Source organism: Curtobacterium sp. PhB136, from assembly GCF_004346855.1.
GTDB lineage: Bacteria > Actinomycetota > Actinomycetes > Actinomycetales > Microbacteriaceae > Curtobacterium.
This window is the reverse complement of sequence record NZ_SMGH01000007.1, coordinates 1-57,671: the sequence shown is the minus strand read 5'-3', so window position 1 is coordinate 57,671 and position 57,671 is coordinate 1. Positions and strand designations below refer to the sequence as shown.

Below are 57,671 nucleotides of genomic sequence, written 5' to 3'. Positions count from 1 at the left end.
GGATCGGCCCGTTCGAGACGCGGGAGGAAGCGGCCAACGCCCTCCAGCGCATCCAGGCCAACAACGAGAAGTGGGACGAGGAGGCCTAGGCGGTACCCCGGCCGGACGGGCGGTACGTGATCGGCAGGCGCCGGTCGCGACCGAAGGCCATCCCGGAGATCTTCGGTCCGATCGCGCCCTGCCGCCGCTTCCACTCCGAGCGGTCCACCAGCCGCGTGACCTCGGCGACGGTGTCCGCGTCGAACCCCGCGGCCACGATGTCGGCCGCCCCCTGCGCCTGCGTGACGTAGCGGTCCAGGATCGCGTCGAGCACCTCGTACGGCGGCAGCGTGTCCTGGTCCTCCTGCCCCTCGCGGAGTTCGGCGGACGGCGGCTTCGCGATCGAGTTCTCCGGGATCGGCTCGGTCTCGCCGCGGGCGACCGCGAGCGCGTTCCGCCACCGGGCGAGCTCCCACACCGTCGTCTTCGGGACGTCCTTGATCGGTGCGAACCCGCCGACGGAGTCCCCGTAGATCGTGGAGTACCCGACGGCGAGCTCGGTCTTGTTGCCCGTGGTGAGCACGAGGTGCCCGTCGAGGTTCGAGAGCCCCATCAGGATCAGCGCCCGCACCCGCGCCTGGATGTTCTCGGCGGCGAGGCCGGTGAGTGCCAGTTGCGCGTCGAAGGGCGCGACGAGGTCGGCGATCGGCTCGGTGCGGTACTGCAGGCCGAGCCGTGCGGCGACGTCGTCGGCGTCGGACATCGAGTGCGACGACGACCACCGCGACGGCATCGACACGCCGACGACCTGTGACGGGCCGAGTGCGTCGACTGCGATCGCGGCGCACACGGCGGAGTCGATCCCGCCGGAGAGGCCCAGGACGACCGACCGGAAGCCGTTCTTCTGCACGTAGTCGCGGGTGCCGAGCACCAGCGCGTCCCAGATCGCGGCGAGGTCGGACGGCAGGACGGCCACGTCCCGTGGGAGCGCCGGACGCTCCGCGAGCGACCCAGGCGTCGAGTTCGGGGTGTCCAGCGCGACCCGCTGCACGTGTTCGGTGACGAGGGCCTCCGAGCGGGCCGGTGCCGGGTCGACGTCCACCAGCAGCAGGTGCGTGCGGAACTGCGGTGCCCGCGCCAGGATCGTGCCCTGCTCGTCGACGACGACCGAGTCGCCGTCGAACACCAGGTCGTCCTGTCCGCCGACGATGTTGACGTAGGCGACGATCGTGTCGGACTCGGTGGCCCTGCGGGTGACGAGCGGCAGCCGGACCTCGTCCTTGTCGGCCACCCATGGTGACGCGTTCACCACGAGGAGCAGGCCGGCGTCGGCGTCGAGCACCCGGGCGACCGGGCCGCCGTCCCGCCACAGGTCCTCGCAGATGATGATCGCCACGTCGACGTCCGCGATCCGGGCGACCAGCAGGTCGGAGCCCGGGATGAACACCCGGTACTCGTCGAACACGGAGTAGTTCGGCAGGTGGTACTTCGCCGTCGTCGCCACGACGCGCCCGTGCTGCAGGATGCTCGCGCAGTTCTTCGCGATCGCGGTCGGGGCCGTGCTGACGTCGACGGCCCGCGGCTCGAACGGCCCGTCCGGGTGGCCGACGACGACGGGGACGTCGCCGAGTCCCTCGTCCGCCAGCTGCACGGCGAGCGAGGACACGGCGGCCCGTGCGGCGCGCAGGAAGGACGGACGGGACGCGAGGTCCTCGATGGGGTACCCGGAGATCGCCATCTCGCCGACGGCGACCAGGTCGGCGCCGTGTGCGGCGGCGGAGCGGACGGCGTCGAGGATCCCGGCGGCGTTCCGGTCGAAGGCGCCCACGACGGGGTTCGTCTGGGCGAGTGCCAAGCGGAGACGGGGCATGACCACTAGCCTATTGAGCACGGTCCCCGGAGGGCCGTGGTGGAACGCGGAAAGGGCGTGCATGGACAAGCAGACGGACTTCGTGCTCCGCACCATCGAAGAGCGGGGCATCAAGTTCATCCGACTCTGGTTCACGGACGTCATCGGGACCCTGAAGTCGGTGGCGATCGCCCCGGCCGAGGTCGAAGGCGCCTTCGCCGAGGGCATCGGGTTCGACGGCTCCGCGATCGAGGGACTCAGCCGCTCCTACGAAGCGGACGTGCTGGCGCACCCGGACCCCTCGACGTTCCAGATCCTCCCGTGGCGCGGTGAGATCGACCCGACCGCGCGGATGTTCTGCGACATCGCGACGCCGGACGGGCAGCCCGCCGTGGCCGACCCCCGCAACGTCCTGAAGCGCACGCTGGCCAAGGCGAGCGACCGCGGGTTCACGTTCTACACGCACCCCGAGATCGAGTTCTACCTGCTGAAGGACCGCGACTGGAAGGACGGCGGCCCGAAGCCCGTCGACCAGGCCGGCTACTTCGACAACGTCCCCGGCGGCAGCGCGCACGACTTCCGTCGCCGCGCCGTCCGGATGCTCGAGGACCTCGGCATCTCGGTGGAGTTCAGCCACCACGAAGCCGGTCCCGGCCAGAACGAGATCGACCTCCGCTACGCCGACGCGCTGACGATGGCGGACAACATCATGACGTTCCGCACCGTGGTCAAGGAAGTCGCGATCGAGCAGGGTGTCTACGCGACGTTCATGCCGAAGCCGATCTCCGGGCAGCCCGGTTCCGGCATGCACACGCACGTGTCGCTGTTCGAGGGCGACCAGAACGCCTTCTACGAGCCCGGCGGCGAGTACCAGCTCTCCCCGACGGCGAAGCACTTCATCGCCGGCCTGCTCAAGCACGCGCCGGAGATCACCGCGGTCACGAACCAGTTCGTGAACTCGTACAAGCGGCTCTGGGGTGGCGACGAGGCACCGTCCTTCGTGACGTGGGGCCACAACAACCGCTCCGCGCTCGTCCGCGTCCCGCTCTACAAGCCGAACAAGGGCCAGTCCTCGCGCGTCGAGTACCGCGGCATCGACTCCGCGGCGAACCCGTACCTCGCGTACTCGCTCATCCTCGCCGCCGGCCTCAAGGGCATCGAAGAGGGCTACGAGCTCCCCGCTGAGGCCGAGGACAACGTCTGGGGCCTCACCGACTCGGAGCGCAAGGCCCTCGGGTACGCGCAGCTCCCGGCCAGCCTCGACCACGCGCTGTCCCTGATGGAGGACTCCGAGCTCGTCGCGGAGACCCTGGGGGAGCAGGTGTTCAACTTCGTGCTCCTCAACAAGCGGCAGGAGTGGCAGCGGTACCGCGACCAGGTCACGCCGTTCGAGCTCGACACCAACCTGGGCATGCTCTAGCGCCCATGAGCAGCTCCGCGCCGGCCATGGGCAGCTCCGCGCCGGTCCCGGCCGCAGCATGACCGGCCGGACGAAGACGTCGCGGTCCGAGTTGGCTCGGCTCGGCTTCGCGGACCTCTCGGAGAGCCTGGAGCGGCTTTCCGAGCTGGAGGCCCGGTTCGGCTCCGACCTGCGGGTCACGGTGCACGAGTGGCCGGGTCTCTGGGAGTCAACAGCCGATCCCGACGGCGCACTCCGCCTGCTGGAGCGACTCATGGAGTCGCACCAGGACGCACTGCGGCCCGTCCTCGCGGACGACGCGGCGACCGAGCGCCTGGTGCGTCTGGTCGGTGCGTCCGTGGGGCTCGGTGAGTTCTTCCAGCGTCGGCCGGCCGAGCTCGCGCTGCTGCTCGACCCGGTCACGTCACCGTGGACGCAGGCCGCCTACACGGCGTCCCTGACGGAGGCCGTCGACGGTGCGACGGGGGAGCCCGCGCGGATGCGGCTCCGGGTGCGGTACCGGCGGCACCTCGCGCAGATCGCCCTCTTCGACGTCCTGAACGTCTCGCCGACCGAGGCGTTCCCGGCCGTCGCCGCCGGGCTCGCCGACCTCGCCGGCGCCGCGCTCGACGTCGCGGTCGACGTCGCCCGGCGCGAGGTCCCGTTCCCCGCCGCCGACGTCGCGGCCACCCCGCTCGCGGTGATCGCGATGGGCAAGGCGGGTGCCCGCGAACTCAACTACGTCAGCGACGTCGACGTCATCTTCGTCACCGAACCGACCGCGGATCCGACCGACGGCGACGCTGGCGGTGGAGTGGACACCGACAAGGCCGTCCGCATCTCGACCCGGATCGCGATCGCGGCGACCCACGTCATCACCGACCTCGCGGCGGAACCCGCGCTGTGGGAGGTGGACGCGAACCTCCGGCCGGAGGGCAAGGACGGTGCGCTCGTCCGGACGCTCGACTCGCACCTGGCGTACTACGAGCGCTGGGCCCGCGAGTGGGAGTTCCAGGCGCTCCTCAAGGCGCGTCCGATCGCCGGGTCGGTCGACCTCGGTGAGCGCTACGCCCTCGCGGTCGCGCCGTTCGTGTGGCGGTCCTCGAAGCGTCCGGGGTTCGTCGAGTCCGTGCAGCGGATGCGCGAGCGGGTCACGGACAACATCCCGGACGCCGAGGTCGACCGGCAGCTGAAGCTCGGCCCCGGCGGCCTCCGCGACGTCGAGTTCACGGTCCAGCTCCTGCAGCTCGTCCACGGCCAGGACGACGAGCGGGTGCGCGTGCGGTCCACGCTCGAGGCGATGGACGCCCTGACCGAGGCCGGCTACGTCGGACGCCCCGAAGCGGCACGGTTCGGACCGGACTACGCGCTCCTCCGCGTGCTCGAGCACCGGATCCAGCTCCGGCGCCTGCAGCGCACGCACCTGATGCCCTCCGACGAGGACGAACTCCGCGTGCTCGCGCGGTCGAGCGGCCTGGCCAACTCCGCATCGGCGCTCGAGACCCGGTGGCGCTCGGTGAAGCTCGAGGTCCGCGGGCTGCACGAGCGTCTGTTCTACCGCCCACTGCTGTCCGCGGTCGCAGCGTCCGACGGCGACATCGTCCTCACGAGCGAGCAGGCCAGGGACCGCCTCGGCGCGATCGGCTTCGTCGACCCGGACGGCGCCCTCAGTCACATCCGCGCGCTGACGCAGGGCACCTCCCGGCGCGCGGCGATCCAGCGCAACCTGCTCCCGGTCCTCCTCCGCTGGATGGCGGAGGGGCCGGCACCCGATCGCGCCCTCCTCGCCTTCCGCCGCCTCAGCGACACGCTGGGGGAGTCCAGCTGGTTCCTCCGGATGCTCCGGGACTCCTCGGGCGCCGCCCACAGCCTCACGACCGTGCTGTCCGAGTCGGCGTTCCTGTCCGGGCTCCTGGAGCGCTTCCCCGAGGCCGTCGCCTGGCTCGACGAACCCGAGACGCTGCTGCAGCCGCGGCCGCTCGTCTCCCTGCTCTCCGAGGTCCGGGCGACCACCGGCCGCCACGGTGACGACGTCGACGCGGCAGCGAGCCTGATCCGCTCGATCCGCCGGCGGGAGACCCTCCGGCTCGGCATGGCCGGGACGCTCGGGCGGCTCGACGTCGACCAGCTCGGCCCGGCGCTCAGCGACATCACCGAGGCGACGCTGACCGGCGCGCTGGCCCTCGCGCGGCGGGACGCCCCGCCCGGTCTGGAGTTCGGCATCATCGCGATGGGGCGCTACGGCGGCCGTGAGCTCGGCTTCGGATCCGACGCCGACGTGCTCTACGTCTACCGCGCACCCGAGGACGTGGGGGAGCGCGCGCCCCGCGCCGCGCAGGGCATCGTGCGCGAACTGAACCGGATCACCGAGGACGCGATCCACCCGCTCGACCTCGACATCGACCTCCGGCCGGAGGGCAAGAACGGCCCGGTCGTCCGCACGCTCGAGTCCTACGGCGCCTACTACGCCCGCTGGTCCCTGACGTGGGAGGCCCAGGCGCTCCTCCGGGCCCGCGGCGCGGTCGGCGACGAGGCGCTGCTGCGGGACTTCGAGCACCTCGCCGACCGGACCCGCTACCCGGCGCAGATCGCCGAGCGCGAGGTCCGCGAGGTCCGCCGGATCAAGGCACGTGTGGAGTCCGAGCGGCTGCCACGCGGCGCCGATCCCGCTCGGCACCTCAAGCTCGGGCGCGGGTCCCTCAGCGACGTCGAGTGGTTCGTGCAGCTCCTGCAGTTGCAGTACGCCCTGACGGTGCCGGCACTCCGGACCACCTCGACGCTCGACGCCCTCGACGGGGCCGTCGCGGCGGGCCTGGTCGCGCCCGAGGACGGCGAGCGCCTGGCCGCCGCCTGGCGGTTCGCGTCCCGCACCAGGAGCGCCCTGGTGCTCTGGTCCGGCAAGACCACCGACGTGCTGCCGGTCGACCGGACCCAGCTCGAGGGCGTCGCCCGGCTGATGGAGTACCCGCCCGGCTCCGCGACACGCCTCGAGGAGGACTACCTCGGCGTCACCCGTCGTGCACGTCAGGTGTTCGAGCGCGAGTTCTACGGCGTCTGACCGCCCCCGCGACACGCCCGAGATGCCGATCTCGGGATGAAGGTGACATGTCGTCGAAGGTTAATTCCTCGTGTCGCGAACCGTCCCCCGGTTCGCACGGCGCTGTACCCCTCTGTCCTGTCCCGATCGCGCCGTTACCGCACCGTTACGAACCATGCGGAGAACCGCACCGACCGTGGCTCAGCGCGTCGGCGGCATGTGCCGCAACCACAGCCTGACCAGGCGTTTCCCAGGAACGCGCACCGGGCCTCCAGGCGGTCGATCTGAGCCGATCCGCGTCGTGACGGGCATGTTGCAGTCCGCACATGTGCTGACAGCATCGGAGGGGACAGGAGTAGTGGGGCCGGAGGGGGACCACGGTGTACCCCGTAACGCAATGGAAACGCCCCCGGAAGGGGGCCACGTTGCACCGGCCGCCTCCGAGATGCATCAATGGGACCACCCGAACCGACCCCCGATTTCCCGATGAAGCGGAATCACCACCCCGAACGTTGAAGCAGGGATCGATGTTCACCTTCATTCTGCAGATCAGGCAGATGGTCGACGGGCACCCCGAGTTCTACCTGTTCACCGTGTACTCCATGGTGATCTGGTTGCTCTGGCTGCTCAAGGTCGTCCTGTCCGCCCGTTACCGCCCCTTCACCGGCACGTACACCGGGACGACGAGTGTCGTCGTCCCCGTGGTGGACGAGCCACTCGACCTCTTCCGGGACGTCATCGGCCGCATGGTCGAGCAGCGCCCCGGCGAGATCATCGTCGTCATCAACGGCGCACGCAACGAGGCCCTCGAGGAGGTCTGCGACGAGTTCGCACCGCTCGTCCGCTGGACCCACACCCCGATCCCCGGCAAGCGCAACGCCGTCAAGGTCGGCACCGAGATGTCGAACGGTGACATCACCGTCCTCGTCGACTCGGACACCGTCTGGACGCCCGGCACGCTCGAAGAGCTGCTCCGTCCGTTCGCGGACGAGTCCGTCGGTGGCGTCACCACCCGCCAGCGCATCCTCGAGCCCACCCGCTCCTGGATCACCCGCTGGGCGGACTGGCTGGAGAACTCCCGCGCGCTGTACTCGATGCCCGCGCAGAGCGTCCTCGGCCAGATCGGTTGCCTCCCCGGTCGCACCATCGCGTTCCGGCGGAACATCCTCATGCGCGTCATGGACAAGTTCATGGGCGAGAAGTTCATGGGCGTGTTCCTCGAGGTCTCCGACGACCGCACGCTGACGAACCTGACCCTCAAGGAGGGCTACCGGACCGTCTACCAGTACACGTCGCTCGTGTACACGGACGCTCCGCTCCAGGTGAAGAAGCTGTTCAAGCAGCAGCTCCGCTGGGCCCGCGGCTCGCAGTACAACACGCTGCGCATGATGCCGTGGATGCTCGGACACGCCCCGCTGCTGGCGCTCTTCTTCATCACCGACATCATCCTGCCGTTCATGCTCTTCGGCGTGATCGCCGGCTGGATCTACCGCGCGATCACCGGCCAGGGGGAGAACCTCTACCAGGGGATCCTGCACCAGTACGGCTTCTCGACGGGCTTCGTCTACGTCGCCGGCCTGATGGTCGTGTCGAGCGTGCTCAGCATGGCGATCCGGCAGATGCGGCACCTGGCGGAGAAGCCCAGCGACTTCCTGCGCCTGCCGATGTTCATCATCGTGTCGACGTTCTTCCTGATGCCGATCCGGCTCATCGGGTTCTTCCGTCTCGCCCACGCCAGCGGCTGGGGCACCCGTGCCGGTGCCTACGCCGGTGGTCCGATGGAGACCGAGCCCGCGCAGCCGCAGGCCGTCGCGACGCAGACCCCGGTCAGCCCGGTGGACCGCGCCGCGTACGCCACCGACGACGCGTACGACCAGGCCGCAGCGGACCGCGCGTTCGACGACATCTTCGGCGCGGGTGCCGGTTCCGGCTCCGGTCTGGACGTCTCGACCAACTCGACGACGACCGTCCTCGCGACCCGTCGTGAGGCGGCAGCGGCTGCGGCCGGTGCACCGGTCGCGACGGCCGCTGCGGCGACCGCTGCGGCGACCGGCAAGCCGGTCAAGGTCCGTCGCTACAACCCCTACGCGGCGATCCCGTACGTGATCGGCATCGCCATCTTCGCCCTGGAGGCTCTCGCCATTGTCTGACCTCTTCCGCTCCACCAGTACGTGGTGGGCACCCTCCAGCAAGCACGCCAAGCGCACCGCGGTCGGCACGGCCGCGATCGTCCTGGCGCTCGCACTCATCACCTGGTCCGTCTGGATCTCCCCGTCGAGCCCGGTCTCCACCGCGGTCCACCACGCCCTCGGCGTGAAGACCGCGCAGGAGAAGGCGGTCGACGCGGACGCGCTGCAGCAGAAGCTCGACGCGGCCCAGCAGCAGATCTGGAAGCTCGAGGGGCAGCTCAAGTCCTCGACGGCCCAGTCCGGCTCGCGCGGTGACCAGGTCGCGCAGCTCAAGGCGCAGATCGCGTCGTTGCAGTCGCAGCTCGGGTCCGCCAAGTCGGCCGCCGGTTCCGGCAAGAGCGGGACGGGAGGCTCGTCGGGCTCCGGCACGTCGGGTTCCGGTTCCTCGGGCTCGGGCTCGTCCGGCTCGGGTTCCGGCTCGTCCGGTTCCGGTTCCTCCGGGTCCGGCTCGGGTTCCAACGGCTCCGGGAACGGTGGCGGTGTCACCAACCCGAACACCGGTCCGTCCACGGATCCGTCCACGACCGACCCGGTCGCGGTGCCGACCAAGGCCGAGATCATGTCCCAGCCGACCCGCTGGTACGGGCTCTACACCGAGCAGTCGCCCTTCAACTGGTCCGAGTACGACCAGGTGTCGCAGAAGGTCGGCAAGGCCACGAACATGGTCGGGTTCTTCCAGGGCTTCGACCAGGACTTCAACGCCAGCGCCGTCCAGCGTTCCTGGGCCAACGGCCGGCTGCCGATGATGACCTGGGAGTCCGCCCCGGCGACGACCGGCAACGACGAGCCCTACGTGGCGGGCTACACGAACGCCGACATCATCTCGGGCAAGTTCGACGCCTACCTGACGAAGTACGCCAAGGCCCTCGCGGCCAACGGCGAGCCGATGGTGATCCGCCTCGACCACGAGATGAACGGCCAGTGGTACAACTGGTCCGAAGCCTCGAAGCAGGGCAACGCCGCCGGTTCCTACGTCGCCATGTGGAAGCACGTGCACGACGTCTTCCAGCAGAACGGTGCCAACGACTACGTGGTGTGGGACTGGTCCCCGTCGCGGATCGACAAGCTCGGCAACACGAAGTACCAGACCGTCGCGTACATGGAGAACTACTACCCGGGTGCCGAGTACGTGGACTGGGTCGGCATGAGCGGCTACTACCGCGACGCCACCGAGGCCCCCACGTTCGAGAACACCTTCGGCGCGACGCTCGCCCAGATCAGGCAGATAGCGCCGGACAAGGGCATCGTCCTCAACGAGATCGGCGCCACCGAGACCGGCGGCACCGTCTCCAACAGCCAGAAGTCGGAGTGGATCACCTCCCTCTTCGACGCCCTGGCCGAACCGGCGAACTCCGACATCATCGGCTTCGCGTACTTCAGCGAGACCGCCACCACCATCGTCGACGGTGAACGTGTCACCAACGACTGGCGGCTCACATCCCGCGCCGACAGCCTCCAGGCCTTCGTGGACGGCATCTCGCGCAACGACATCGACTACGACCTGCAGGAGGTCACCCAGTGAGTGCTCCGAAGAAGCCCCAGTCCTCGTCCACCAGCGCCGACGTCCGTCCGGCACCCGTGATCAGCGTCATCGGCACCGGCTACCTCGGCGCCACCCACGCGGCCGCCATGGCCGAGATGGGTTTCGAGACCATCGGCGTGGACGTGGACCCCGCCAAGCTCGCGGCGCTGTCCGCGGGTGAGGTCCCGTTCTACGAGCCCGGGCTGCCCGAGCTCATCACGAAGCACGTCGCGACGGGTCGGCTCCGCTTCACCGCCGACATCGCCGAGGCAGTGGCGGCCGCTGACGTCCACTTCGTCTGCGTCGGCACCCCGCAGAAGGCCGGCTCCCACGCCGCGAACCTGACCTACGTGGAGAGCGCCACCCGCGGCGTCGCCGAGAACCTCACCCACCCGGGCCTCATCGTCGGCAAGTCGACGGTGCCGGTGGGCACGGCCGCACGACTCCGTGGCATCGTCCGCGAGTTCGCGCCGGCCGGCATCAGCGCCGAGCTGATCTGGAACCCGGAGTTCCTCCGCGAGGGCAAGGCCGTCGACGACACGCTGCACCCGGACCGCCTGGTCTGGGGCGGTGCGTCCGAGGCCGCCGACGCCGTCATCCGCGAGGTCTACGCCGCCCCGATCAGCGAGGGCACCCCGGTCATCACGACCGACCTCGCCACGGCCGAGCTCGTCAAGGTGAGCGCGAACGCGTTCCTCGCGACGAAGATCTCGTTCATCAACGCGATCTCCGAGATGTGCGCGATCACCGGCGCCGACGTCACGACGCTCGCCGACGCCCTCGGGCACGACGCCCGCATCGGCCGGAAGTTCCTGAACGCCGGGCTCGGCTTCGGTGGCGGCTGCCTGCCGAAGGACATCCGCGCCCTCATGCACCGCGCGAACGAGATCGGTGCCGAGCGCGTCGTCGGCCTCATGCAGCAGGTCGACGAGATCAACATGGGCCAGCGCCAGCGGGTCATCGACATGGCGATCGAGTCCGCCGGCGGATCCGTCCTGAACCGTCGCGTGGCGGTCATCGGCGCGGCGTTCAAGCCGCTCACCGACGACGTCCGCGACTCGCCGGCGCTCAACGTCGCCGCGGCGCTGCACCTCCGCGGCGCCCAGGTCACGCTCTGGGACCCGGAGGCGATGGACACCGCGAAGCGCTCCTTCCCGACGCTGAGCTACACCACGTCGATGACGGACGCGATCGAGGGCGCCGACATCGTGCTCGTCCTCACCGAGTGGGACGACATCATCGAGGCCGACCCGGTCGCCCTCGCGAACATCGTCGGGCGTCGAGAGGTCATCGACGCCCGCAACTGCCTCCCGGTCGAGCACTGGGTCAAGGCGGGGTGGACCGTCCGTTCCCTGGGACGTCCCACTCCGGTCACGGGTGCACCCGTGAGCGTGGCGGCAGGGATGCACGACTCGTTGGCCACGAGCCGCTAGTTCCCGCAGCAGACGGGGTCCGTGCCGGGGCGGCGCGGGCCCCGTTCGTGCGTCCGGGCGCGGGTCGTTCCGCGCGTCGGCGTGGGCCCTTCCGTGCCCAGGGGTGGGTCGTTCCGCACGTAGGGGTGGGTCGTTCCGCGCGTAGGGGGTCGAATCGCGCGTAGGGGGTCGAATCGCGCGTAGGTGGTCGTTCCTTTCGACTGCCGACGCGCGTTCCCGCTTTCCAGCGCGGGTGTTGTGGGTCGGATCGTGACTGCCTGGAGGCCCGGTGCAGGTCCGGCGGACCGGCACCGGGCCTCCAGGCAGATGCGTCCACCACACACGAAGGGCCCCGCACCTGACGGTGCGGGGCCCTTCGTGTGTGCCGTGACTCAGACGCCGAAGTACAGCTCGTACTCGAACGGGTGCGGACGCTGCGCGAGCGGGAGGATCTCGTTCTCACGCTTGTAGTCGATCCAGGTCTGGATGAGGTCCTCGGTGAAGACGTTGCCCTTCACGAGGAACTCGTGGTCCGCCTCGAGCGCGTCAAGGGCCTCGTCGAGCGAACCCGGGACCTGGGGGATGCCCTTGGCCTCCTCCGGGGGGAGCTCGTAGAGGTCCTTGTCGACCGGCTCGTGCGGCTCGATGCGGTTCTGGATGCCGTCGAGGCCCGCCATGAGCTGCGCCGCGAAGGCGAGGTACGGGTTGCCCGAGGCGTCCGGCGCGCGGAACTCGATGCGCTTGGCCTTCGGGTTCGTGCCGGTGATCGGGATGCGGATCGCGGCGGAGCGGTTACCGGCCGAGTAGACCAGGTTGACCGGGGCCTCGAAGCCCTTCACCAGACGGTGGTAGGAGTTGATCGACGGGTTGGTGAAGGCGAGCAGCGCCGAGGCGTGCTTGAGGATGCCGCCGATGTACCAGCGCGCCAGGTCGGACAGGCCGCCGTAGCCGTTCTCGTCGTAGAACAGCGGCTTGCCGTCGCTCCAGAGCGACTGGTGGGTGTGCATGCCCGAGCCGTTGTCGCCGAAGAGCGGCTTCGGCATGAACGTGGCGACCTTGCCCCACTGGTCCGCGGTGTTCTTGACGATGTACTTGAACTTCAGGATGTCGTCCGCGGCGTGGACCATCGTGTCGAACTTGTAGTTGATCTCCTGCTGGCCGCCGGTGCCCACCTCGTGGTGCGAGCGCTCGAGCTCGAAGCCCGCCTCGATCAGCTTCAAGGTGATGTCGTCGCGGAGGTCGGCGGTCTTGTCGACCGGCGACACGGGGAAGTAGCCGCCCTTGTACGGGGTCTTGTTGGCGAGGTTGCCGCCCTCTTCTTCGCGACCGGTGTTCCAGGCGCCCTCTTCGGAGTCGACCGAGTAGAAGGACTTGTTCTGGGTGACCGAGTAGCGGACGTCGTCGAAGATGTAGAACTCGGCCTCGGGGGCGAAGAACGCGGTGTCCGCGATGCCCGTCGACGCGAGGTACTTCTCCGCCTTCTTGGCGACCTGGCGCGGGTCGCGGCCGTAGATCTCGCCGTTCCGCGGGTTGTAGATGTCGAAGATCATGATCAGCGTGCGCTCGGCGCGGAACTGGTCGATGTACGCCGTCGTCACGTCAGGGATGAGCTGCATGTCGGACTCGTGGATCGACGCGAAGCCGCGGATCGAGGAGCCGTCGAAGAGCTGACCGACCGAGAAGAAGTCCTCGTCGACCGTGGAAGCCGGGATGTTGAAGTGCTGCTGAACGCCCGGCAGGTCGGTGAAGCGGATGTCGAGGAACTTGACGTCCGTGTCCTTGATGAAGGCCAGGACCTCGGAGGAATCGCTGAACATGTGTGTCGATCTCCTGGGGGTTGGGTGATGTGGAGGTGCCGCGGGTGCACCCTCCGACGAGGCTATTGACCCGGGGTTTCCCGGACGTGACTGGGTTGTTTCGGGCGTGTTACGTGGTGCGCGGTCGCCTACCCTGGGGACATGGCCCGCTCCAACCCGTCCCCGTCCGCCGCTGCTCCTGGTGCGGGGGACTGGCCCGGCAAGGTCCTCGGCCTGCCGGAGTCCGGCCCGCGGTCGATGAGCGGCTTCGGGCGTCGTCTCGGCGGCCTCGCGATCGACTGGGCGCTCGCGTCCGTGATCTCGCTGGTGATCGGCACCTACGGCGCGGCGGGCAACTTCGTGACCCTCGGGATCTTCGCCGTGTTGCAGGTGGTGTTCATCGCCCTGCTGTCCGGGTCGTTCGGGCACGTGTGTGTCGGACTCCGCGTGGTGCCCGTCCGCGGGGGATACGTCGGGGTGTGGCGGCCGGCGCTCCGCACGGTGCTGCTCTGCCTCGTCATCCCGGTCCTCATCCACGCGAAGGACGGTCGGCCGCTGCACGACGCCGCCGCCGGCACGGTGCTCGTCCGGCGCTGAGGCGAGCGCGGCGCGGTGCTGCGCGCCGCCCGGCGCCCGGTGCCGCAGTGTCCAACGTCCCGGACACTGTGCGAGGCTCCGGCGCTCGCACCGTGTCCGGAAGCCCGCACACTGGTGACCCGTCGCAGCGCGAGCGCAGCGCCAGCGCCGGTGCAGCGCCGGACGCACGAACGCCCCCGACCGGAGCGGTCGGGGGCGTTCGGGAAGCGCGGATCAGCGCGGGCGACCGGCACGGACCCGCGTGGGGTCGATGCCCTTCGGGATCGCGGACGCCGGGTTCTGGGTGAGGGAGTCGAGACGGTTGGCGACCGCCAGGACCTCGTTGCGGTTGAGCGACTTCTTGAACTTGTTCATCGCACGGGGCAGCTTGTGCAGCGTCACCGCGTCCGAGCCGTCACCAACGTGCACGACGTGCACGGGGACGTTCGGGACGATGCGCTGGACCTTGCGACGCTCTTCGTCCACCTGGCGGGTGAGGTTGCCGAGCTGACCCTCGGTGATGAGCACGACGCCGGGGGTCCCGACCGCACGGTAGACAGCAGCCTGCGAGCGACCGTGCACCGCGACCGGCATCTCGCTCGAGCGCCACTGGCGACGGAGCGAGTTCGTCAGCACGGCACCGACGGCACCGGGCTGGCCCTCGATCTGCGAGTAAGCGGCACGCTCCGCGAGACGACCGAGCACGATCAGGAAGAGCAGCACACCGAGCAGGACGCCCGCGACGATCCAGAGGACGACCGCGAGCCAGTTCTGTTCCGGCAGCAGGAGTGCGAGCAGCACGCCGAGGACGACCGGGACGAGGAACGCGGCGGCGAACCACCAGATCGACGTCGGGTCGGCCCGACGGGTCATCTGGAAGACCTGGAACATCTGCTTGAGACGCCCGGGCTCCTTCGCCTTCGTGTCGGTCGTAGTGCTGCGTGCCATGGACCCAGGATACGGCCTGACGGCCCTGCCGTGGACCGTCGATGATCCGGCTGTGGGCGAACGGAGTTCTCCACAGGTCGACACGACCGGACGGGAGGCTCGCCCCGCCTCCGTCAGGCTCCTCACCATGGACACGATCACCCTCCAGAGCCACTGGACCGGACCCGACACGGGTCCCTTCGCCACCTGGGTCGCCGACCGCGCCGCAGCCGACCAGACGCACTGCGTGCGCATCGACGCGGTCGGGCGCGATCCGGCTGGCCGCCTGGCCGTGCGCACTGAAGCGCTGCACGGTGCGCGCCTCCCGGATGCGCTCGACCGGATCGGCAGCCCGACCGTCGGGGTCGCGGTGACGCTCACGGTTCCGCTGCTGCTCCTCGCGGCGGACGCCCGGTCCGGGGCTGTGGTGCTCGGGGATGCCCGGGCGGACGACGTCCTCGTCGACGACGCCGGCGTGACGGTGCTGGCGGACCACCCGCCAGGTGCCGACCCGCCCGGCACCGACCTGCCCAGCACCGACCTGCCCAGCACCGACCTGCCCGGCGCTGACTCGCCCGGCACCGACCTGCCCGGCACCGACCTGCCCGTCATCGACCCGCCCGGCACCGACCTGCCCGCCACTGACTGGAACCGCACCGACGTGCCTGGACTCGCCCGTTCGCCGTCCGTCACCGGGCCGCCGCCCGGGGAGCGCCCATCCGGCGTCGGGCGTGCGGGTCGGGCCGCGGTGCCCGCGCGTACCTCGGAGTCGCCGGGGCCGACCGCACTGCTGCACGCCGTCCGTGCGGTGTGGGAGCGCGTCGACCCACGGGAACCGTGTCGAGCGGTCGTGGACACCGCCGTCGCCGAGGCGCTGGGCGGTGGCGTCGACGAGGTCCTCCGGCTGCTCGACGTCGTCCGGGCCACCGCGCCGCCGCGGCCCGTCCGCTGGGATCCGCCGCCCGACGACTTCCTCTTCGTGGACACCGTCGACGACGCTCCCGACGACACCGGCGTGGTGCGCTGGGTCCGACGGTTCGTCGAGCGCGGGCTGACGCTGCCTGGTGGTCGCACCGTTCCGGCGCGCCGAGTCGTCGTCGGAGGGGTGGTGGCCGGTCTCGCCGCGGCGGGCGTCATCACGCTCGGCGCACCGCCCTGACCTCGCGCCCGCCCGGGCGGCCCCGGAAACGCCAACGGCCCCGGCTCCCACGAGGGGAACCGGGGCCGTCGATCCGATCAGCGGGGCAGCTGGTCCGGACGAACCGCGGGTCAGTACCCGAGGTTCGGTCCGAAGTTGCCCTCTTCCAGACGGTTCTTCACCGCGACGAGGTAGCGGGAAGCGTCCGCGCCGTCGATGATCCGGTGGTCGTAGGACAGCGCCAGGTACACGAACGAACGGATCGCGATGGCTTCCTGGCCGTCGACCTTCACGACCGCCGGACGCTTCGTCACGATGCCCGTGCCGAGGATCGCCGACTGGGGCAGGAACACGACGGGGGTGTCGAACAGTGCGCCACGCGAACCGGTGTTGGTCAGCGTGAACGTGCCGCCGGCGAGCTCGTCGGGCTTGAGCTGGTTGTTGCGGGTGCGCTCGGCGAGGTCGGCGATCGACTTCGAGAACTGCGCGAGGTCGAGCGACGCCGCGTCCTTGATCACCGGGGTGAGCAGGCCGCGCTCGGTGTCGACGGCGATCGAGACGTTCTCGGTCTCCGGGTAGACGATCTCCTCGCCTTCCACGGTCGAGTTGATCTTCGGGTGCGCCTTGAGTGCCTCCGACGCCGCGAGGGCGAAGAACGGCATGAAGGAGAGCTTCGAGCCGGTCTTCTCGAGGAACTCGGCCTTGTGCGCGTCGCGGAACTGCGCGACCTTCGTGACGTCCACCTCGACGACGCTGGTGAGCTGCGCGGTCGACGTCATCGACTGCACGGCACGCTCGGCGACGACCTTGCGGAGGCGGGTCATCTTCTCGCGGGTGCCACGGAGCGGCGAGACCTCGGCGACGAACGGGCCGGACGCGGCCGGCGTGCCCTGGGCCGAGCCACCGGCTGCCGGAGCGGCCGTGACGGCGGCGAGCACGTCCTCCTTGCGGATGCGCCCACCGACACCGGTGCCGGTGACGGTCGACAGGTCCACGCCATGCTCGTTCGCGAGCTTGCGGACGAGCGGGGTGACGTAGCCGGAGGCGGCACCGGTCTGGGTCGGGTTCGGGACCTCGGCCGACGCGGTCGGAGCGCTGGAGACCGACGCGGCCGGGGCCGGGACGGCTGCCGGGGGAGCCGGGGCCGCTGCGGGCGGCGGGACCGGGGCGGCCTGCGGGACCGGCGCGGCGGCGGGCGGCGCTGCCGGGGCGGCGGGAGCCGCGGGCTGCGTCTGACCGGCGGGTGCCGGCTCGGCCTGTGCCGGCTGCGGGGCGGGGGTCTCGGACTCCTGCTCGGTGCTCGGTGCGGCTTCGGGCTCTTCGGCGTCGGCGGCGGCCTCGTTGGAGGAGTCGGCCGAGGCGTCACCGGAGTCCGCAGCTGCGGAGTCCCCGGAGTCCGACGAACCGGAGCCGTTGCCGTCGCCGATCTTCACCAGCGCGGTGCCGACCTCGACGGTCTCGTCTTCCTGGACGAGGATCTCCTCGACCACGCCGGCGATCGGCGACGGGATCTCGGTGTCGACCTTGTCGGTCGAGACCTCGAGCAGCGGCTCGTCGACCTCGACCCGGTCACCGACGTTCTTCAGCCATCGGGTCACCGTGCCCTCGGTGACGCTCTCGCCGAGCGCCGGGAGGTTGACGGATTCGCTCATCGGGTGGACTCCTCTTCGCAGGGGTTGTGCTTGGTTGATGATGTCTGGGTCACGGTGCGGCTGCTCACAGCGCGTGCAGCGGCTTGCCCGCGAGGTGGAGGAACGCTTCGCCGAGCGCTTCGTTCTGCGTCGGGTGCGCGTGGATCAGCGGCGCGACGTCCTCGGGGTGGGCTTCCCAGTTCACGGCGAGCTGGGCTTCACCGATGAGCTCGCCGACACGGGCACCGATCATGCTGACGCCGACGACCGGGCCGTCGATGACGCGGACGACCTTGATCGAGCCGGACGTGCCGATGATGTGGCTCTTGCCGTTGCCGGCGAGGTTGTACTCGTAGGAGTCCACCTTGTCGGCGCCGTACTCGGCTTCGGCCTTGGCCTGCGAGAGGCCGACCGAGGCGACCTCGGGGTCGGAGTACGTGATCTTCGGGATGTTCTTGTCCTCGATGATCACCGGGTTGAGACCGGCGATCTCCTCGGCGACGAAGATGCCCTGCTGGAAGCCGCGGTGCGCGAGCTGCAGGCCTGGGACGATGTCGCCGACGGCGTAGACGTTCGGGAGGTTCGTGGCGAGGCGCTCGTTCGTGATGACGAAGCCGCGGTCCATGGTGACGCCGACCTCGTCGAAGCCGACGTTCTGCGTGACCGGGCCACGACCGACGGCGACCAGCAGGACGTCGCCGTCGAAGGTCTTGCCGTCCTCGAGCGTCACGACGACGCCGTTCTCGTGCTGCTCGACGCCCTGGAAGCGCACGCCGAGCGAGAACTCGATGCCGCGCTTGCGGAAGGCGCGCTCGAGCTGCTTCGACATCGACTCGTCCTCGGCGGGGATGAGGTGCGGGAGCGCTTCGACGATGGTGACCTCGGCGCCGAAGGACTTCCAGACGCTGGCGAACTCGACGCCGATGACGCCGCCGCCGAGGATGACGACCTTGTTCGGGACGTAGTCCATGCGGAGCGCGGTCTCGGAGGTGATCACGCGGCCGCCGATCTCGAGGCCCGGGAGGGACTTCGAGTAGGAGCCGGTCGCGAGCACGACGTTCTTGCCGACGATGTTCTGGTCGCCGACCTGCACGGTGTTCTGCGAGGTGAGGCGGCCCCAGCCCTCGACCACGGTGATGCCGCGGGCCTTGATGAGACCCTGGAGGCCCTTGTACTTGGAGTTGATGACGCCCTGCTGGTACTCGATGACCTTCGGGACCTCGACGCCGGCGAACTCGGCGATGACGCCGTACTTCTCGGCGTCGCGGGTGCCGTCGGCGATCTCGGCAGCGTGGAGGAGTGCCTTCGTCGGGATGCAGCCGCGGTGCAGGCAGGTCCCTCCGAGCTTGTCGCCCTCGATGAGCGCGACGCTCATCCCGAGCTCGGCCGCCCGCAGCGCTGCGGCGTACCCGCCGCTACCGCCACCGAGGACCACGACGTCGTAAGTCTGTTCCGTCACCTGGTGCAACTCCCTCGTGCATGTCGGGGCCGATCGGGCCCGCACTTGGACACCACCGACGCGGCGTCCGACGGTCGGACCGCATGGTTCCGGTCCCGTCCCGTTCGTTCCGGCGGGTGGCGCTGGAAAGGCCGCCCCGCCGGAACCAAACCTACTACTTGGACTGGAGCTCTTCTGCGAGCGCGATGAGTGTCCGGACCATGACGCCGGTGGCGCCCTTGCCGAGCCACCCGTAGCCGCCGCCCTTGTTCTCCGACGGGCCCGCGATGTCGAGGTGCGCCCACGGGATGCCCTCGCCCACGAAGCGCTGGAGGAACTTGCCCGCGAGGAGCATGCCGCCGGCGGGGTTGCCGACCGTGGCGTTCACCATGTCGGCGACCTCGCTGGCGAGTCGGGCGTCGAGTTCCTCGGGGAGCGGCATCGGCCAGATCGGCTCGGCGACGGACTCGGCGACGGCGCGGAGCTGCGCGACGAGGTCGTCGGTGCCCATCAGGCCGGTGGTGCGGTCGCCGAGGGCGACGACCTGCGCGCCGGTGAGGGTCGCGATGTCGACGACGGCGTCGGGCTGCTCGAGCGAGGCGGCGACGAGGCCGTCCCCGAGGACGAGGCGGCCCTCGGCGTCGGTGTTCGTGACCTCGACGGTCTTGCCGTTCTTCAGCGTGAGGACGTCGCCGGGGCGCGTGGCCGAACCGGACGGCATGTTCTCGGCGAGGCAGAGCCACGCGGTGACCTTGACGTCGAGTCCGAGCCGGGCGGCGGCGACGGTCGCGGCGAGGACGGTGGCGGCGCCGGTCATGTCGGTCTTCATGCCGAGCATCGAACCGGCGGGCTTCAGCGAGAGGCCGCCCGAGTCGAACGTGATGCCCTTGCCGACGAGCGCGAGGTGCTTCGACGCGGACTCCGGCGCGTACCGGACGACGACGAGCCGCGGCGGGCGGACCGACCCGACACCGACGCCGAGGATGCCGCCGAAGCCCTGCTCCTCGAGCGCGGTCTCGTCGAGGACCTCGACGGTGAGGGGGAGCCCCTCGGTGAAGCCGGACGCGACCTCGGCGACGTCGGACGGGCCGAGGTCGCCCGCGGCGGTGTTCACCAGGTCGCGGACGAGCGCGGTGGCGTCGGCGACGGCAGCCGGCCGAGCCGTGACGTCGGCGCCGGACGCGCCGGCGACGGCGGCGGACGGCGCGAGGACGGTGATCGTCTGCTCGCCGCGGGTCGGGCCGGTGGTGCCGGCGCCCTTGTGCCGGGTGAAGGCGTACGCACCGAGCGCAGCGCCCTCGAGCGCGGCGTCGACGAGCGCGGCGGAGTCGGTCGGCAGTGCGAGCACGATCGACGCGGCCTGGGGGAGCTGCCGGACGGCGCTGCCGGCGGCGGAGCGCACGGCGGCGACGTCGGACGACGAAGCCGCAGAAGACGACGAAGAAGAAGACGACGACGTCGCCGACCCGAGCCCGATCAGGGCGATGCTCGACGCCGACACGTCGGTCGCGGGGAGCCGGACGAGCTGGTCCTTCGCACCGGTCACGCCGATGGCGGCGAGGTCGAGTCCCTCGAGCGCGGTGACGGCACCGGTCGCGCCGGCGACCACGGTCGCGGGGGCGTCGCCGGCACCCGGCCGGACACCGAGCACGAGCACGTCGGCGGAGATCGAGGAGGGGGATGAACTGTCGGTGGAGAGCGTCGGTCGGACCATGCTCCAACCCTATCCACGCGGTGTTCGCTGTCGGCGTGGGCTGCGCGGCAGGTGTGGGAGAACCGCCCGCCTAGCATGGTGACGGTGAACCACCCCGAGGAGCTCTACACGTTCGACGAGTCCGCCCCGACGGTGCCGGCCGGCCTGCACCTGGTCGCCGGGCTGACCGGGTTCGCGGACGCGGGCTCCGCGGTGGCGCAGGTCACGACCTCGATCCTCGAGCGGCTCGAGACCCGTCTCGTCGCCGAGTTCGACCCCGACGTCCTGTTGGACTGGCGCGCCCGCCGCCCGGTGATCACCTTCGAGCACGACCACATCACGGACATCGAGCCGCCGCGCCTCGCGCTGCACCTGGTCCGCGACGAGATCGGTCAGCCCTTCCTCTTCCTCTCCGGGTACGAGCCGGACTTCCAGTGGAACCGCTTCGTCCGCGCCGTCACCGACCTCGCGGCGCAGCTGCAGGTCGTCGACACCACGTGGGTGCAGTCGATCCCGATGCCCGTCCCGCACACCCGCCCGATCAGCCTGACCGTGTCGGGGACCCGCGCGGACCTCGTCGAGTCGATGAGCGTCTGGAAGCCGGAGACCCAGGCGCCCGCGAACGTGCTGCACCTGGTCGAGCACCGGCTCAGCGAGCTCGACCAGCAGGTCACGGGCCTGGTGCTCCTCGTCCCGCACTACCTCTCCGACACCGAGTTCCCGGACGCCGCGGTCGCCGCGCTCTCCGGCATCTCCGCGTCCACCGGCCTGATCTTCCCGACCGATGCACTCCGTGAAGAGGGGCGCGAGTTCATCGCCCGCGTCGACGAGCAGGTGGCGGGCAACGGCGAGCTGCAGCGGCTGGTGTCCGCGCTCGAGGAGCGCCACGACACCTACATGGAGGGCAACCCGATCGCGTCGCCGCTCACGGGGGTGGACGGCGAGGTGCCGACCGCCGACGCGATCGCCGACGAACTCGAGCGCTTCCTGGCGGACCGACGCGTCGACGGCGACGCAACCGACGACTGAGACCGGACCGCGTCCGGTCCGCAACGGACGTCGCGGACACGCACCGGACCTCCAGACCGGACTGGAGGCTGTGCACACGACCGCGCGCACCTCGCGTTCTCCACAGCCCGTCCTGGCGGCGGGGCCGCGCCGATAGCCTTTCCGGGTGAACTCCCGCCGTGCCTTCGTCGTGTGGGGCGTCGCGGTCCTCGCGTACGTCCTGGCGGTCGTGCAGCGGTCCTCGCTCGGCGTCTCCGGTGTCGACGCGCAGGACCGCTTCGCGGTCTCCGCCGCCGTCCTGTCCACCCTCGCGGTCGTGCAGATCGCCGTCTACGCGGGCCTGCAGATCCCCGTCGGCATCGCCCTCGACCGGATCGGCCCGCGCCGGCTCGTGCTGCTCGGCGCGCTCCTGCTGACCGTCGGACAGGCCGTCGTCGCGGTGTCACCGACGATCGGACCTGCCATCGTCGGACGCATCCTCGTCGGGGCGGGCGACGCGATGACGTTCATCTCGGTGATCCGGCTGCTGCCGATGTGGTTCAGCGGGCGGATCCTGCCGCAGATCTCGCAGTGGACCGGCAACCTCGGCCAGATCGGCCAGATCGCCTCGGCGTTCCCGTTCGCCCTGCTGCTGCACACCGCCGGCTGGTCGGTCGCGTACTCGGTCGCCGCCGGTGCGAGTGCCGTCGGTCTCGCCCTGGCGTTCGTGTTCGTCCGGAACGGTCCGGTGCCGGTGCGCACGGACACCATCCCGCTGCCGCTCCCGCACACGTGGTCGGGCGCGTTCCACACCTTCGGGCACGCGCTCCGGCGTCCGGGGACGCAGCTCGGCTTCTGGTCGCACTACGTCACGCAGTCCTCCGGCACCGTGTTCAGCCTGCTCTGGGGTGTGCCGATGCTCCGCGGGCTCGGCTACTCCGCGACCGAAGCGGCGGGCTTCCTCACCGTGATCGTCGTCGTGGGCTTCGTCGCCGGGCCGCTCCTCGGGATCCTCTGCGCCCGGTTCCCGCTCCGCCGGTCGAACCTGGTGCTCGGCGTCGTCGTGCTGCTCGGCGTGGTGTGGACGGCGGTGCTGCTCTGGCCGGACCACCCGCCGACCTGGCTGCTCGTGCTGCTCGTCGTCGCGATGGGCATCGGCGGTCCGGGCTCGCTGATCGGGTTCGACTTCGCCCGCTCCTTCAACCCGATGGGGTCGCTGGGGTCCGCGAACGGCGTCGTGAACGTCGGCGGGTTCCTCGCGGCATTCGTGATGATGTACTGCATCGGCGTCCTGCTCGACGTCGTCTCGCGGGCGACGGGCGACACGGTCTTCGCGTGGTCGAACTTCCGGATCGCCCTCACCGTGCAGTACCTCGTCATCGGGTTCGGCGTGGCGATGCTCCTGCACGCGCGCCGCCGGACCCGTGCCCTGATGCAGGTGCAGGACGGAATACGGGTGGCCCCGCTCTGGGTTGCACTCGTTGCACGCCTACGGAAGCAGAGCGTGCAATAATGAGAGCCGGACCCGTTCGGGTTCCCCGTGTTCAGGTGCTCCTCAAGTGCGCCGGATTCAGTGGGGGACTTGACATGGGTCCTAGTGCTGCCCGGACAACGAGGACCAGCGACGCGGGGGAACTGCGGCGCGGGCCCTGGGCGGCGAGGGAAGGCCACGACCCCAGGAACGTGGCACGACGAGAGAGGTGATCGCATGGCTGCCCGGAGCACGACGATCGATCCCACGAAGGACAACGCCGACCAGGTGACGGAGGCTGACGCCACCGAGACCGACGGCACGGCTGCGCCGAAGAAGCGCGCCACCAAGACCCCCGCCAAGAAGGCGGCCCCGAAGAAGGCGGCAGCGAAGAAGCCGGCGACCAAGAAGGCCGCGGCGGACGACGACGCCGACGAAGAGACCGTCGAGCCGGTCGACGTCGACGCGACGGACGACACCGACGACGACGCCGAGGAGAAGCCGGCGACGGCTGCTGCCGAAGCGGCCAACGCGGTCGCCGCGGGCGCGCTCGTCATCTCGCAGTCGGACGACGACGAAGCACCGGTCTACTCGACCACCATCACGGGTGCGACGGCCGACCCCGTCAAGGACTACCTGAAGCAGATCGGCAAGGTCGCGCTGCTCAACGCCGAGCAGGAAGTCGAGCTCGCGATGCGCATCGAGGCCGGCCTGTTCGCCGAGGACAAGCTGCAGCACTCGACCGGCCTCTCGAAGCCCGAAGAGCGTGAGCTCCGCTGGGTCGCTCGTGACGGTCAGCGCGCGAAGTCGCACCTCCTCGGTGCGAACCTCCGCCTGGTGGTGTCGCTCGCCAAGCGCTACACGGGCCGCGGGATGCAGTTCCTCGACCTCATCCAGGAAGGCAACCTGGGCCTGATCCGTGCGGTCGAGAAGTTCGACTACACCAAGGGCTTCAAGTTCTCGACCTACGCGACCTGGTGGATCCGTCAGGCCATCACCCGCGCCATGGCCGACCAGGCCCGCACCATCCGCATCCCGGTGCACATGGTCGAGGTCATCAACAAGCTCGCTCGTGTCCAGCGGCAGATGCTGCAGGACCTCGGTCGCGAACCCACTCCGGAAGAGCTCGCCCGCGAGCTCGACATGACCCCGGAGAAGGTCGTCGAGGTGCAGAAGTACGGCCGAGAGCCGATCTCGCTGCACACCCCGCTCGGTGAAGACGGCGACTCCGAGTTCGGTGACCTCATCGAGGACACCGAAGCGGTCGTCCCGGCCGACGCGGTGGGCTTCACGATGCTGCAGAAGCAGCTCGAGAGCCTGCTCGACTCCCTGTCTGAGCGTGAAGCGGGCGTGATCCGCATGCGCTTCGGCCTCGGTGACGGTCAGCCGAAGACGCTCGACCAGATCGGTGACACGTTCGGCGTGACGCGTGAGCGCATCCGTCAGATCGAGTCCAAGACGATGGCGAAGCTCCGCCACCCGTCGCGGTCGCAGTCGCTGCGCGACTACCTCGAGTAGGCCGCCGCGGTGCGCTTCTTCATCCCGATCCTCATCGGGCGGATCCTCCGTGCCCTCGCTCGCGCGCGGGGCGGCGGGTCCGCCTACCCGGGCTACATCGTCCTGAAGCTCGTGCCGGACTTCCTCCAGCACGTGACGAAGCAGTTCCCGAACGGCGTCGTGTTCGTGCTCGGCTCGAACGGCAAGTCCACGACGACGCACATGATCTCCGAGATCGTCCGTGCGCACGGGCTCCGGGTCTTCACGAACCCCTCCGGCGCGAACCTGCCGCAGGGCATCGCGTCGGCGCTGCTGTCCGAGGTCTCGCTCGGCGGCCGGCTCAAGGCGGACATCGGCATCCTCGAGGTCGACGAGGCCTTCGCCGTCGAGCTCGCGGGCATCCTGTCGCCCTCCACGGTGACGATGCTCAACGTGCAGGTCGACCAGCTCTACCGGTTCTTCGAGACCGAGCGCGTCGCGGCCATGATGCTCGACACGGCGGCACTGTCCACCGCGAACGTCATCACGAACCACGACGACCAGTTCCTCGACGCCTACGTCGGTGTCGACGGGCAGCGCGTGCTCCGCTTCGGTGCGAGCGCCGAGATCGTCGCGGCCGCCCCGAACGGCCTGCAGAACGCGGACGACTTCGGTCGGGCCGCCGGTTCGGAGACGGCTGCGGACTCCGTGGTCATCGAGAACCGCGGCGATGCCGCCACCATCGCCTTCGACGGCGCGGACATCCCGGTGCGCCTGCCCGCCCGTGGGCTGCACTACGCGGTCGACGCCGCAGCGGCCACGGCGACGGCCAGCGCCGCGCTCGGGGCCCAGTTCCGTGCGTCCTCCGTGACCGCCGCGTTCGCGAAGATGAAGCCGGCGTACGGCCGCGGTGAGCGGCTGCCCATCGCCGGTGAGTCCGCCGAGTTCACGATGTTCAAGAACGCCGCGAGCCTCCAGCTCAACCTCGACGCGCTGCCGGACCACCCCGAACAGGTGCTCATGGCGATCGACGAGGGCACGCCGGACATCTCGTGGATCTACGACATCGACTTCTCCAAGCTCGACCACGTGGACGTCGTCTCCGGGGACAAGGCCTGGCAGATCGCGATCGCCCTCGAGCACGCCGGCGTCCGGATCGGCCGTGTGGAGCCCGACGTCGAAGCCGCGATCAAGCACATGCAGGGCCTCGGTGCGACCACCAGTGGGACGAAGAACTTCATCGTCAACTACGAGATCATGATGATCGCCCGGAAGGCCCTCGGCCACCCGGACCTGGAGAAGACCGCATGACGGCAGAACGCCTGAGGATCCTGCACGTCTACCCGCGGCAGATGGGTGTCTCGGGGGACCGCGGCAACGTGGTGGCCCTGACGCGCCGCGCGAACGCCGCCGACATCCCCACCGAGGTGCTCGAGTACGCCCCCGGCGATGAGCTCCCCACCGCCGCGGACGTCGTCGTGGTGGGCAACGGCCCGCTCAGCGCGATGCGGTCCCTCGGTGCCGACGTGGCCCGGATCGCCGCACCCCTCCGGTCGTTCGCGGCCGACGGCGTCCCGATCGTGGCCGTCGGTGGCGGGTTCGACCTCGCGACGACCGAGATCGTCCCGACCGACGGTGCGCCGCTCGCCGGCTTCGGCGTGTTCGACGCCCGAGCCGTCCGCGGAGCCGAGCGCCGGGTGAACTACTTCGTCCTCGAGACGCGGTACCCGCTGCTCCCCGGCGCGTCCAAGCGGCTCGCGGGCTTCGAGGACCACGCCACGAAGATCGAGCTCGGCGCCGGGGTGACCCCGTTCGCGGACGTCGTCTCGGGTGGCGGCAACCAGGCCGGTTCCGCGGTCGAGGGTGCGATCAGCGGGACCTCGTTCGGCACCCACACCCAGGGGCCGCTCCTGCCGCTGAACCCCGCGCTCACCGACGCGGTCCTCGCGGCCGCGACGGCACGCCTCGGCCGCGAGTACGCGCCGGACCCGGAGCGCACGGCGTCGATCGACCGGTACGCGCGCGAAGCGCGAGCCACCGTCGACCGCTACGTCGACAAGGCGTTCAAGCGCATCGCCTGAGCGCGACCACACGAACGAACGACGGGAGGCACGGTGCCAGCTGGCACCGTGCCTCCCGTTCGTTCTGGGTTGCGTCGCGTCGCGTCGGGCGCGACTACTTCGACTCGTAGAGTCGGCTGCTCTCGTCGTGCCACTCGATGGCGGTGGCGGCGAGCTTGTCCTTGAACTCCGCGCCGTGGTGGGCACAGAAGAACAGTTCACCGCTCGCCATGGTCGCTCGGATGTACGCCTGCGCGCCGCAGCTGTCGCAACGGTCAGCAGCGGTGAGCTGGTGGCTGCCGAGTTCGTCGATGGAGAGGTCCTGCACGGTCTGGGTCATTGCTGTGCTCCTCACGGATCGCAGGTGGTGCGGGTCGGCCCATCCGCACGGGGTGCGGTCGGGTCCACCCATTTCAACACGTGCTGCCTGAATACGTCGCATTGTGGGACCCCCATTTCGCTGAGCGCGGATCGGCGGCCCCCAGTGCGAGTGTCAGCGCGGGGAGTGTCGGTGGTGCTCGGTATTCTCGGGAGGTGAGCTCCGACTACTCCGCACGCCATCTCTCCGTCCTCGAAGGACTCGAGGCCGTTCGGAAGCGTCCCGGCATGTACATCGGCTCGACGGACTCCCGCGGCCTCATGCACTGCCTGTGGGAGATCATCGACAACTCCGTCGACGAAGCCCTCGCCGGCCACGGTGACGAGATCGGCGTGCGGCTGTTCCCGGACGGCTCCGTCCAGGTCACCGACACCGCGCGTGGCATCCCGGTCGACGTGGAACCGAAGACCGGCCTCACCGGGGTCGAGGTCGTGTTCACCAAGCTGCACGCCGGCGGCAAGTTCGGCTCGGGGTCGTACGCGGCCTCCGGTGGTCTGCACGGCGTCGGCGCCTCGGTCGTGAACGCGCTGTCGGAGCGCCTCGACGTCGAGGTCGACCGCGGCGGCAAGACCTACGCGATGTCCTTCCACCGCGGCGAACCCGGCACCTTCGACGACGCGAAGGGCATCGGCCCGGACGCGCCGTTCAGCCCGTTCACCTCGGGCAGCGAGCTCCGTGTCGTGGGCAAGGTCAAGAAGGGTGTCACCGGGTCTCGGATCCGCTACTGGGCCGACCGGCAGATCTTCACGAAGGACGCTGCCTTCAGCATGTCCGACCTGGTCAACCGGGCGCGCCAGACCGCGTTCCTGGTCCCCGGGCTCGGCCTGACCATCACCGACGAGCGTCCGGCCGCGATCGAAGCGGCAGCCGCCCGGGCCGAAGCCACCGGCACCGCGGTCGACACCGGTCCGGTCATCGAACGCTTCCGGTACGAAGGCGGGATCGGCGAGTTCGTCGAGCACCTCGCCCCGGACACCGCGCTGACCGACGTCTGGCGCATCCAGGGCACCGGGACCTTCACCGAGACCGTGCCGATGCTCGACGACAAGGGCCACATGGTGTCCACCGACGTCGAGCGCTCGTGCGAGGTGGACCTGGCGCTCCGCTGGGGTGGCGGCTACGAGACCGTGTTCCGCAGCTTCGTGAACATCATCGCGACGCCGAAGGGCGGCACGCACCAGGCCGGCTTCGAGAGCGGCGTGATGAAGGCCGTCCGCACCCAGGTGGAAGCGAACGCGCGCAAGCTCAAGGTCGGCCAGGACAAGCTCGACAAGGACGACGTCCTCGCCGGCATGACCGCCGTGCTGACGGTCCGGCTGCCCGAGCCGCAGTTCGAAGGCCAGACGAAGGAAGTGCTCGGCACCCCGGCGGTCCGGAAGATCGTCGACCAGGTCGTGTCCAAGCGCCTGACCGAGATCCTCACCTCGACGCAGCGCACCGAGAAGGCCCAGGCGGCGGCCCTGCTCGAGAAGGTCGTCTCCGAGATGAAGTCCCGGATCTCGGCCCGGGCCCACAAGGAGACCCAGCGCCGGAAGAACGCGCTGGAGAACTCCTCGTTGCCGACGAAGCTCGCGGACTGCCGCTCGAACGACGTCGAGGGCACGGAGCTCTTCATCGTCGAGGGGGACTCTGCGCTCGGCACCGCCAAGCTCGCCCGCAACAGCGAGTACCAGGCGCTGCTGCCGATCCGCGGCAAGATCCTGAACGTGCAGAAGGCCTCGGTCTCCGACATGCTCAGCAACGCCGAGTGCGCGTCGATCATCCAGGTCATCGGTGCCGGCTCGGGTCGCACGTTCGAACTCGACCAGGCTCGCTACGGCAAGGTCATCATCATGTCCGACGCCGACGTCGACGGCGCCCACATCCGGACGCTGCTCCTGACCCTGTTCTTCCGGTACATGCGCCCGATGATCGAGCAGGGTCGGGTCTTCGCCGCCGTGCCGCCGCTGCACCGGGTCGTCGTGGTGAACCGCGGCAAGCCGAACGACACGATCTACACCTACTCCGAGCAGGAACTGCAGACGCTCCTGAAGAAGCTCGAGAAGTCCGGCAAGAAGTACCAGGAGCCGATCCAGCGGTACAAGGGCCTCGGCGAGATGGACGCGGACCAGCTGGCGGAGACCACGATGGACCGTGCGCACCGCACACTGCGCCGGGTGAACGTCAACGACGCCGAGGGTGCCGCGAAGGTCTTCGAGCTGCTCATGGGCAACGACGTGGCCCCGCGCAAGGAGTTCATCCTGGCCGGCGACGGCCTGGACCGCGACCGCATCGACGTCTGACGCGCAGCGCCCGGCGGGCGGGCGTGCGCGCGAAGTGGTGGCGGAAAGCGACAGTGGTCGGCCGGAGACCGGCCGACCACTGTCGCTTTCGCGCACCAGAAGCGCGGCGCGGCGCGCGCCGCAGCGCGCAGCGCGCAGCGCGCAGCGCGCAGCGCGCAGCGCGCAGCGCGCAGCGCCGCGCCTACGCCTCGCCGCGCGTCCCGTCGAGCGCCGCGGCGCTGCCGCCGATCGACGCGATGACCGCCTCGAGCGGACTGCCCGAGCCGTCCCGCTTCGACAGCCAGTCGGGCAGGGTCCGTGCGGCCCCGTCGGCCCCGACTGCGTGCGGCGGCGCGATGCCCGCCCACGCCACGGTGAGCCCGTCCTCGCCCTTGAGGAACGCGTGCGCCCGGACACCCTGGGTGGCACGGCCCTTCGCCGGGTACTCCGACAACGAGGACACCTTCGCGCGCCCCGTGTCGGTCCCCGGCAGCGCCGAGGAGGACGCGGACACGGTGGCGACGACGGCGTCCTCGGAGGGGGCGACCGCGCCGAACCAGATCACTGACGCGCCGGCAGCCAGTGCGACACCGGCGACGCCACCGGCGGGGAGCCCCTGCGCGCGGACGGCCGACGCCGGGAACCGCAGCAGCTGCGCGTTCGAGGTGATGAACACGAGGTCGTCCGTCTCCGGCGACTGCGTCGCGCCGACGACCGAGTCGCCCGGCTTCAGGCCGATCGCGACGAAGTCCGGCTTGTCCGGCCAGGCTCCGGGGACGACCCGCTTCACGACGCCCTGCGCCGTGCCGATCGCGACCGAGAGATCCGAAGCGGCACTCAGGTCCACGATCGCGACCACGGACTCCGACCGGGGGATGCCGATGTAGTCGTTGATCCGGACGCCGGCGTCGAGCCGGACCGCGGCGGGCGGCACGGCGGGGACGTCGACGGGGGAGAACCGCACGATGCGCCCCGTGGAGGTCAGGGCACCGACCTGTCCGCGGACGGTGCTGATCACGGAGCCGAGGACGGCGTCGTGCTTGGAGCGCTTGGGCACCCGGACGACGTCGAGCTCGGACGACGGGATGTCGACGCGGATGATCCGCCCGGTGGTGGAGAGCAGCACGCGGCACGGTGCGTCCGCGACCTGCAGGTCCTCGGGGTTCACGACGGCCTTCTTGCCGCCGCGGACCGGTGCGTCGGCCTCGGTCAGCAGGGTGCGGCGCGGCGTGGCGAACTTGTCCGACACCTCGGTGAGCTCGAGCGCGACCTGGGCGCGGAGCCGTTCGTCGGACGCCAGCAGCTCTTCGAGGGCGGCGATGTCGGCGAGGAGCTGGTCACGCTCGCCCTCGAGTTCGAGGCGGGAGAACTTCGTCAGGCGACGGAGCCGCAGTTCGAGGATGTACTCGGCCTGCACCTCGGACAGGTCGAAGACGTCCTGCAGGCGGGAGCGTGCGGCTTCGGAGTCGTCCGAGGAACGGATGACCTCGATGACCTCGTCGATGTCGAGGATCGCGACGAGCAGGCCCTCGACGAGGTGCAGGCGCTCACGGCGACGTGCCAGCCGGTACTCGGAGCGGCGGGTGACCACCGCGAGCCGGTGCTGCACGTAGACGTCGAGCAGCTCACGCAGCCCGAGGGTCTTCGGCGACCCGCCCACGAGCGCGACGTTGTTGATCCCGAAGCCCTCTTCGAGCGGCGTGTGCTTGTACAGCTGCTCGAGCACGGCGGTGGCGTTGAAGCCGGACTTGATGCCGATCACGAGCCGCAGCCCGTGGTTCCGGTCGGTGAGGTCGTTGACGTCCGAGATGCCGACGAGCTTCTTGGACTGGACGCCGTCCTTGATCTTCTCGATCACCCGTTCCGGGCCGACGAGGTAGGGGAGCTCGGTGACGACGAGCCCGGTCTTCCGGGGCGTCAGGTTCTCGACGGAGACCTTCGACCGGGTGCGGAACGTGCCGCGGCCGGTGGCGTACGCGTCGCGCACGCCGGAGAGCCCGACGATCGTGCCGCCGGACGGCAGGTCCGGCCCCGGCACGTACTCCATCAGCTCTTCGAGGGTGGCTCGGGGGTTCATCAGCAGGTGCTTCGCCGCCTCGACCACCTCACCGAGGTTGTGCGGCGCCATGTTCGTCGCCATGCCGACCGCGATGCCCGACGCCCCGTTCACCAGGAGGTTCGGGAACGCCGCCGGCAGCACGCCCGGCTGCATGATCTGGTTGTCGTAGTTCGGGACGAAGTCGACGACGTCCTCGCCGAGCCCCTCGGTCATCGCCATCGACGGCTCGGCCAGGCGCGCCTCGGTGTACCGGGCGGCGGCGGGGCCGTCGTCGAGCGAGCCGAAGTTGCCGTGGCCGTCGACCAGCGGGACGCGCATCGTGAACGGCTGCGCCATCCGGACGAGGGCGTCGTAGATCGCACCGTCACCGTGCGGGTGCAGCTTGCCCATCACCTCACCGGTGACACGGGCACTCTTGACGTGGCCGCGATCGGGCCGGAGGCCCATCTCGGACATCTGGTACAGGATGCGGCGCTGCACCGGCTTGAGGCCGTCCCGCGCGTCCGGGAGCGCGCGCGAGTAGATGACGGAGTACGCGTACTCGAGGAAGGAGCCCTGCATCTCCTCGGAGACGTCGACGTCCTCGATGCGCTCACCGTCGGGCAGGCCGACTGCGTCCGTGCGTGCCATGGCACCTTCCTGCAGGCCCAGAACGATCCGGCCCAGCGTGATCTGGGAGACTTCTGGGGATGGCAACCAGCGTACCGACCACCCCCGACGACACCGCGAACCTCGCCGACGTGCTCCCGAGTTGCCTCGTCGCGCTCGGCGCCGCGGACGACGCGTGGGTGCGATCACACGGCCTGGAGGCACGGATCGCCCTCCGTCCCGCACGTTCCGTCGTCGTCGTCCTGGTCGACGGCCTCGGTGCGGGCTCCCTCGCAGCGCGCGCCGGGCACGCGCGGTTCCTGGCGGCCTCCCGGAAGCGCCTGCGCAGCGGGTTCCCCACGACGACGGCAGCGGCGCTCTCCACCCTGACGACCGGCCGCTCGCCCGGGACGCACGGCGTGGTCGGGTACAGCGGCTGGAACCCGGACACGGGCACGGTGATGAACCTGCTCGGCGGGTGGGACTCCGAGGTCCCGGCCGGGTGGCTCCTCGCGCCGACGCTGTTCACCGAGGCCGCCGCGCTCGGCATCGACCCCGTGGTGGTGGGCCCGGCCCGCTACCGCACGTCGGGCATGACCGCGAACGTCCTCGGCGGCGCTCGGTACGTCTCCGCCGACGCGATCGCCGAGCGCGTCGACGCGGCCCTGGCGGAGACCGCCACCGGTCGCTCGCTCGTGTACCTCTACGTCCCGGAGCTCGACTCGATCGGGCACAAGTCCGGGTGGCAGTCCGAGAAGTGGACCGGGGCGCTCGAACTCCTCGACGGCGAACTGGCCCGGCTCGACGCACGCGTGGCGCCGGACGTCGGGGTGCTGGTCACGGCCGACCACGGGATGCTCGACGTCCCGCCCGAGGCGAACATCGCGATCGACCCGGACCTGCTGGCCGACGTCGTCGGGGTCGCGGGGGACCCGCGCTGCCGCCAGCTGAGCGTCGCGCCGGGGACCGACGTCCCCGCGCTGGTCGAGGCGTGGCGCACGCGGTACGGCAAGCGGGCGTACGTCGCCAGCCGCGACGAAGCGGTCGCGGCCGGGTGGTTCGGCACGGTGTCCGACGCGGTGCTGCCCCGGATCGGGGACGTCGTCGTCGTGGCGCGGGGCTCGTGGGCGTTCAACGACGACCGGGAGCTCGACCCGCGCAAGGACCCGAAGCGGATGGTCGGGCAGCACGGTGCCCTCACCGACGACGAGGTGGGCGTGCCACTGCGGCTCGCCGGCGCCTTCGCCAACTGAACCACCCCGGTCACGCGAGGTGCGTGACCGGGGTGGTTCGAGCCTCCAGGGCCGCTCTCAGGCCATGTCGTCGTCGGGACGCGTCCCGAAGACGATCTCGTCCCAGCTCGGCATGGAGCGCCGGTTGCGCTTCTTGCGCTCCTGACGCGCCTCCGGTTCCGGAGCCGATGCCGGACGGCCGTCCAGCTGCGGTGCGGTGTCGTTCGTGTCGTCGAAGCCCTGCAGCGGGATGTCCACCACGCTGACGGAGCCGCGCGGCTCGTCGCGCTGGTCGGCGAAGGACACCGACTCGCGTTCGCCACGGCGACGCCGGAGCGCCTCGAGCAGATCGGCGGTCTCGTTGCCCGGGGCGCGTTCCTCGATCTGCGCCGTGCCGATGCGGGGGAGCGGCGGACGGAGCGGTGCGCGGTCGGTGACCTCGGGGTTGGTGACGTCCTCGTCCGGCTCGTCGACGCGGAAGGCGCCGGAGTCGAAGCGGGTGCCGTCGGTGTCCTCGGGGTCGAGCTCGACGGCGCGGAGCCGCGGTGCGAGCCCCTCGTCCTCGGTGTGCGACAGGCGGTGCGCGTCGCCGTTGTCCGGCGTCAGCGTCGACGTCTTCGGGTCGAAGTGCCACTGGGCGTCGTGCTCGACCTCGGCGGCGGTGTAGCGGACCTGCACCATCCAGCCGTTCTCGACGTGCTTCCAGCTCGACCACGCGACACCGGTGGCGTCGCCGGTGTCGAGCCGGGCGGTGATCGCCTCGCCGAAGGTGTCCGGCGTGCTGTCGTCGACGGGGGTGACGGCGACGCGGTGCGCGGCGTCGAGGATGAAGGCACGCTCAGCGAGGACGGGGCCCTCGAAGCGACGGACGTACTCGACGTCGACGTCCAGCGCGGCCGCGACGTCGGTGGCGTCGGCACCGCCCCGGATGCGCGCCTGCACGTCCTTGGGGGACACCCGCTTCTGCGGCGTGCCGTCGGGGTTCGCCTGCCGGACCTGCCCCGGCAGCGCCGAGGTGACGGGCAACCGGAACTCGCTGCCGCCGTCGGTCGCGAGCAGGAGCGCCCCGGATTCCACTCCGATGACTCTCACGTCTTGCATGGTTCCGCCTTCCGATGCGTGCGTACGGTCGTGCGTCGTACCCGGGAAGTATGCAGCGGGAGGGAGCGGAATCCGGGGAGGCGCACGGGCGTGCCGCGTGCTCGTCCGCATCGTTTCCCGGACCCCGGGAATGGACGGGCGCGGTCACGGGTTGCAGCGCCAGACGAGCCACCCGACGTTCAGTTTGCATCTGGGCGGCGCGTGTTGGATACTGTCGCCGCCGATCTCCGGCGACGACCCTCTCGATACGAGAAATGGATGGGCATGGCCACCGATTACGACGCCCCCCGGAAGACCGACGACAACTCCGATTCGGAGTCGATCGAGGCCCTCAAGGAGCGCGTGCCCGACAAGATGTCGGGGGTCGTCGATGATGATTCCGACAACCCGGGCAGCTTCGAGCTGGCCGGGCAGGACCTCAGCGACGTCGACCTGGACGTCGTCGTGCTCCCCCCGCAGGTCGACGAGTTCACCTGTGTCGAGTGCTTCCTCGTGAAGCACCGCTCACAGCTCGACCACGAGTCGAAGCTCGGCCCGGTCTGCGCGGAGTGCGCGGCGCTCTAGGGCACGCATGTGACGACGGGAGGCCCGGTGCCAGCTGGCACCGGGCCTCCCGTCATGCGTTTGCCGACCGACGTGCGGTCGGGACGGCTCAGGACCGGAGGGCCGCCGCGACCTTCTCCGGGTCGCGCACGCTGACCAGCCAGTAGGGGGTGGGGTCGGCGTCGTCGTGCACCTCGACGCGCACGACGCCCTTGACGTAGCCGCGGAAGAGCGTCCACGCACGGGCGTCGAGCTTCGGCCCGCGCTGGGTCGTCGCCTCGGCGCCGGTGAAGCCGGCGACGTCGCCCACCAGCGTCCGGGGGAGATGGGCACGGCCGGCGCGGAACTCGGTCTCCGTCACCTCGATCACGGGGGCCATCACCCACAGGAGCACCAGGACGGCGAGCTCCATGCAGACGGCGACGACGATCCCCGTCGTGATGTTGATCGGGAGGAACACGAGGAGGCTCGCGGGGATGACGAGCGCCGTCGCCAGGTACAGGCTCGGCGGCGCCCAGAGGCGTTCGCGGTACAGGGTCACGAGACCATTCGACCACGAGTCGGGGCAGGTCACGGAACGGTCACGGTCTGCACTACCCTCGACACGTGACCGAACCAGTCGACGTCCTCTGGACCGGGGAGAACGCTCCCGGCTACGCCCACCCCGGTGATGCCGGTGCCGATCTCGTCTCGACCGAGGCCTTCGTCCTCGCTCCCGGTGAGCGTCGGCTCGTCGGCACGGGGCTCTCGATCGCGCTCCCGGACGGCCACGCCGCCTTCGTCGTGCCGCGCAGCGGTCTCGCCGCGAAGCACGGCATCACCATCGTGAACGCCCCCGGCACGGTCGACGCCGGGTACCGCGGCGAGATCAAGATCGCGCTGCTGAACACCGACGCCACCGAGCCGTACGCGGTGCAGGTCGGCGACCGGATCGCGCAGATGATCGTGATGCCGGTGACCCAGGCGGTCTTCACCCGCGTCGACGCGCTCCCGGACAGCGTCCGCGGCCAGGGCGGCTTCGGATCATCGGGCTACGGTGTCACGAACGAGCAGGAAGGGACCAAGCGATGAGGATCGGGCGACGCAAGCGTGACGAGGTCGAGGTGGCCGAAGCGGTCGCCGGCGACGTCGAGGTGGCGGAGACGACCCCCGAGGTCGAGCTCGCCGACGAGGCCGACGCCGGCCTCGACGAGGTCGTGGCGGTGGCCCCGACGGACAAGTCCGCACCGGAGGACCGTGAGGACAACGGGCCGCTCGACGAGACCGAGGCGAACCCGGTCCGGCCGTACGTGGACCTCGGCGGCGTGAAGATCCTGCCGCGCGAGGGCCTGCACCTGCGGCTCGAGGTCGAGGAGGGCTCGCAGCGCGTCGTCGCCGTCGGGCTCGACTACGACGAGTCCACGCTGCAGGTCCAGCCGTTCGCAGCACCCCGCTCCACCGGGCTCTGGCACGAGATCCGCGCGCAGATCGCCGAGCAGATCGAGCGGCAGGGCGGCTCCGTGACCGAGGTCGACGGTCCGTTCGGCCCCGAGCTCCGCGCCACCGTCCCCGTCGTCGTCGACGGGGAGGGCGGCACCGGCGGTGCTCGTCCCGCGCGCTTCATCGGCGTCGACGGTCCCCGCTGGTTCCTCCGCGGCGTGATCGCGGGCAAGGCGGCGGAGGACCCGGAGTCCGCCGAGGAGATCGAGGAGCTGTTCCGCAGCGTCGTGGTCGTCCGTGGTGGCACGCCGATGCCGCCGCGCGACCTGATCCCGCTGCACATGCCGAAGTCGACGCAGTCGGCGATCTGAGGCTGGTGTGCCGGTGCCCGAGCAGGACGACGACCGTGACGATCGTGTCGCGGACGACCGCTTCGCGGACGAGCGGGAGCAGCCGCTCTCGCTGAACGCGCAGCTCCGCGACGCCGTCCGCAATGCCGGCATCGGCCAGGTGGCACCAGGGGAAGCCCCGTCGGGCAAGGCCCTCGTGACCGCGATCGGCGGTGCCCGCGGCCTCGCCGAGTCGGTCCTGCCCGGGTTCGCGTTCCTGATCGTGTACGCGGTCACGAAGGAACTCGTACCGAGCGTCGTGATCCCCGTGGTCGTCGGACTCGTGTTCGTCGTGCTCCGACTGCTGCAGCGCCAGTCGCTCGCGATGTCCTTCGCCGGCATCCTCGGCGTGGCGATCTCGGCGGGCCTCGCGCTCATCACGGGCAAGGCGGAGAGCAACTTCATCCCGGGCATCGTGATCAACCTGGTCTGCCTCCTCGGGCTCCTCGTGACCCTGGCGATCCGTCGTCCGCTCATCGGGCTCATCGTCGGGCTGCTGGCCCAGGGTGAGGACGGCGGCCCGATGGACTGGCGGGCCGACCCCGCGAAGCGCCGGGTCCTCACCGTGGCCACGTGGATGTGGGTGGGCCTCTTCGCGCTCCGCCTGGTCATCGAGATCCCGCTCTACCTCACGGCGCAGGTCGAACTCCTCGCCGGCATCAAGCTCATCACCGGCGTCCCGCTGTACGCGGCACTGCTCTGGGTGACGTGGCTCCTGGTCCGCACGGTCTTCAAGCGCGACGAGGACGACGCCCGCGCGGTGTAGAGTTATCTCGACATCAAGACATCTCCCGCCGGGCGCACCACAGCCGGCGGGTTTAGGTTTGCCTTGCTGGTGGGACGATCCGCGGCCCGCGAAGATGAGGGCAAACCGATCAGTAGGGAGGCGGCACGGTGGCTGCAGTCAATAGCTTCGGCTCGAAGGACACACTGTCGGTTGGGGGTGTCGACTACGCGATCCACCGGATCGACTCGGTCCCCGGCCACGAGAAGCTCCCGTACAGCCTCAAGGTGCTGCTCGAGAACCTCCTCCGCACCGAGGACGGCAAGAACGTCACGGCGGACCAGATCCGCTCGCTCGGCTCCTGGCGGCCCGAGGCCGACCCGGACACCGAGATCCAGTTCTCCCCGGCCCGCGTGGTCATGCAGGACTTCACCGGTGTCCCGTGCATCGTCGACCTCGCCACCATGCGCGAGGCGATGGCCGACATCGGCGGAGACCCGAACAAGATCAACCCGCTGTCGCCGGCCGAGATGGTCATCGACCACTCCGTCATCGCCGACCTCTTCGGCAGCACGGACGCGCTCCAGCGCAACACCGACCTCGAGTACGAGCGGAACGGGGAGCGCTACCAGTTCCTCCGTTGGGGCCAGACCGCGTTCGAGGACTTCAAGGTCGTCCCGCCGGGAACCGGCATCGTCCACCAGGTCAACATCGAGTACCTGGCGAAGGTCACCTACACGCGTGACTTCGACGGCGAGACCTACGCCTACCCGGACACCCTCGTCGGCACCGACTCGCACACCACCATGGTGAACGGGCTCGGCGTGCTCGGCTGGGGCGTCGGCGGCATCGAGGCCGAGGCAGCGATGCTCGGCCAGCCGGTGTCGATGCTCATCCCGAAGGTCGTCGGCTTCAAGCTCTCCGGTGAGATCCCGGCCGGCGTGACCGCGACCGACGTGGTGCTCACCATCACGCAGGAACTCCGCAAGCACGGCGTCGTCGGCAAGTTCGTCGAGTTCTACGGAGAGGGCGTCAGCGCCGTCCCGCTCGCGAACCGCGCCACCATCGGCAACATGTCGCCGGAGTTCGGCTCCACCGCCGCGATCTTCCCGGTCGACGACGTCACGCTCGACTACCTCCGCCTGACCGGCCGCGACGAAGCGCAGATCGCCCTGGTCGAGTCCTACTCCAAGGCCCAGGGTCTCTGGCACGACGCCTCCGTCGAACCGAACTACTCCGAGTACATGGAGCTCGACCTCTCCACGGTCGTCCCGTCGATCTCCGGCCCGAAGCGTCCGCAGGACCGCATCGAGCTGTCGAAGGCGAAGGACCAGTTCGAGGTCGACCTGAACAACTACACGGTGCCGTCGGCGCAGACCGACCTGGACGACGCGGTGGAGGAGACCTTCCCGGCCTCCGACCCGATCGCCGCCGGCTCGACGAACGAGGACACGAAGACGCACGACCACGTGTACGTGTCGAGCGCCCCGTCGACCGCCTCGCAGCCGACGAAGGTCCTGATGGACGGGGCCGACCCGTTCACCATCGACCACGGCGCCGTGGCGATCGCCGCGATCACCTCGTGCACGAACACGTCGAACCCGTCGGTCATGATGGCCGCCGGCATCCTCGCCCGGAACGCCGCGAACAAGGGCCTGACCGCGAAGCCGTGGGTCAAGACCACGCTCGCACCGGGCTCGAAGGTCGTCACGGACTACTACGAGAAGGCCGGCCTCACGACCTACCTCGAGCAGCTCGGCTTCTACACGGTGGGCTACGGCTGCACCACCTGCATCGGCAACTCGGGCCCGCTGCCCGAGGAGATCTCGCAGGCCGTGCAGGACAACGACCTCGCCGTCACCGCGGTGCTCTCCGGCAACCGCAACTTCGAGGGGCGCATCAACCCCGACGTGAAGATGAACTACCTGGCGTCCCCGCCCCTGGTCATCGCGTACGCCCTCGCCGGGTCGATGCACTTCGACTTCGACAAGGACGCCCTCGGCAAGGACTCGGACGGCAACGACGTCTTCCTCGCCGACATCTGGCCCGACGCGGCAGAGGTCCAGCAGGTCATCGACGAGTCCATCGACACCGAGATGTTCACCCACGAGTACGGCTCCGTGTTCGAGGGTGACGACCGGTGGAAGAACCTGCCGACCCCGACGGGCGACACCTTCGAGTGGGACGCCGAGTCGACGTACGTCCGGAAGCCCCCGTACTTCGAGGGCATGACGATGACCCCGGACGCGGTCTCGGACATCTCCGGCGCCCGTGTGCTCGCGAAGCTCGGTGACTCGGTCACGACCGACCACATCTCGCCGGCCGGTTCGATCAAGGCCGACAGCCCGGCGGGCAAGTACCTCGCCGAGCACGGCGTCGACCGCAAGGACTTCAACTCCTACGGCTCGCGTCGCGGGAACCACGAGGTCATGATCCGCGGCACGTTCGCGAACATCCGCCTGCGCAACCAGCTCCTCGACGGCGTGGAGGGCGGCTACACCCGTGACTTCACGACGCCCGACGGCGAGCAGTCGTTCATCTACGACGCCTCGCAGCACTACCAGGAGCAGGGCATCCCGCTGGTCGTCTTCGGCGGCAAGGAGTACGGCTCCGGGTCGTCGCGCGACTGGGCGGCCAAGGGCACGAACCTGCTCGGCGTGAAGGCCGTCATCACCGAGAGCTTCGAGCGCATCCACCGCTCGAACCTCATCGGCATGGGCGTCGTCCCGCTGCAGTTCCCGGTCGGCGAGTCGATCGAGTCCCTCGGGCTCGACGGCACCGAGGTCGTCTCGATCTCCGGGCTGACCGAGCTCAACGAGGGCCGGACCCCGAAGACGGTGCACGTCACCGCGACGCCGAGCGAGCACTCGCCCGAGGGCAAGCAGCCCGTCGAGTTCGACGCGGTGGTCCGCATCGACACCCCCGGTGAAGCGGACTACTACCGCAACGGCGGCATCCTGCAGTACGTGCTCCGCTCGCTCGTGTGAGCAAGGTGACCACGGTCTGATGACGCTGACCGGATCGGACTGGAGGCCCGTGGCGAACCCGCCACGGGCCTCCAGTCCGTCTGCTGGTCACGCGCATAGAGTGGGGCATTCGCAGCATGGAAGGAGCGCCCGTGAGCTTGCTCGCCAGCATCACGTCGCCGCGCGACCTGAAGCGTCTCAGTGACGCGCAGATGACGGAACTGTCCGCGGAGATCCGGCGGTTCCTCGTCGCGGAGGTCGCCAAGACCGGCGGGCACCTCGGGCCCAACCTCGGCGTCGTCGAGCTGACGCTCGCGATGCACCGGGTGTTCGACTCCCCGAACGACCCGTTCGTCTTCGACACCGGGCACCAGTCGTACGTGCACAAGCTCGTCACCGGGCGGCAGGACTTCACGCACCTGCGGGAGCGGGGCGGCATCGCCGGGTACCCGCAGCGGAGCGAGTCCGAGCACGACATCGTCGAGTCCTCGCACGCGTCCTCGTCGCTGTCCTGGGCGGACGGGATCTCCCGGGCCTTCCGGCAGACCGGCCAGTCCGGACGCACCGTCGTCGCGGTCGTCGGCGACGGCGCACTCACCGGCGGGATGACGTGGGAGGCGCTCAACAACATCTCCGACGACAACGACCGTCGCCTCGTGATCGTCGTCAACGACAACGGGCGCTCGTACGCCCCGACGATCGGCGGGATGGCCCGGTACCTCAACTCGGTGCGGACGCGCCGCGAGTACCGCGCCCTGTTCGAGAAGACGCAGGCGGTCGCCGCACGGTTCGGCGCACCCGGCCGGGCCGTCTACCGGGGGATGCGCGGCGGGATGCACGGGTTCCTGTCCCGGTTCACGAACAACGAGGCGCTGTACTCGAACCTCGACGTCAAGTACATCGGGCCGGTGAACGGCCACGACCAGCAGGCGATGGAAGCCGCGCTCCGGCAGGCCAAGGCCTACGGCGCGCCGGTCATCGTGCACGCCATCACGGAGAAGGGCCACGGCTTCGAGCCGGCGCTCCGCGACCAGGCGGACCAGTTCCACGCCGTCGGGCACATCGACCCCGAGACCGGGGAGTCGCTCGAGACCGCCTCGGGCCCGTCGTGGACCTCGGTGTTCGCGAACTCGCTGGCGGAGCTCGGCGACGAGGACCCCAGGATCGTCGCGATCACGGCTGCGATGCTCCGGCCGACCGGGCTGCACCTGTTCCAGCAGCAGCACCCCGAGCGCGTCTACGACGTCGGCATCGCGGAGCAGCATGCCGTGACCACCGCCGCCGGACTCGCCTACGGGGGACTGCACCCCGTCGTCGCGCTGTACGCCACGTTCATCAACCGGGCGTTCGACCAGGTACTGATGGACGTGGCGCTGCACCGCGCCGGCGTGACGTTCGTGCTCGACCGTGCCGGGGTCACCGGTCCCGACGGCCCCTCGCACCACGGCATGTGGGACCTCGCACTGCTGCAGGTCGTGCCGGGCATCCGGATCGCCGCGCCCCGTGACGCTCCCACGCTGCGGGAGGAGTTCCGCGAAGCCGTGGCGATCGACGACGCGCCCACCGTGCTCCGGTGGTCGAAGGGGCAGGTCGGGCCGGACATCCCCGCGCTCCGGCGCCTGTCGGACGGCGTCGACGTGCTGCACGAGTCGGACTCGTCCGACGAGGACGTGCTGATCGTGGCCGTCGGGTCCATGGTGCCCGTCGCGCTCGAGGCGGCGGCGCTGCTCGAGTCGCAGGGGATCGGCGTCACCGTCGTCGACCCGCGGTGGGTGGTGCCGATCCCGGCGTCGCTCATCGAGCTGTCGCGGTCGCACCGGCTCGTGATCACGGTCGAGGACGGCGTGCGCGTCGGCGGCGTCGGGACGCGGCTGCGGCAGGACCTGCGCGCGGCGGGCGTCGACACCGGGGTGAACGAGCTCGGGCTGCCGGACGAGTTCATCGACCACGCGACGCGCTCCCAGATCCTCACCGACGTGGGGCTCACGGCGCAGACGATCGCGCGCGACGTCATCGACCAGGTGGTGGGGACGAAGTTGCCGCAGGCGAAGCCCGCGCGGGCGCGGTCGTCCGCGGGGTCGGCGGGCGCGGGGTCGTCCGCGTCGTCGTCCGCGTCGCCGTCGTCGTCCGAGCGCTAGCGCGGTTCGGCGCCGCACAACCGAAACCGCCTCGAACCACGGACGTCCGTGGTGCGAGGCGGTTTCGGTTGTGCGACGCCAGTCCGCGCCAGCGCCGCCCGCGCCCGCGCCAGCGGCAGCGCCCGCGGCTGCGGCTGCGGCCGCGCGGGGGCTGCGGGGCGCGTCAGGACGGCGGCGGCAGAGTGGCGGCGGCGCGTGCCTCGCGGAGGACGGCCCGCGCCATCGGGCTCACGAACAGGACCCTGCCGGAGTCGAGGCCGTCGCGGCCCTCGCGGATGATGCGCACGCGGCTCGACCCCGCGTCGATGCGCTCGAACGCCACGACGATGTTCTCGGCACGGAGGGCGAAGGACGTCCGGCGGCCAATCACCGCGCCGTCCGCCCGGATCTCCATCGCGGCAGCACCCGGGACGGCGTCGATCGCGCGTCGGAGTGTGGCCGGGACCTCGGTGAGCGGGAGCGGGAGCACGACGGACGGCCCACCGGTCGTCTTCGGCGCCCACCAGTCCTGCATGGCTCGAATCTACGCCCGGACCGGAACAGGCCGCACCGCACCGCGGAACGGACACAGCACCACGGGGATCCGTGGTGCTGTGTCCGTGACCGGGTGTAGTGATCAGCGGGAGGCGGGGCCGACGATCGCCGGGTCGTGGAACGTGCCGCCGAAGACGCGTTCCGAGGCTCCGGAGCGGTCGAGGTACGGGCTGATGCCACCGGCCTGGAACGGGTAGCCCGCGCCGAGGATCAGCCCGAGGTCGATCTCCTCCACGTGCTCGACGACGCCGTCCCCGAGCATCCGGTGCAGTTCGTCCGCGAGGGCGTCCTCGAAGCGCCGCTGCATCGCGGCCGCGTCGACCGGGGAGGCATCGCGGCGCGACGGTGCGACGAGCTTCACGGCAGCGGGGTCGTACCCGGTCGCGTTGCCCTTCTTGTCGCGCGTCAGGATGTGCCCGAACTCGGCGATCTTCTTCAGCCCGTCGCCGGGGTAGAAGCGCTCCGGCCATGCGGCGTGGTGCGAGTCGAGCACGTGCGCGCCGACCGGGAGGCCGACGAGCTCGAGCAGCTCGAACGGGGACATCGGCAGCCCGAGGGGCTGTGCGCCGGCGGCGACGACGTCGAACGGGGTGCCCTCCTCGACGCCGCGCATCGCCTCGCCGAGCACGCGGGCGAGGACCCGGTTCACGACGAAGCCCGGCTGGTCGGCGGTCACGATCGCCGTCTTCTTCAGGGTCTTCGCGACGGACAGTGCCGTGGCGACGGCCTCGTCGGAGGTCTCGGCGGCACGGACGACCTCGACGAGGGGCATCACGGCGACCGGGTTGAAGAAGTGGAACCCGACGAGTCGTGACGGGTGCTCGAGCACGCTCGCCATCGCTCCCACGGACAACGACGAGGTGTTCGTCGCGAGGATCGCGTCCGGCGCGATCACCTTCTCGATGGCCGCGAGGACCGACTGCTTGACGGACATCTCCTCGAACACGGCCTCGATGACCCAGTCGGCGTCGGCGAAGGCGTCGTACGACACCGAGCCACTGACCAGTGCGGTGATGCGGTTCGCGTCGTCCGGAGACACGCGGCCCTTCTCGAGCAGCTTCGCGACCTCACCGTGGATGCGCGCGACACCGGCATCGACGCGGGCCTGGTCCACGTCGGTGATGACGACCGGGACGCCGAGCCGACGGGCGAACAGCAGCGCGAACTGCGACGCCATCAGCCCCGCGCCGAGCACGCCGACCTTCGTGATCTTCTTCCCCTCGACGCCCTCCGGTGCACCGACCGGACGCTTCGCGCGCTTCTGCACGAGGTCGAATGCGTACATCGACGCCGCGAACTGGTCGCCGGACAGCAGGTCGGCGAGTGCGTCGTCCTCACCCGCGAACCGCTCGTCGAGGGAGCCCGACTTCGCGGCCGCCACCAGGTCGAGCGCACGGAACGGCGACTTCGGGACGGTGCCGATCTTCGATGCGACCTGTGAGCGGGCGACCTTGACGACCGTGCCCCACGCGGCCTTCTCGAGCATGCCGGGCTCGTTCTTCCGGACGACCTTGGTGCGTCCGGCCACGACGCCGTCGGCCCACGCGACCGCGGACGGCAGGAACGTCACCGAGGGGATGAGTGCGTCGCCGATGCCCAGCTCGACCGCTGCCGCGCCGTCCATCAGACGGTTGTTCTTGAGCGGGTTCTCGACGATGACCCGGAGCGCCTTCTCCGGGCCGATGAGGCGGGGGAGCAGGGTCGCACCACCCCAGCCGGGGATGATGCCGAGGAAGACCTCGGGCAGCCCGATGCCCTGCGCGGCGGACGAGAACACCCGGTAGTCGCAGTGCAGCCCGATCTCGAGGCCGCCGCCGAGCGCGATCCCGTTGATGAACGCGAACGACGGGACACCCAGGTCGCTGAACTTCCGGAGCGTCGCGTGCCCGAGGGCCGCCAGGTCGTGGGCGACCTCGCGCGACGGCACGGACGCAGCCTGGGACAGGTCGGCCCCGGCGGCGAAGCAGTACTCCTTGCCGGTGACCGCGACGGCCTGGACGGTGCCGTTCGCCGCTTCGGTCCCCAGGGTGTCGAGCACCCCGGAGAGCTCGATGAGCGTGCGCGGGCCGAGGGTCGAGGGGCGCTTGTAGTCCTTGCCGTTGTCGAGCGTGATGAGCGCGAGGGTGCCGCCGGAGGGCAGCGCGACGTGCTTGACGTAGGAGTGGGTGACGACCTCGTCCTCGGAGAGCGCGAGCAGCTGGTCGTTGTCGACGAGGGTCATGGTCAGGCCGCCTTCCGAGCCGCGGACTTGCTGTACGAGGGGTTCTCCCAGATGACGGTGCCGCCCTGGCCCAGGCCGATGCACATCGTGGTGATGCCGTACTTGACGTCGGGCCGTTCGGCGAACTGCGCCGCGAGCTGGTTCATCAGGCGGACGCCACTCGAGGCCAGCGGGTGGCCGACGGCGATCGCACCGCCCCAGGCGTTGACGTTCGGGGAGTCCTGCGCGATGCCGTAGTTGTCCAGGAAGGCGAGCACCTGCACGGCGAACGCCTCGTTGATCTCGAACAGGCCGATGTCGTCGATCGACAGGCCGGCCTTCGACAGTGCCTTGTCCGTGGCGGGCACCGGGCCCACGCCCATCACCTCGGGCTCGACGCCGGCGAAGGCGAACGAGACCATGCGCATCTTCGTCGGCAGGCCGTGCTCCGCCGCGCCGGCCGACGACGCCAGAAGGCTCATCGTCGCGCCGTCGTTGAGTCCGGCGGCGTTGCCGGCGGTGACCCGTCCGTGGGGGCGGAACGGCGTCTTCAACGCGGCCAGGGCCTCCAGGGTGGTGCCGGGACGCGGCGGCTCGTCGGCCGACACGATGTCCCAGCCTGCTCCGGTGTTGACCTCGACCGGGACGACGTCCGGCTGCAGCTTGCCGGCGCCCCAGGCGGCGGCGTACCGCTGCTGGGACTGCACGGCGAAGGCGTCGGTGCGGTCCTTCGTGATCGCGGGGAAACGGTCGTGCAGGCGCTCGGCGGTGTTGCCCATCACGAGCGCGTCGGGAGCGACCATGCGCTCCGCGACGAAGCGCGGGTTCGGGTCGGCGTTGAAGCCCATCGGGTGGCGGCCCATGTGCTCGACGCCACCGGCGATGGCGATGTCGGCCGCGCCGAACGCGATCGCACCCGCGAGGGTCGTCACGCTCGTCATGGCGCCGGCGCACATCCGGTCGATGGCGTACCCGGGGACGGACTTCGGCAGGCCGGCGAGCATCCCGACGGTGCGGCCGAGGGTGAGGCCCTGGTCGCCCTGCTGGGTGGTGGCCGCCACCGCGACGTCATCGACCGCGGCACCGTCGAGCGAACTGTTCCGGTCGAGCAGGCCACGCATCGCGTGCACGGCGAGGTCGTCGGCGCGGGTCCGCCAGAACACCCCCTTCTCCCCGGCACGTCCGAACGGTGTCCGCACGCCGTCGACGAAGACGACGTCTGATGCCTTTGGCAAAGCTGGCCTCCACAGATCCACATCGATCGAGCCGGGCGATCGGTCCGCCCTGGCCCTGTGTCGGGGCGTACCCCGACGTCCCTCCCGACGCTATGCCCCGCGCCTGGGCGGCAGCACCTCGGTTGGTCGGTTCCTACGAGACCGCCGGGTCCTCCGCGGAGGAGTCCTGTGCAGCAGCGACAACGGCGGGCGCGGTGAAGGCGGATGCGATGAGGGACGCGGTCGCCTCGACCTGCCAGGGCCGGGCGTCGAGCGCGACGAGCGCCGCCGCCACGGACTCGTCCGACACGGTCGCCGGGGGCTCCCACGAGATGGTCCGGAGCGTGTCCGGCGTGAGGAGGTTCTCCAGCGGGATGTCGAGCTCCTCGGCGCGTGTCGTGACCGCGGCTCGTGCGGCCTTGTACCGACGGTCGGCGGCGGGGTTCCGGTCCGCCCACGCGCGGGGTGGCGGCAGCGTCGGCTCGCCCTTGCCCCGGAGGCGCGGCAGGTCCTCGGTGGTCCGGCCCTCGTCGACGGCGGCCCACCAGCGGTCGAGCTCGGACCGGCTGGCCCGGCCCGTGAACGCCTTCACCGCGGCGAGGTCCTTGCGGGACTCCGGAGCGGCGGCGGCAGCGGCGACGATGGCCGAGTCCGGGATGATCCGACCCGGAGCGATGTCGGTCTCCTGCGCGAAGGCGTCCCGCGCGGTCCACAGCGACCGGGCGATCGCGAGCGCACGGGTGCCGCGGAGCGCGTGCATCCCGGAGAGGCGACGCCAGGGCTCGGCACGAGCGGGCTTCGGGGCGCGGTGCAGCACGGCGTCGAACTCCTGCCGGGCGATCTCGGTCTTGCCGGCCTCGTCGAGCACGGCGGCGAGGGCGTCGCGGAGGTCCGGCAGCAGCTCGACGTCGAGCGCGGCGTAGACGAGCCAGGACTGCGGCAGCGGCCGGGTCGACCAGTCCGCCGCGGAGTGCGCCTTCGCGAGTGTGATCCCGAGGAGCTGCTCGACGACGGCGCCGAGGCCCACGCGGGGGAACCCGGCGATCCGCGCGCCGAGCTCGGTGTCGAAGATGCGGGTGGGGACGAGCCCGACCTCGCGGAGGCAGGGGAGGTCCTGCGACGCGGCGTGGAAGAGCCACTCCTCGTCGACGATCGCGTCCTGCAGCTCCTGGAACGAGCCGATCGCGATCGGGTCGAACAGGAAGGCGCCGGCGTCGCGCCGGAACACCTGGATCAGGTAGGCGCGCTGTGAGTACCGGTAGCCGCTGGCGCGCTCGGCGTCGACGGCGACGGGGCCGTGTCCGGCGGCGATCGCCGCGACGGCCTCGAGGTAGTCGTCGCGCGACTCGATCACCTTGACCGCGTCGTGCCCTTCTTCGAACGGAACAGTCAGGGCATCAGTCACGGGCGAGCCTCCTCGGGCCGAGGAGCGTCACACCGTCCGACGACGGCGGCAGTCCTGCGAGCATGGCGACGATCTCCTCCCACGCCTCGACGTGCGCGACGAGGTCGGCGGCGCCGAGACCGGCGCCGTCCAGGTCGACGACGCGCGGCGTCCACGACGCCCGGAGCTCCAGCTGTGCGCCGTCGCCCTGGGCGGCGAGTTCGCCGTAGCCGCGGGAGATGATCTTGGTTGCGGTGCCCGAAGCGTGGTCGTACTCGGCGCCGTGCGCGTCGAGCGCGTCCACGAGCCAGCTCCACGTGACGTCGGCGACGAACTCGTCGACCCCGATCTCGGGTTCGAGCGGCGCCTGCGCGAAGGTCACGATGCGGAACGCCCCGTGCCAGCCCTCGGGCTCGGCGGGGTCGTACAGGGCGATGAACCGGCCGGTCCCCAGGTCCGAGTCGACCCCGTGCTCCACACCCGACACGTCCGCCGCGAGGGCGATCGAGAAGGGTGCCATGCGGCTCGGGGACGGGATCTCGGTGACCGTCGTCTCGGCGCGGGTCCCGCCCGCCGCGACGAACGCGCGGAGCTGCGCGAAGGCGTCGGGCTCTCGGGTTTCGGACACGAATGCAGACTAGGCTCCGGACCATGTCCCGTTCCGCGCGACCCGCCGGTGAGCCGGTGCAGGACACCGCACGCTCCGCCGGACTCGTCGCCCTCGGCACCGGGATCGCGGCCGCCGCGGTCGGCACCGCGGTGATCGGTGGCTTCGTCGCCGCGATCGCCCGGATGGTCGTCACACCGGACCGCAAGCGCACCGAGCGCGTCCCGATCGTCGCCGTCGACACCGGCCGCGGCACGGTCACGCTCGAGCGGTCGCCGGACACCGAGCTGCAGGGCCGCTACAGCCTCTGGTTCGGCAGCGGCACGGGCCACATGCGCGTCGGCGACGTGATCGGCACCACCGCGACGACCGTCACGCGACGCATCATCGCGGTCGACGCCGGCGACCCGACGAACGCCCGCCGTGGCCGTTGGGGTGGCTGGTTCTACCTGACGCCCGGCGAACTCGACGTCCCGGTCGAGGACGTCGACGTCCCGACCCCGAACGGTCCGGCACCCGCGTGGGTCGTCCGCGCCGACGACCCGGCAGCCCCGTGGGCCGTCCTCGTCCACGGCCGCGGCGTCACCCGGGCGGAGACCATCCGCGCCGTCCCGGTGTTCCGTGCCGCCGGCTACTCCGTGCTCCTCGCCTCGTGGCGGAACGACGGCGTCGCACCGAAGAGCGTCGATGGCCGCTACGGGCTCGGCTCGACCGAGTGGGAAGACGTGGACGCCGCACTCCGCTGGGTCGACGGCCAGGGCGCGACGAGCGTCGTGCTGATGGGCTGGTCGATGGGCGGCGCGGTGGTGCTGCAGACGCTGCTGCGCTCGGCCTCGGCCCGCCTCGTCGACGGCGTGGTGCTGGAGTCGCCCGTGGTCGACTGGCACGCGGTGCTGAAGTCCCAGGGGCAGGCGCTGAAGCTGCCGAAGATCGTCCGGAAGGTCGCCCAGCGCGTCCTCCGCACCCCGGTGCTCCACCGGTTCGCCGGCCTGCACCGGCCCGTCGACCTCCGCGAGCTCGACATGGTCGCCCGCGCCGACGAGCTCGACGTGCCGATCCTGCTCCTGCACAGCGACGACGACGGGTTCGTCCCGTCCGCCGCGTCGCACGACCTGGCGGCCGCCCGCCCGGACCTCGTCCGGCTCGAGGTCGCGCACGGCGCCCGCCACACCAAGCTCTGGAACCACGACGCCGACTGGTTCGACGCCCGGATCCTCGCGTGGCTCACCGAGGTGGTCCGGCCGCAGGACCGGGCCGGGGCCCGGTAGTCCACCACACGACCGACGGGAGGCCCGGTGCCAGCTGGCACCGGGCCTCCCGTCGATCTGCCGGTGCGTCTACCGCACCGCCACCAGCGCGTGCACCTGTCGCTGCACGCGACCGAGCATGCCGACCATTCCGCGGATCCGCAGGGGGCTGACCGCCTCGGACAGGCCGAGCGTCAGCGGGTAGTCGGACGGCACCGCGAGCACCTGGTCGGCGGTCAGACCGGAGAGGCCCTGCGCCAGGATCGAGGCGAAGCCGCGGGTGGTCGGCGCCTCGCGCGGGGCCGTTGCGTGCATCCGGACCACGTCCGGGGCGTCGCCGTCCGCGCCGAGCGTCACCGTGATGAAGACGGGGGACTGGCACTCCTCGACGCGTTCGAGTTCGTCCTCGTGTCCACGGAGCCGCTCCGGCAGCGCCGGGAGCTCGTTCGAGAACTCGAGGAGCAGCTGCAAGCGGTCGGCCTGGGACAGCTCGAGGAAGTCGTCGCGGATCTCCGCGAGGGCTCGGGGGAGGGTCGTCGCGTCGTGCTGGGAGGTCGTGTCGCTCATCGGTTCGGCAGCGTACCCGGCTCTGATCCCTGCACGATGGGGACGCGGACGGCGCTGCCCCACTCGGTCCAGGAGCCGTCGTAGTTCCGCACGTTCTCGTAGCCGAGCAGGTGCTGGAGCACGAACCAGGTGTGGCTCGACCGCTCGCCGATGCGGCAGTAGGCGATGACCTCGTCCGCGTCACCGATGCCGGCGCCGTCCCGGTACACGGCGTCGAGTTCCGCGCGGGACTTGAAGGTGCCGTCGGGGGCGGCCGCCGTCGCCCACGGGATGTTCACCGCGGTCGGGATGTGGCCGCCGCGGAGGGCGCCCTCTTCCGGGTAGTCCGGCGCCGTCGTGCGGTCGCCGCTGTACTCCGGGGCGCTCCGCACGTCGATGAGGGGCTTGCCGAGGTGGTCGAGCACGTCCTCCTTGAAGGCGCGGACGAGGGTGTCGGTGCGCTCGACGACCGGGTACTCGACCGGGGTGACCTCGGTGCGGTCGGTCGTCAGGGCGCGGTCCTCGGCGATCCACTTCGCGCGGCCGCCGTCGAGGAGCCGGACGTCCTCGTGACCGAAGAGCGTGAAGACCCAGAGGGCGTACGCGGCCCACCAGTTGTTCTTGTCGCCGTAGATCACGACGGTGGTGTCGCGGCCGATGCCCTTGCCGCCGACCAGGGCGGCGAAGGCCTCCCCGTCGATGTAGTCGCGCTGCACCGGGTCGTTGAGGTCCGTGTGCCAGTCGATCTTCACGGCGCCGGGGATGTGTCCGGTCTCGTAGAGGAGGACGTCCTCGTCGGACTCGACGACCACGAGGTCGCTCGCCCCGCTGCCAGCTCCGGCTCGTGCGGCGTCCAGCTGTTCCTGCAGCCACTCGGTCGAGACGAGTCGCTCGGGGTGGGCGTAGGCGCGGAACTTGTCGGACGGGTCGACCGGTGCGGTCATCGAGGTGCCTCCTTGTGGGTCGTGGCGCCGGACTAGGATCGGTGCTCGGCGTCGGGAGCAACGGTACGCGGACGTACCGTCTGCCCGATGCAACGTGACACCCCACGACACGCTTCCCGGAAGGCGGCCCCTTGCCCCAGCACCTCGTCGACCGCGACCCGCAGGTTTCCCCCCAGCAGATGGCCGCGTCGCTGGTGCCGCCGCCCCAGTTCACCGAGGCGTCCTTCGACTCGTACCGGCCGGACGCGGACTACCCGTCCCAGGCCGCGGTGCGCGACGCGGTGTCGGCGTTCGTGGCGACGCGGCCGGAGCCCGTGAAGCGCGGGCTGTTCGGACGGAAGCGTTCGGCCGGTGCCGCGGCGGGGTCGTCCGCCTCCGCCGGGAAGTCCGGCGTCTACCTGGACGGCGGGTTCGGCGTCGGCAAGACCCACCTGCTCGCCGCGGCGTACCACGCGGAGCCCGGGCGCAAGACCTTCGGCACGTTCATCGAGTACACCGCGCTCGTCGGGGCGCTCGGGTTCCAGGGGACCGTCGACCTGCTCCGCGGGACCGCCCTGGTCTGCATCGACGAGTTCGAGCTGGACGACCCGGGCGACACGATGATGATGACGCGGCTCATCAAGGAGCTCAGCGACACGGGCACCCGGTTCGCCGCCACGTCGAACACCCCGCCGGGGGCCCTCGGCGAAGGGCGCTTCGCGGCGCAGGACTTCCTCCGCGAGATCCAGGCGATGTCCGACCGGTTCGAGACCATGCGGATCGACGGGCTCGACTACCGCCGCCGTGCCGTCGACGAGTCGGCAGCGGTGGTGTCGGACGTCTCGGCGTCGTTGCCGGGGTCCGGCGCGGTCACGCTCGACGACTTCCGGTCCGTCGTCGCGCACCTCGCGTCCGTGCACCCGTCGAAGTACGTCGCGCTCGTCGACGGGCTCGACGCGGTCGGGCTCACCGACGTCGCTCCGTTCACGGACCAGACCGACGCGCTGCGCTGGGTCGCGCTCGTGGACCGGCTGTACGACGCGCAGGTCCGGATCATCGCGTCCGGCACTCCGCTCGACGAGGTCTACCCCGCCACGATGCTCGACGGCGGGTACCGGAAGAAGTACCTGCGCGCTGCGAGCCGCGTGGTCGCCCTCACCCGCGTCCCGGACTGAGTCGACCGCGGTCCGGGCCGGTCCTGCCGGGCCGGTGTCGCGCCTCCCGTCCGGGGTCGATCGCGGATCGCGCCCGGTCCTGCCGGGCCGGTGTCGCGCCTCCCGTCCGGGGTCGATCGTGCGGGGCGCCCGGGCGTCGGGCCACCTCGTGACCGTTGTGCGACGCGTGTCGGGCACCGTCCGGACGGACTGCGGGAACTCCTGGCCCCCGTCCAGGGGCCCGCGAGGCTCCGGAAACACGACGTTTACAAAGCGGCCCGTCGCGTTACACCCGCGAAACACATCGTGCTCCCTCACGAAACGTCACCTCGCCAGACTCTGTCCTACCCGAGGCGGACACGTCGGTGCCCCGATGCACAGCAAGCACCGCCGACGTGGTGACCGCACTGCAATCGAGAGGTGAGACATGCTTGATCAAGGCAACACGACCTTCGTGTTGGTGATGGCAGCCCTGGTGTTGTTCATGACACCCGGCCTGGCGTTCTTCTACGGCGGACTGGTGAAGGCCAAGTCCGTCATCAGCATGATGATGATGTCCTTCGGGGCGATCGCGCTGGTGAGCGTCCTCTGGGTCGTCTACGGCTACGCCATCGCCTTCGCCAACCACGGCGACGGGACGGCCGTCTCCGGCGCCGTCGGCTTCTTCAGCATCGACTGGAACCAGATCGGCCTCGGCCAGGCGTTCGAGGAGGCCAAGGCCTCCACGATCAACGCCGCGTACCCGTCGATGGCGTTCGTCGGCTTCCAGGCGACCTTCGCGATCATCACGGTCGCCCTCATCTCCGGCGCCATCGCCGACCGCGCCAAGTTCGGCGCCTGGATGGTCTTCGCCGGCGTCTGGGTCACGGTCGTCTACTTCCCCGTCGCCTCGTGGGTCTTCAACCTCACCTCCGGTTGGGCAGCCACCTGGGGCGTGATCGACTTCGCCGGCGGCACCGCGGTGCACATCAACGCCGGTGCAGCGGGCCTCGCACTGGCGATCGTCCTCGGCAAGCGCGTCGGGTTCGCCAAGGGCGCCCACAAGCCGCACAACCCGCCCTTCGTCCTCCTCGGTGCCGCGATCCTCTGGTTCGGCTGGTTCGGCTTCAACGCCGGGTCCGAGGGTGCTGCTGACGGCATCGCCGCGATCGCCTGGGTGAACACCCTCGCCGCCCCGGCCGCCGCCATCCTCGGCTGGCTCCTCGTCGAGAAGCTCAAGGACGGCAAGGCCACCTCCATCGGTGCCGCATCGGGCGCCGTCACCGGCCTCGTCGCGATCACCCCGGCATGTGCCAACCTCACCCCGGGCTGGGGCATCCTGCTCGGCTTCATGGCCGGCATCATCTGCTGCTTCGCGATCGACTGGAAGTACCGCCTCGGCTTCGACGACTCGCTCGACGTCGTCGGTGTCCACCTGGTCGGCGGCATCGTCGGCACGCTGTACCTCGGCTTCTTCGCCAACGACACCGGCCTGATCTACTCGGGCTCGTTCGCGCAGCTCGGCAAGCAGGCCGCCGCCGCCGGTGCGGTCGGTGCGTACTCCTTCGTGCTGGCCTTCATCATCGGCTGGATCATCGAGAAGACGATGGGCTTCCGCGTCACCACCGAGGACGAGGTCGCCGGCATCGACACCGCGGTCCACGGCGAAGAGGGCTACGTCCTCTACGAGGACCGCGACGAGACGCCGGTCGGCGTCCGGTAGCTGCTGCCCCCTGATCGACGAAGGCCCCCGCGTGCGCGCGGGGGCCTTCGTCGTGTTTGTGACTTCGTGTGTGTGCGGGGTGTGTGTGCGGCTGGGTCGACGCGGAACGACAGGGTCGCTGTCGTACGACACCCACGCTGTCGCTTGCGCCCGTCCGCGGATGTCCGCGCGTGCAACGAACGACGGGGTCGCTGTCGTACGACAACGTTCTCGTCGTCGCGGGTCGGCCGCATCGAAGCGGTCCGGGAGCGCCGTCGCTCCCGGCCGTGGCAGGGTGGGAGCATGACGACGACGTCGATGCTGACCAACCTGCGCCCGGTCGGGGGACCCGGACTGCAGGACGGCCGACCCCGCACCGTGTACCGCGCGAACACGGAGGAGTCCGTTCCCCCTTCGGCCTACCCGGCGCTGGACGGGGTGGTCGACCTCCGCCGGGACGACGAGATCGAACGGGTCCCACACCCGCTCGGCAGCGCGGACGGGTACCGCGGAGTGCCCCTGTTCGACCCGTCGAAGACCGAGGCCGGCGCGGCAGCGGTGCAGCTCGAGGAGCAGTACGTCGACTGGCTCACCCGGCACCGGGGCGGGATCGCCGCCGCGCTCCGGGCGATCGCCGAGACCGAGGGGGACGTGCTCGTCTGCTGCTCCGCCGGCAAGGACCGCACCGGGGTGATCAGCGCGCTGCTCGCCCGGCACTGGGGCGCGTCGACGGCCCTCGTCGGGGACGACTACGCGGCGAGTGCGGACGGGCTGGCGGAGCGGTTCGCCCGCGAGCGTGCCGTGAGTACGGACCTCGATGCGACCGCGGTCGCGCAACGGTGCGTGCCGGAGATCATGACGACGGTGATCGCGCACGTGGAGGCGCGCTGGGGGAGCGTCGAGGGCTACATGGGCTGGATCGGCCTGACGGACGCGGAGATCGGCGCGCTCTGAACAGCGGGACCTACGCCACCGGCCCGCGCGACGTGCCCCGCGCGCCCGCGCGACGCGCCCCGCGCGCCCGCGCGACGTGTCCTGCCGGTCCGCACCACGTGCTGTGGACGCGACCACACGACGGGAGGCCCGGTGCGCGTCCGACGCGCACCGGGCCTCCAGGCCGTTGTCCCTAGCTCACCAGGCGTAGTCCTCAGGTGAGGTCTTGTGGCCCGGGAACAGCTCGTCGAGGCGCGCGAGCGCGGCGTCGTCGAGCCGGATGTCGACGGCGCGGACCGCGGACTCCCACTGCTCCATCGTGCGGGGTCCGGTGATGGGTGCGGTGACGCCCGGCTGGTGCAGCAGCCACGCGAGAGCGAGCTCGCCCGGGGTGTGGCCGAGCTCCTTCGCGAAGGCCTCGTACCCGGTCAGCTGGTCGCGGTGACCCTCGACGTACTCGGCGCTGCGGCCGGACAGACGGCGCGAGCCCTGCTCGGTCTTCTCGATGATGCCGCCGAGGAGGCCGCCCTGCAGCGGCGACCACGGGATGACACCCAGACCGTAGTGGCGGGCTGCGGGCAGGACCTCGCGCTCGACGTCGCGGACGACGAGGTTGTAGATCGACTGCTCGCTGACGAGGCCGAGGAAGTTGCGGTGCTTCGCGGCTTCCTGGGCCTGCGCGATGTGCCAGCCGGCGAAGTTCGACGAACCGACGTAGAGCACCTTGCCCTGCTGCACAGCGAGTTCCATTGCCTGCCAGATCTCGTCCCAGGGGGTGTCGCGGTCGACGTGGTGCATCTGGTAGAGGTCGATGTGGTCGGTCTGCAGGCGTCGGAGGCTGGCGTCCAGCGACTGACGGATGTTGTACGCGGAGAGCTTCCCACCGTTCGGCCAGTCGATCATCTCGCCGTAGACCTTCGTGGCGAGGACCGTCTTCTCGCGACGGCCGCCGCCCTTCGCGAACCAGCGGCCGATGATCTCCTCGGTGGCACCCTTGCCCACCGAGCCGCCGTAGCCGTTCGCGGTGTCGAAGAAGTTCACGCCGAGCTCGTGGGCCCGGTCCATGATCGCGTGGGAGTCGTCTTCGCTGGTCTCCGGCCCGAAGTTCATCGTGCCGAGCACTGCTCGCGAGACCGACAGCCCTGTCCGTCCGAGATGTGTGTAGTCCATGGGTCGTGTCTACCGCGCGGCTCGGAGTCCTGCCAGGCCCTGCGAGTACCGGTGATGGGGAACCGGAGGGTGTCCTGCCCACGCCGGTCGTCTCAGGAAGGAGCACCTCATGCCTGCCAAGGACGAGATCCCGAGCACCCTGCAGCGGTCGCCGAAGCACGCGCAGGAGATCTTCGTCGCCGCCCTCGACTCCGCCGAGGAGGAGTACGGCGACGGCGAACGTGCGCACCGCACCGCGTACGCAGCCGTCAAGCACGAGTACGAGAAGGTCGGCGACCACTGGGAGGAGAAGGAGTCCTCCGGGCCGTCGGACTCCGGGGCCGCGGGATCGCGTGGATCGGGCACGACGGAGGAGGGCGTCGACGCGAACGCCTCGAAGGCGCACCTGATGGACGTCGCGAAGAAGCTCGACATCAGCGGGCGGTCGTCGATGAAGAAGGACGAGCTCGTCGACGCGATCAAGAAGGCGAACAAGCGGGAGAGCGCGAAGTCGCGTCGATGAGCTGTCGTGCGGTCGTGACGGGCGCGGGCGGTCGTGTGGCCGTGACGGGCGCGGGCTGTCGTGCGGCCGCGACGTGTGTGCGCTGCTGTATTCCGGTTCGAGCATGGGCGGGTCAGCGGGCGGAGTAACGTGCGGCGGATGGACATCCCAGCACTCCGCGGCAGCCGGATCCTCGGGTTCGGGCACCACCAGCCCTCCCGCATCCTGACCAACGACGAGCTCTCGACGATGGTCGACACGAACGACGAGTGGATCGTCACCCGCACCGGCATCTCCTCGCGACACATCGCGGGGCCCGACGACACCGTGACGTCGATGGCAACCGCGGCGGGCGCCGCAGCCCTCGCCGACGCGGGCAAGTCGCCGTCGGACGTCGACCTGGTGATCGTGGCCTCGACCACGCACCGCGACCGGGCGCCCTACACGGCAGGCCGGGTCGCGGCAGCGCTCGGGATGACGAACGGCCCCGCGCCGATCGACATCAACACCGCGTGCAGCGGCTTCGAGTACGCGATGGCCCTCGCCGACCAGGCGATCCGCACCGGTTCGGCCGACACCGCGCTCGTCATCGGGTCGGAGCTGCTCTCCGGGATCGTCGACTGGACCGACCGCTCCACGTGCGTCCTGGTCGGGGACGGTGCGGGCGCAGCCGTGCTCGGCGTGTCGGCGGCCCCCGAGATCGGGCCGGTCTCGTGGGGAAGCGTGCCGCACCTCGAGCGCGCCGTGGTGGTCGACGGAGACCCCGAGCGGTTCTCGCAGGAGGGCCGTTCGATCTACCGCTGGGCGATCACGGAAGCCGAGGGACACGCCCGTCGAGTCGTCGAGGCCGCCGGGCTGACCATGGACGACATCCAGGTGTTCGCGTTCCACCAGGCGAACCTGCGGATCATCGAGCCCCTCGTCGCGGCGCTCGGCGGGGAGTCCAAGTTCGTGATCCGGGACGTCGTGGAGTCGGGCAACACCTCGGCGGCCAGCGTTCCGCTCGGCCTGTCCAAGGCCTGGGCGCGGGGCGACCTGCCCGAGGGGGTCCCTGCGTTGCTGTTCGGGTTCGGCGGTGGGTTCGCCCACGCCGGGCAGGTCGTGACGACGCCGGTCCGGGCGTTCTAGCTGTAGTTCCCCGGGACGTTGTGAACGGGTGACGTAAGTGAAGACCTCCGGGACGATGTGAGTTACCACACACCACGTCGTCACCGGAGG

45 protein-coding genes (1 of these 45 running past the window's edge) are annotated in these 57,671 nt (G+C 70.6%); 27 read left to right on the top strand and 18 right to left on the bottom strand.

The features are described 5' to 3' along the window. Positions 1–89, top strand: partial view of an SPOR domain-containing protein gene (locus EDF27_RS12275; protein ID WP_123653242.1) — the 3' portion only. 88 nt of this gene lie to the left of the window's left edge; the window shows 89 of its 177 coding nt (coding positions 89–177); its start codon lies beyond the left edge, outside the window; the stop codon is at positions 87–89. On the opposite strand, the gene EDF27_RS12270 is transcribed toward EDF27_RS12275, so the two are convergent. Continuing rightward, complete coding sequence (locus tag EDF27_RS12270) at positions 86–1,849, bottom strand: NAD+ synthase (RefSeq protein ID WP_132049056.1); 1,764 nt, start codon at positions 1,847–1,849, stop codon at positions 86–88. The two genes, EDF27_RS12275 and EDF27_RS12270, sit on opposite strands and share 4 nt — an antisense overlap. A 61-nt stretch (positions 1,850–1,910) precedes the next feature. On the opposite strand from EDF27_RS12270, the gene glnA (EDF27_RS12265) reads away from it, so the two are divergent. From glnA (EDF27_RS12265) to EDF27_RS12245, 5 genes are all read left to right on the top strand, one after another. Continuing rightward, positions 1,911–3,248, top strand: coding sequence for a type I glutamate--ammonia ligase (gene glnA / locus EDF27_RS12265; protein WP_123653244.1), 1,338 nt, complete (start codon positions 1,911–1,913; stop codon positions 3,246–3,248). 58 nt (positions 3,249–3,306) lie between these two features. Next, a complete protein-coding gene (locus EDF27_RS12260; RefSeq protein WP_132049054.1) occupies positions 3,307–6,285 on the top strand; it encodes a bifunctional [glutamine synthetase] adenylyltransferase/[glutamine synthetase]-adenylyl-L-tyrosine phosphorylase in 2,979 nt (992 codons plus the stop codon). Between the two features lie 506 nt (positions 6,286–6,791). Then, positions 6,792–8,414 (top strand): glycosyltransferase family 2 protein, encoded by a 1,623-nt coding sequence (locus EDF27_RS12255; RefSeq protein ID WP_132049052.1) that lies wholly within the window; start codon positions 6,792–6,794, stop codon positions 8,412–8,414. Beyond that, positions 8,407–9,975 carry a glycosyl hydrolase gene (locus EDF27_RS12250; RefSeq protein ID WP_123653247.1) on the top strand — a complete coding sequence of 523 codons (1,569 nt, stop codon included), beginning with the start codon at positions 8,407–8,409 and terminating at the stop codon, positions 9,973–9,975. The genes EDF27_RS12255 and EDF27_RS12250 overlap by 8 nt, the downstream gene beginning before the upstream one ends. Further along, positions 9,972–11,408 (top strand): UDP-glucose/GDP-mannose dehydrogenase family protein, encoded by a 1,437-nt coding sequence (locus EDF27_RS12245; protein ID WP_260235714.1) that lies wholly within the window; start codon positions 9,972–9,974, stop codon positions 11,406–11,408. Before EDF27_RS12250 ends, EDF27_RS12245 begins: the two co-directional genes overlap by 4 nt. A 371-nt stretch (positions 11,409–11,779) precedes the next feature. On the opposite strand, the gene glnA (EDF27_RS12240) is transcribed toward EDF27_RS12245, so the two are convergent. Continuing rightward, positions 11,780–13,204, bottom strand: a complete 1,425-nt coding sequence (gene glnA, locus EDF27_RS12240; RefSeq protein WP_123653248.1) for a type I glutamate--ammonia ligase — start codon at positions 13,202–13,204, stop codon at positions 11,780–11,782. Between the two features lie 141 nt (positions 13,205–13,345). Between glnA (EDF27_RS12240) and EDF27_RS12235 the strand changes: the two genes are divergently transcribed. Further along, positions 13,346–13,780 (top strand): RDD family protein, encoded by a 435-nt coding sequence (locus tag EDF27_RS12235; RefSeq protein ID WP_123653249.1) that lies wholly within the window; start codon positions 13,346–13,348, stop codon positions 13,778–13,780. A gap of 213 nt (positions 13,781–13,993) precedes the next feature. On the opposite strand, the gene EDF27_RS12230 is transcribed toward EDF27_RS12235, so the two are convergent. Beyond that, on the bottom strand, positions 13,994–14,707 hold the full coding sequence (locus tag EDF27_RS12230) for a DUF4191 family protein (RefSeq protein WP_123703857.1): 714 nt from the start codon (positions 14,705–14,707) through the stop codon (positions 13,994–13,996). Between the two features lie 127 nt (positions 14,708–14,834). Here EDF27_RS12230 and EDF27_RS12225 point away from each other — a divergent pair, with 127 nt between their 5' ends. Beyond that, entirely contained in the window at positions 14,835–15,845 is a 1,011-nt protein-coding gene (locus EDF27_RS12225; protein ID WP_132049050.1) for a hypothetical protein, read from the top strand. A gap of 110 nt (positions 15,846–15,955) precedes the next feature. On the opposite strand, the gene sucB is transcribed toward EDF27_RS12225, so the two are convergent. The 3 genes from sucB to EDF27_RS12210 all read right to left on the bottom strand — a co-directional run bounded on the left by sucB (position 15,956) and on the right by EDF27_RS12210 (position 20,607). Continuing rightward, positions 15,956–17,476 carry a 2-oxoglutarate dehydrogenase, E2 component, dihydrolipoamide succinyltransferase gene (gene sucB, locus EDF27_RS12220; protein WP_132049048.1) on the bottom strand — a complete coding sequence of 507 codons (1,521 nt, stop codon included), beginning with the start codon at positions 17,474–17,476 and terminating at the stop codon, positions 15,956–15,958. A gap of 64 nt (positions 17,477–17,540) precedes the next feature. Then, positions 17,541–18,914, bottom strand: coding sequence for a dihydrolipoyl dehydrogenase (gene lpdA / locus EDF27_RS12215; protein ID WP_123653253.1), 1,374 nt, complete (start codon positions 18,912–18,914; stop codon positions 17,541–17,543). A 154-nt stretch (positions 18,915–19,068) separates the two neighbouring features. Beyond that, entirely contained in the window at positions 19,069–20,607 is a 1,539-nt protein-coding gene (locus EDF27_RS12210; protein WP_132049046.1) for a leucyl aminopeptidase, read from the bottom strand. Between the two features lie 75 nt (positions 20,608–20,682). On the opposite strand from EDF27_RS12210, the gene EDF27_RS12205 reads away from it, so the two are divergent. The 5 genes from EDF27_RS12205 to EDF27_RS12185 all read left to right on the top strand — a co-directional run bounded on the left by EDF27_RS12205 (position 20,683) and on the right by EDF27_RS12185 (position 26,601). After that, on the top strand, positions 20,683–21,615 hold the full coding sequence (locus tag EDF27_RS12205; protein WP_123653255.1) for a PAC2 family protein: 933 nt from the start codon (positions 20,683–20,685) through the stop codon (positions 21,613–21,615). Between the two features lie 145 nt (positions 21,616–21,760). Then, positions 21,761–23,086, top strand: a complete 1,326-nt coding sequence (locus tag EDF27_RS12200) for an MFS transporter (protein ID WP_132049044.1) — start codon at positions 21,761–21,763, stop codon at positions 23,084–23,086. Positions 23,087–23,281: 195 nt separating this feature from the next. Then, positions 23,282–24,562 carry an RNA polymerase sigma factor gene (locus EDF27_RS12195; protein ID WP_123703847.1) on the top strand — a complete coding sequence of 427 codons (1,281 nt, stop codon included), beginning with the start codon at positions 23,282–23,284 and terminating at the stop codon, positions 24,560–24,562. A gap of 9 nt (positions 24,563–24,571) precedes the next feature. Continuing rightward, a complete protein-coding gene (locus tag EDF27_RS12190; RefSeq protein ID WP_123653258.1) occupies positions 24,572–25,831 on the top strand; it encodes a MurT ligase domain-containing protein in 1,260 nt (419 codons plus the stop codon). Beyond that, positions 25,828–26,601 carry a hypothetical protein gene (locus EDF27_RS12185; RefSeq protein WP_132049042.1) on the top strand — a complete coding sequence of 258 codons (774 nt, stop codon included), beginning with the start codon at positions 25,828–25,830 and terminating at the stop codon, positions 26,599–26,601. Before EDF27_RS12190 ends, EDF27_RS12185 begins: the two co-directional genes overlap by 4 nt. 94 nt (positions 26,602–26,695) lie before the next feature. Here EDF27_RS12185 and EDF27_RS12180 read toward each other — a convergent pair whose 3' ends face one another. Further along, positions 26,696–26,920 (bottom strand): hypothetical protein, encoded by a 225-nt coding sequence (locus EDF27_RS12180; protein ID WP_123653260.1) that lies wholly within the window; start codon positions 26,918–26,920, stop codon positions 26,696–26,698. A gap of 194 nt (positions 26,921–27,114) precedes the next feature. Here EDF27_RS12180 and EDF27_RS12175 point away from each other — a divergent pair, with 194 nt between their 5' ends. Further along, positions 27,115–29,241 carry a DNA topoisomerase IV subunit B gene (locus EDF27_RS12175; RefSeq protein WP_132049040.1) on the top strand — a complete coding sequence of 709 codons (2,127 nt, stop codon included), beginning with the start codon at positions 27,115–27,117 and terminating at the stop codon, positions 29,239–29,241. Positions 29,242–29,422: 181 nt separating this feature from the next. Here the strand turns inward: EDF27_RS12175 and EDF27_RS12170 are convergent, their stop codons facing one another. Further along, positions 29,423–31,909 (bottom strand): DNA topoisomerase IV subunit A, encoded by a 2,487-nt coding sequence (locus EDF27_RS12170; protein WP_132049038.1) that lies wholly within the window; start codon positions 31,907–31,909, stop codon positions 29,423–29,425. A gap of 59 nt (positions 31,910–31,968) precedes the next feature. On the opposite strand from EDF27_RS12170, the gene EDF27_RS12165 reads away from it, so the two are divergent. Next, positions 31,969–33,120 carry a nucleotide pyrophosphatase/phosphodiesterase family protein gene (locus EDF27_RS12165; RefSeq protein ID WP_132049036.1) on the top strand — a complete coding sequence of 384 codons (1,152 nt, stop codon included), beginning with the start codon at positions 31,969–31,971 and terminating at the stop codon, positions 33,118–33,120. A gap of 57 nt (positions 33,121–33,177) precedes the next feature. Here EDF27_RS12165 and sepH read toward each other — a convergent pair whose 3' ends face one another. Beyond that, positions 33,178–34,191, bottom strand: a complete 1,014-nt coding sequence (gene sepH, locus EDF27_RS12160) for a septation protein SepH (protein WP_165931475.1) — start codon at positions 34,189–34,191, stop codon at positions 33,178–33,180. A gap of 273 nt (positions 34,192–34,464) precedes the next feature. Here sepH and EDF27_RS12155 point away from each other — a divergent pair, with 273 nt between their 5' ends. Continuing rightward, positions 34,465–34,764: a DUF4193 domain-containing protein gene (locus EDF27_RS12155; protein ID WP_031263038.1), complete on the top strand. Its 300-nt coding sequence runs from the start codon at positions 34,465–34,467 to the stop codon at positions 34,762–34,764. An 88-nt stretch (positions 34,765–34,852) separates the two neighbouring features. Here the strand turns inward: EDF27_RS12155 and EDF27_RS12150 are convergent, their stop codons facing one another. After that, a complete protein-coding gene (locus EDF27_RS12150; protein ID WP_123653265.1) occupies positions 34,853–35,284 on the bottom strand; it encodes a DUF3093 domain-containing protein in 432 nt (143 codons plus the stop codon). Between the two features lie 65 nt (positions 35,285–35,349). On the opposite strand from EDF27_RS12150, the gene dut reads away from it, so the two are divergent. From dut to dxs, 5 genes are all read left to right on the top strand, one after another. Then, entirely contained in the window at positions 35,350–35,814 is a 465-nt protein-coding gene (gene dut / locus EDF27_RS12145) for a dUTP diphosphatase (protein WP_132049031.1), read from the top strand. Continuing rightward, positions 35,811–36,533, top strand: a complete 723-nt coding sequence (locus EDF27_RS12140; protein ID WP_123653267.1) for a DUF3710 domain-containing protein — start codon at positions 35,811–35,813, stop codon at positions 36,531–36,533. The genes dut and EDF27_RS12140 overlap by 4 nt, the downstream gene beginning before the upstream one ends. Positions 36,534–36,546: 13 nt before the next feature. Then, positions 36,547–37,317, top strand: coding sequence for a DUF3159 domain-containing protein (locus EDF27_RS12135; protein WP_243698332.1), 771 nt, complete (start codon positions 36,547–36,549; stop codon positions 37,315–37,317). A 128-nt stretch (positions 37,318–37,445) separates the two neighbouring features. Continuing rightward, on the top strand, positions 37,446–40,262 hold the full coding sequence (acnA, locus tag EDF27_RS12130; protein ID WP_132049027.1) for an aconitate hydratase AcnA: 2,817 nt from the start codon (positions 37,446–37,448) through the stop codon (positions 40,260–40,262). A gap of 131 nt (positions 40,263–40,393) precedes the next feature. Then, the gene (gene dxs, locus EDF27_RS12125) at positions 40,394–42,379 is read left to right on the top strand and encodes a 1-deoxy-D-xylulose-5-phosphate synthase (protein ID WP_132049025.1); all 1,986 of its coding nucleotides are present in this window, start codon (positions 40,394–40,396) and stop codon (positions 42,377–42,379) included. A gap of 163 nt (positions 42,380–42,542) precedes the next feature. On the opposite strand, the gene EDF27_RS12120 is transcribed toward dxs, so the two are convergent. The 5 genes from EDF27_RS12120 to EDF27_RS12100 form a co-directional block, all read right to left on the bottom strand. Beyond that, positions 42,543–42,893 (bottom strand): hypothetical protein, encoded by a 351-nt coding sequence (locus tag EDF27_RS12120; RefSeq protein ID WP_123703831.1) that lies wholly within the window; start codon positions 42,891–42,893, stop codon positions 42,543–42,545. Between the two features lie 102 nt (positions 42,894–42,995). Further along, on the bottom strand, positions 42,996–45,134 hold the full coding sequence (locus EDF27_RS12115) for a 3-hydroxyacyl-CoA dehydrogenase NAD-binding domain-containing protein (protein ID WP_132049023.1): 2,139 nt from the start codon (positions 45,132–45,134) through the stop codon (positions 42,996–42,998). A gap of 2 nt (positions 45,135–45,136) precedes the next feature. Continuing rightward, a complete protein-coding gene (locus EDF27_RS12110) occupies positions 45,137–46,348 on the bottom strand; it encodes a thiolase family protein (RefSeq protein WP_123703827.1) in 1,212 nt (403 codons plus the stop codon). A 133-nt stretch (positions 46,349–46,481) separates the two neighbouring features. Further along, positions 46,482–47,732 carry an HRDC domain-containing protein gene (locus EDF27_RS12105; RefSeq protein WP_243698331.1) on the bottom strand — a complete coding sequence of 417 codons (1,251 nt, stop codon included), beginning with the start codon at positions 47,730–47,732 and terminating at the stop codon, positions 46,482–46,484. Beyond that, positions 47,725–48,339 carry a DUF3000 domain-containing protein gene (locus tag EDF27_RS12100; protein ID WP_123653272.1) on the bottom strand — a complete coding sequence of 205 codons (615 nt, stop codon included), beginning with the start codon at positions 48,337–48,339 and terminating at the stop codon, positions 47,725–47,727. Before EDF27_RS12100 ends, EDF27_RS12105 begins: the two co-directional genes overlap by 8 nt. 23 nt (positions 48,340–48,362) lie before the next feature. Between EDF27_RS12100 and EDF27_RS12095 the strand changes: the two genes are divergently transcribed. After that, on the top strand, positions 48,363–49,586 hold the full coding sequence (locus EDF27_RS12095) for an alpha/beta fold hydrolase (protein WP_165931474.1): 1,224 nt from the start codon (positions 48,363–48,365) through the stop codon (positions 49,584–49,586). A 69-nt stretch (positions 49,587–49,655) separates the two neighbouring features. Here the strand turns inward: EDF27_RS12095 and EDF27_RS12090 are convergent, their stop codons facing one another. Then, positions 49,656–50,132: a SufE family protein gene (locus tag EDF27_RS12090; RefSeq protein ID WP_123703823.1), complete on the bottom strand. Its 477-nt coding sequence runs from the start codon at positions 50,130–50,132 to the stop codon at positions 49,656–49,658. Continuing rightward, complete coding sequence (locus tag EDF27_RS12085) at positions 50,129–51,055, bottom strand: sulfurtransferase (RefSeq protein ID WP_132049019.1); 927 nt, start codon at positions 51,053–51,055, stop codon at positions 50,129–50,131. The genes EDF27_RS12090 and EDF27_RS12085 overlap by 4 nt, the downstream gene beginning before the upstream one ends. Before the next feature lie 131 nt (positions 51,056–51,186). Here EDF27_RS12085 and zapE point away from each other — a divergent pair, with 131 nt between their 5' ends. The 3 genes from zapE to EDF27_RS12070 all read left to right on the top strand — a co-directional run bounded on the left by zapE (position 51,187) and on the right by EDF27_RS12070 (position 54,823). After that, a complete protein-coding gene (gene zapE, locus EDF27_RS12080; RefSeq protein WP_279433189.1) occupies positions 51,187–52,209 on the top strand; it encodes a cell division protein ZapE in 1,023 nt (340 codons plus the stop codon). 406 nt (positions 52,210–52,615) lie between these two features. After that, complete coding sequence (locus tag EDF27_RS12075) at positions 52,616–53,890, top strand: ammonium transporter (RefSeq protein ID WP_123653276.1); 1,275 nt, start codon at positions 52,616–52,618, stop codon at positions 53,888–53,890. Positions 53,891–54,172: 282 nt separating this feature from the next. Beyond that, positions 54,173–54,823, top strand: coding sequence for a tyrosine-protein phosphatase (locus tag EDF27_RS12070; protein WP_132049017.1), 651 nt, complete (start codon positions 54,173–54,175; stop codon positions 54,821–54,823). A gap of 177 nt (positions 54,824–55,000) precedes the next feature. On the opposite strand, the gene EDF27_RS12065 is transcribed toward EDF27_RS12070, so the two are convergent. Then, positions 55,001–55,972, bottom strand: coding sequence for an aldo/keto reductase (locus EDF27_RS12065; protein WP_132049015.1), 972 nt, complete (start codon positions 55,970–55,972; stop codon positions 55,001–55,003). A 109-nt stretch (positions 55,973–56,081) separates the two neighbouring features. Here EDF27_RS12065 and EDF27_RS12060 point away from each other — a divergent pair, with 109 nt between their 5' ends. Together EDF27_RS12060 and EDF27_RS12055 are read left to right on the top strand one after the other, a co-directional pair. Further along, positions 56,082–56,474 carry a ChaB family protein gene (locus tag EDF27_RS12060; protein WP_132049013.1) on the top strand — a complete coding sequence of 131 codons (393 nt, stop codon included), beginning with the start codon at positions 56,082–56,084 and terminating at the stop codon, positions 56,472–56,474. A 138-nt stretch (positions 56,475–56,612) separates the two neighbouring features. Beyond that, the gene (locus EDF27_RS12055) at positions 56,613–57,581 is read left to right on the top strand and encodes a beta-ketoacyl-ACP synthase 3 (RefSeq protein ID WP_123653280.1); all 969 of its coding nucleotides are present in this window, start codon (positions 56,613–56,615) and stop codon (positions 57,579–57,581) included. Positions 57,582–57,671 lie beyond the last annotated feature (90 nt).

What these genes read in the sequence shown, in the direction of transcription:
- EDF27_RS12270 (WP_132049056.1), bottom strand. Translation starts at nt 1,849, where the DNA reads ATGCCCCGTCTCCGCTTGGCACTCGCCCAGACGAACCCCGTCGTGGGC.
- glnA (WP_123653244.1), top strand. Translation starts at nt 1,911, where the DNA reads ATGGACAAGCAGACGGACTTCGTGCTCCGCACCATCGAAGAGCGGGGC.
- EDF27_RS12260 (WP_132049054.1), top strand. Translation starts at nt 3,307, where the DNA reads ATGACCGGCCGGACGAAGACGTCGCGGTCCGAGTTGGCTCGGCTCGGC.
- EDF27_RS12255 (WP_132049052.1), top strand. Translation starts at nt 6,792, where the DNA reads ATGTTCACCTTCATTCTGCAGATCAGGCAGATGGTCGACGGGCACCCC.
- glnA (WP_123653248.1), bottom strand. Translation starts at nt 13,204, where the DNA reads ATGTTCAGCGATTCCTCCGAGGTCCTGGCCTTCATCAAGGACACGGAC.
- EDF27_RS12235 (WP_123653249.1), top strand. Translation starts at nt 13,346, where the DNA reads ATGGCCCGCTCCAACCCGTCCCCGTCCGCCGCTGCTCCTGGTGCGGGG.
- EDF27_RS12230 (WP_123703857.1), bottom strand. Translation starts at nt 14,707, where the DNA reads ATGGCACGCAGCACTACGACCGACACGAAGGCGAAGGAGCCCGGGCGT.
- EDF27_RS12225 (WP_132049050.1), top strand. Translation starts at nt 14,835, where the DNA reads ATGGACACGATCACCCTCCAGAGCCACTGGACCGGACCCGACACGGGT.
- sucB (WP_132049048.1), bottom strand. Translation starts at nt 17,476, where the DNA reads ATGAGCGAATCCGTCAACCTCCCGGCGCTCGGCGAGAGCGTCACCGAG.
- EDF27_RS12210 (WP_132049046.1), bottom strand. Translation starts at nt 20,607, where the DNA reads ATGGTCCGACCGACGCTCTCCACCGACAGTTCATCCCCCTCCTCGATC.
- EDF27_RS12205 (WP_123653255.1), top strand. Translation starts at nt 20,683, where the DNA reads ATGGTGACGGTGAACCACCCCGAGGAGCTCTACACGTTCGACGAGTCC.
- EDF27_RS12195 (WP_123703847.1), top strand. Translation starts at nt 23,282, where the DNA reads ATGGCTGCCCGGAGCACGACGATCGATCCCACGAAGGACAACGCCGAC.
- EDF27_RS12185 (WP_132049042.1), top strand. Translation starts at nt 25,828, where the DNA reads ATGACGGCAGAACGCCTGAGGATCCTGCACGTCTACCCGCGGCAGATG.
- EDF27_RS12180 (WP_123653260.1), bottom strand. Translation starts at nt 26,920, where the DNA reads ATGACCCAGACCGTGCAGGACCTCTCCATCGACGAACTCGGCAGCCAC.
- EDF27_RS12170 (WP_132049038.1), bottom strand. Translation starts at nt 31,909, where the DNA reads ATGGCACGCACGGACGCAGTCGGCCTGCCCGACGGTGAGCGCATCGAG.
- EDF27_RS12165 (WP_132049036.1), top strand. Translation starts at nt 31,969, where the DNA reads ATGGCAACCAGCGTACCGACCACCCCCGACGACACCGCGAACCTCGCC.
- EDF27_RS12155 (WP_031263038.1), top strand. Translation starts at nt 34,465, where the DNA reads ATGGCCACCGATTACGACGCCCCCCGGAAGACCGACGACAACTCCGAT.
- EDF27_RS12140 (WP_123653267.1), top strand. Translation starts at nt 35,811, where the DNA reads ATGAGGATCGGGCGACGCAAGCGTGACGAGGTCGAGGTGGCCGAAGCG.
- EDF27_RS12120 (WP_123703831.1), bottom strand. Translation starts at nt 42,893, where the DNA reads ATGCAGGACTGGTGGGCGCCGAAGACGACCGGTGGGCCGTCCGTCGTG.
- EDF27_RS12115 (WP_132049023.1), bottom strand. Translation starts at nt 45,134, where the DNA reads ATGACCCTCGTCGACAACGACCAGCTGCTCGCGCTCTCCGAGGACGAG.
- EDF27_RS12095 (WP_165931474.1), top strand. Translation starts at nt 48,363, where the DNA reads ATGTCCCGTTCCGCGCGACCCGCCGGTGAGCCGGTGCAGGACACCGCA.
- EDF27_RS12090 (WP_123703823.1), bottom strand. Translation starts at nt 50,132, where the DNA reads ATGAGCGACACGACCTCCCAGCACGACGCGACGACCCTCCCCCGAGCC.
- EDF27_RS12085 (WP_132049019.1), bottom strand. Translation starts at nt 51,055, where the DNA reads ATGACCGCACCGGTCGACCCGTCCGACAAGTTCCGCGCCTACGCCCAC.
- EDF27_RS12075 (WP_123653276.1), top strand. Translation starts at nt 52,616, where the DNA reads ATGCTTGATCAAGGCAACACGACCTTCGTGTTGGTGATGGCAGCCCTG.
- EDF27_RS12070 (WP_132049017.1), top strand. Translation starts at nt 54,173, where the DNA reads ATGACGACGACGTCGATGCTGACCAACCTGCGCCCGGTCGGGGGACCC.
- EDF27_RS12065 (WP_132049015.1), bottom strand. Translation starts at nt 55,972, where the DNA reads ATGGACTACACACATCTCGGACGGACAGGGCTGTCGGTCTCGCGAGCA.
- EDF27_RS12060 (WP_132049013.1), top strand. Translation starts at nt 56,082, where the DNA reads ATGCCTGCCAAGGACGAGATCCCGAGCACCCTGCAGCGGTCGCCGAAG.
- EDF27_RS12055 (WP_123653280.1), top strand. Translation starts at nt 56,613, where the DNA reads ATGGACATCCCAGCACTCCGCGGCAGCCGGATCCTCGGGTTCGGGCAC.